This window comes from Sphingomonas sp. GW821-FHT03E12, from assembly GCF_059420685.1.
The window spans coordinates 729002-785215 of record NZ_JBWKUF010000001.1; the positions used below are offsets into that span (position 1 = coordinate 729002).

General features: G+C 67.3%; 50 protein-coding genes and 1 tRNA gene (2 of these 51 only partly in view). 28 read left to right on the plus strand and 23 right to left on the minus strand.

Translation table 11 applies throughout. The annotated features are described in order from the left end of the window. Both AC07TU_RS03555 and AC07TU_RS03560 read left to right on the plus strand, forming a co-directional pair. Window positions 1–533, plus strand: the 3' portion of a protein-coding gene (locus AC07TU_RS03555; RefSeq protein WP_495186528.1) for a TlpA family protein disulfide reductase. 64 nt of this gene lie to the left of the window's left edge; only the last 533 of its 597 coding nucleotides appear in the window; the start codon falls outside the window, past its left edge; the stop codon is at window positions 531–533. Between the two features lie 118 nt (window positions 534–651). After that, complete coding sequence (locus tag AC07TU_RS03560; protein ID WP_495186529.1) at window positions 652–1224, plus strand: hypothetical protein; 573 nt, start codon at window positions 652–654, stop codon at window positions 1222–1224. A gap of 187 nt (window positions 1225–1411) precedes the next feature. Here AC07TU_RS03560 and AC07TU_RS03565 read toward each other — a convergent pair whose 3' ends face one another. Next, window positions 1412–2077 (minus strand): TetR/AcrR family transcriptional regulator, encoded by a 666-nt coding sequence (locus tag AC07TU_RS03565; RefSeq protein WP_495186530.1) that lies wholly within the window; start codon window positions 2075–2077, stop codon window positions 1412–1414. A gap of 113 nt (window positions 2078–2190) precedes the next feature. Between AC07TU_RS03565 and AC07TU_RS03570 the strand changes: the two genes are divergently transcribed. Together AC07TU_RS03570 and AC07TU_RS03575 are read left to right on the plus strand one after the other, a co-directional pair. Then, window positions 2191–4419: a TonB-dependent receptor gene (locus tag AC07TU_RS03570; RefSeq protein WP_495186531.1), complete on the plus strand. Its 2229-nt coding sequence runs from the start codon at window positions 2191–2193 to the stop codon at window positions 4417–4419. Window positions 4420–4508: 89 nt separating this feature from the next. After that, window positions 4509–5786, plus strand: coding sequence for a spinster family MFS transporter (locus AC07TU_RS03575; protein ID WP_495186532.1), 1278 nt, complete (start codon window positions 4509–4511; stop codon window positions 5784–5786). 55 nt (window positions 5787–5841) lie between these two features. On the opposite strand, the gene AC07TU_RS03580 is transcribed toward AC07TU_RS03575, so the two are convergent. Then, complete coding sequence (locus AC07TU_RS03580) at window positions 5842–7416, minus strand: peptide chain release factor 3 (protein ID WP_495186533.1); 1575 nt, start codon at window positions 7414–7416, stop codon at window positions 5842–5844. A 155-nt stretch (window positions 7417–7571) separates the two neighbouring features. Here AC07TU_RS03580 and AC07TU_RS03585 point away from each other — a divergent pair, with 155 nt between their 5' ends. Next, the gene (locus AC07TU_RS03585; RefSeq protein WP_495186534.1) at window positions 7572–8402 is read left to right on the plus strand and encodes an alpha/beta fold hydrolase; all 831 of its coding nucleotides are present in this window, start codon (window positions 7572–7574) and stop codon (window positions 8400–8402) included. A 6-nt stretch (window positions 8403–8408) separates the two neighbouring features. Here the strand turns inward: AC07TU_RS03585 and AC07TU_RS03590 are convergent, their stop codons facing one another. The 9 genes from AC07TU_RS03590 to AC07TU_RS03630 all read right to left on the minus strand — a co-directional run bounded on the left by AC07TU_RS03590 (window position 8409) and on the right by AC07TU_RS03630 (window position 17050). Then, window positions 8409–9269, minus strand: a complete 861-nt coding sequence (locus AC07TU_RS03590) for an aldose 1-epimerase family protein (RefSeq protein WP_495186535.1) — start codon at window positions 9267–9269, stop codon at window positions 8409–8411. Continuing rightward, a complete protein-coding gene (locus AC07TU_RS03595; protein WP_495186536.1) occupies window positions 9266–10012 on the minus strand; it encodes an SDR family NAD(P)-dependent oxidoreductase in 747 nt (248 codons plus the stop codon). Before AC07TU_RS03595 ends, AC07TU_RS03590 begins: the two co-directional genes overlap by 4 nt. Window positions 10013–10141: 129 nt before the next feature. Then, complete coding sequence (pheT, locus tag AC07TU_RS03600) at window positions 10142–12553, minus strand: phenylalanine--tRNA ligase subunit beta (RefSeq protein ID WP_495186537.1); 2412 nt, start codon at window positions 12551–12553, stop codon at window positions 10142–10144. Further along, window positions 12550–13632: a phenylalanine--tRNA ligase subunit alpha gene (pheS, locus tag AC07TU_RS03605; RefSeq protein WP_495186538.1), complete on the minus strand. Its 1083-nt coding sequence runs from the start codon at window positions 13630–13632 to the stop codon at window positions 12550–12552. The genes pheT and pheS overlap by 4 nt, the downstream gene beginning before the upstream one ends. Before the next feature lie 71 nt (window positions 13633–13703). Next, complete coding sequence (locus tag AC07TU_RS03610; protein WP_495186539.1) at window positions 13704–14327, minus strand: LysE family translocator; 624 nt, start codon at window positions 14325–14327, stop codon at window positions 13704–13706. 203 nt (window positions 14328–14530) lie between these two features. Continuing rightward, on the minus strand, window positions 14531–14896 hold the full coding sequence (rplT, locus tag AC07TU_RS03615) for a 50S ribosomal protein L20 (RefSeq protein ID WP_010543146.1): 366 nt from the start codon (window positions 14894–14896) through the stop codon (window positions 14531–14533). Window positions 14897–14910: 14 nt separating this feature from the next. After that, entirely contained in the window at window positions 14911–15114 is a 204-nt protein-coding gene (rpmI, locus tag AC07TU_RS03620) for a 50S ribosomal protein L35 (RefSeq protein ID WP_066581118.1), read from the minus strand. Between the two features lie 233 nt (window positions 15115–15347). Then, complete coding sequence (gene hisN / locus AC07TU_RS03625) at window positions 15348–16130, minus strand: histidinol-phosphatase (protein ID WP_495186540.1); 783 nt, start codon at window positions 16128–16130, stop codon at window positions 15348–15350. 146 nt (window positions 16131–16276) lie between these two features. After that, entirely contained in the window at window positions 16277–17050 is a 774-nt protein-coding gene (locus AC07TU_RS03630; protein ID WP_495186541.1) for a DUF1134 domain-containing protein, read from the minus strand. 179 nt (window positions 17051–17229) lie between these two features. On the opposite strand from AC07TU_RS03630, the gene AC07TU_RS03635 reads away from it, so the two are divergent. The 14 genes from AC07TU_RS03635 (at window position 17230) to AC07TU_RS03700 (ending at window position 31310) form a co-directional block, all read left to right on the plus strand. Continuing rightward, window positions 17230–17319, plus strand: a tRNA-Ser gene (locus AC07TU_RS03635). Between the two features lie 556 nt (window positions 17320–17875). Beyond that, complete coding sequence (locus AC07TU_RS03640) at window positions 17876–18922, plus strand: ABC transporter substrate-binding protein (protein ID WP_495186542.1); 1047 nt, start codon at window positions 17876–17878, stop codon at window positions 18920–18922. 100 nt (window positions 18923–19022) lie between these two features. Then, entirely contained in the window at window positions 19023–21302 is a 2280-nt protein-coding gene (locus tag AC07TU_RS03645) for a TonB-dependent receptor (RefSeq protein WP_495186543.1), read from the plus strand. Between the two features lie 31 nt (window positions 21303–21333). Continuing rightward, a complete protein-coding gene (locus tag AC07TU_RS03650) occupies window positions 21334–22380 on the plus strand; it encodes an ABC transporter substrate-binding protein (protein WP_495186544.1) in 1047 nt (348 codons plus the stop codon). Further along, the gene (locus tag AC07TU_RS03655; RefSeq protein WP_495186545.1) at window positions 22377–23480 is read left to right on the plus strand and encodes an ABC transporter substrate-binding protein; all 1104 of its coding nucleotides are present in this window, start codon (window positions 22377–22379) and stop codon (window positions 23478–23480) included. The genes AC07TU_RS03650 and AC07TU_RS03655 overlap by 4 nt, the downstream gene beginning before the upstream one ends. Next, complete coding sequence (locus AC07TU_RS03660; RefSeq protein WP_495186546.1) at window positions 23477–24664, plus strand: MFS transporter; 1188 nt, start codon at window positions 23477–23479, stop codon at window positions 24662–24664. The genes AC07TU_RS03655 and AC07TU_RS03660 overlap by 4 nt, the downstream gene beginning before the upstream one ends. Beyond that, window positions 24661–25416, plus strand: coding sequence for an ABC transporter permease (locus AC07TU_RS03665; protein ID WP_495186547.1), 756 nt, complete (start codon window positions 24661–24663; stop codon window positions 25414–25416). Before AC07TU_RS03660 ends, AC07TU_RS03665 begins: the two co-directional genes overlap by 4 nt. A gap of 1 nt (window position 25417) precedes the next feature. Continuing rightward, window positions 25418–26194, plus strand: a complete 777-nt coding sequence (locus tag AC07TU_RS03670) for an ABC transporter permease (protein WP_495186548.1) — start codon at window positions 25418–25420, stop codon at window positions 26192–26194. Between the two features lie 12 nt (window positions 26195–26206). Beyond that, window positions 26207–27052, plus strand: a complete 846-nt coding sequence (locus AC07TU_RS03675) for an ABC transporter ATP-binding protein (protein ID WP_495186549.1) — start codon at window positions 26207–26209, stop codon at window positions 27050–27052. Further along, the gene (locus AC07TU_RS03680) at window positions 27049–27657 is read left to right on the plus strand and encodes a nitroreductase family protein (protein ID WP_495186550.1); all 609 of its coding nucleotides are present in this window, start codon (window positions 27049–27051) and stop codon (window positions 27655–27657) included. The genes AC07TU_RS03675 and AC07TU_RS03680 overlap by 4 nt, the downstream gene beginning before the upstream one ends. Further along, window positions 27654–28553, plus strand: coding sequence for an LLM class flavin-dependent oxidoreductase (locus AC07TU_RS03685; protein WP_495186551.1), 900 nt, complete (start codon window positions 27654–27656; stop codon window positions 28551–28553). Before AC07TU_RS03680 ends, AC07TU_RS03685 begins: the two co-directional genes overlap by 4 nt. Before the next feature lie 11 nt (window positions 28554–28564). Continuing rightward, window positions 28565–29728 (plus strand): LLM class flavin-dependent oxidoreductase, encoded by a 1164-nt coding sequence (locus AC07TU_RS03690; protein ID WP_495186552.1) that lies wholly within the window; start codon window positions 28565–28567, stop codon window positions 29726–29728. 11 nt (window positions 29729–29739) lie between these two features. Next, on the plus strand, window positions 29740–30444 hold the full coding sequence (locus tag AC07TU_RS03695) for a class II aldolase/adducin family protein (RefSeq protein ID WP_495186553.1): 705 nt from the start codon (window positions 29740–29742) through the stop codon (window positions 30442–30444). Between the two features lie 143 nt (window positions 30445–30587). Next, window positions 30588–31310 (plus strand): DUF4377 domain-containing protein, encoded by a 723-nt coding sequence (locus AC07TU_RS03700; protein ID WP_495186554.1) that lies wholly within the window; start codon window positions 30588–30590, stop codon window positions 31308–31310. A gap of 37 nt (window positions 31311–31347) precedes the next feature. Here the strand turns inward: AC07TU_RS03700 and AC07TU_RS03705 are convergent, their stop codons facing one another. Both AC07TU_RS03705 and AC07TU_RS03710 read right to left on the minus strand, forming a co-directional pair. Further along, on the minus strand, window positions 31348–31812 hold the full coding sequence (locus AC07TU_RS03705) for a nucleoside deaminase (RefSeq protein ID WP_495186555.1): 465 nt from the start codon (window positions 31810–31812) through the stop codon (window positions 31348–31350). 22 nt (window positions 31813–31834) lie between these two features. Then, entirely contained in the window at window positions 31835–32266 is a 432-nt protein-coding gene (locus AC07TU_RS03710) for a nuclear transport factor 2 family protein (RefSeq protein ID WP_495186556.1), read from the minus strand. Between the two features lie 117 nt (window positions 32267–32383). On the opposite strand from AC07TU_RS03710, the gene AC07TU_RS03715 reads away from it, so the two are divergent. The 5 genes from AC07TU_RS03715 (at window position 32384) to AC07TU_RS03735 (ending at window position 37803) form a co-directional block, all read left to right on the plus strand. Further along, complete coding sequence (locus tag AC07TU_RS03715; RefSeq protein ID WP_495186557.1) at window positions 32384–33490, plus strand: phospholipase A; 1107 nt, start codon at window positions 32384–32386, stop codon at window positions 33488–33490. A gap of 51 nt (window positions 33491–33541) precedes the next feature. Then, window positions 33542–34087 carry a peroxiredoxin gene (locus tag AC07TU_RS03720; RefSeq protein ID WP_495186558.1) on the plus strand — a complete coding sequence of 182 codons (546 nt, stop codon included), beginning with the start codon at window positions 33542–33544 and terminating at the stop codon, window positions 34085–34087. 123 nt (window positions 34088–34210) lie between these two features. Continuing rightward, the gene (locus tag AC07TU_RS03725) at window positions 34211–35236 is read left to right on the plus strand and encodes a GGDEF domain-containing protein (RefSeq protein ID WP_495186559.1); all 1026 of its coding nucleotides are present in this window, start codon (window positions 34211–34213) and stop codon (window positions 35234–35236) included. A gap of 651 nt (window positions 35237–35887) precedes the next feature. Then, window positions 35888–36889: a threonine aldolase family protein gene (locus tag AC07TU_RS03730; protein WP_495186560.1), complete on the plus strand. Its 1002-nt coding sequence runs from the start codon at window positions 35888–35890 to the stop codon at window positions 36887–36889. Next, complete coding sequence (locus AC07TU_RS03735) at window positions 36886–37803, plus strand: DMT family transporter (RefSeq protein ID WP_495186561.1); 918 nt, start codon at window positions 36886–36888, stop codon at window positions 37801–37803. Before AC07TU_RS03730 ends, AC07TU_RS03735 begins: the two co-directional genes overlap by 4 nt. On the opposite strand, the gene AC07TU_RS03740 is transcribed toward AC07TU_RS03735, so the two are convergent. Continuing rightward, window positions 37713–38537, minus strand: a complete 825-nt coding sequence (locus AC07TU_RS03740; RefSeq protein WP_495186562.1) for a Rossmann-fold NAD(P)-binding domain-containing protein — start codon at window positions 38535–38537, stop codon at window positions 37713–37715. The genes AC07TU_RS03735 and AC07TU_RS03740 overlap by 91 nt on opposite strands. A gap of 30 nt (window positions 38538–38567) precedes the next feature. Continuing rightward, window positions 38568–40262 (minus strand): M28 family metallopeptidase, encoded by a 1695-nt coding sequence (locus AC07TU_RS03745; protein WP_495186563.1) that lies wholly within the window; start codon window positions 40260–40262, stop codon window positions 38568–38570. Between the two features lie 112 nt (window positions 40263–40374). Between AC07TU_RS03745 and pepN the strand changes: the two genes are divergently transcribed. Then, window positions 40375–42969 carry an aminopeptidase N gene (gene pepN, locus AC07TU_RS03750; protein ID WP_495186564.1) on the plus strand — a complete coding sequence of 865 codons (2595 nt, stop codon included), beginning with the start codon at window positions 40375–40377 and terminating at the stop codon, window positions 42967–42969. 122 nt (window positions 42970–43091) lie between these two features. Here pepN and AC07TU_RS03755 read toward each other — a convergent pair whose 3' ends face one another. Next, window positions 43092–44708 carry an alkaline phosphatase D family protein gene (locus AC07TU_RS03755; protein WP_495186565.1) on the minus strand — a complete coding sequence of 539 codons (1617 nt, stop codon included), beginning with the start codon at window positions 44706–44708 and terminating at the stop codon, window positions 43092–43094. 108 nt (window positions 44709–44816) lie between these two features. Between AC07TU_RS03755 and AC07TU_RS03760 the strand changes: the two genes are divergently transcribed. Continuing rightward, window positions 44817–46472 (plus strand): DUF8614 domain-containing protein, encoded by a 1656-nt coding sequence (locus AC07TU_RS03760; protein ID WP_495186566.1) that lies wholly within the window; start codon window positions 44817–44819, stop codon window positions 46470–46472. Then, a complete protein-coding gene (locus AC07TU_RS03765) occupies window positions 46469–47920 on the plus strand; it encodes an ArnT family glycosyltransferase (RefSeq protein WP_495186567.1) in 1452 nt (483 codons plus the stop codon). Before AC07TU_RS03760 ends, AC07TU_RS03765 begins: the two co-directional genes overlap by 4 nt. Here the strand turns inward: AC07TU_RS03765 and AC07TU_RS03770 are convergent. From AC07TU_RS03770 to AC07TU_RS03780, 3 genes are read right to left on the minus strand one after another with little or no spacing between them, the layout of a single operon-like run. Then, window positions 47863–49056: a glycosyltransferase gene (locus AC07TU_RS03770; protein ID WP_495186568.1), complete on the minus strand. Its 1194-nt coding sequence runs from the start codon at window positions 49054–49056 to the stop codon at window positions 47863–47865. The genes AC07TU_RS03765 and AC07TU_RS03770 overlap by 58 nt on opposite strands. A gap of 15 nt (window positions 49057–49071) precedes the next feature. Beyond that, window positions 49072–49596, minus strand: coding sequence for a DUF2141 domain-containing protein (locus AC07TU_RS03775; RefSeq protein ID WP_495186569.1), 525 nt, complete (start codon window positions 49594–49596; stop codon window positions 49072–49074). Continuing rightward, window positions 49593–50531, minus strand: coding sequence for a hypothetical protein (locus AC07TU_RS03780; RefSeq protein ID WP_495186570.1), 939 nt, complete (start codon window positions 50529–50531; stop codon window positions 49593–49595). The genes AC07TU_RS03775 and AC07TU_RS03780 overlap by 4 nt, the downstream gene beginning before the upstream one ends. Before the next feature lie 222 nt (window positions 50532–50753). Here AC07TU_RS03780 and AC07TU_RS03785 point away from each other — a divergent pair, with 222 nt between their 5' ends. After that, window positions 50754–51851, plus strand: a complete 1098-nt coding sequence (locus AC07TU_RS03785; RefSeq protein WP_495186571.1) for a glycosyltransferase — start codon at window positions 50754–50756, stop codon at window positions 51849–51851. Between the two features lie 39 nt (window positions 51852–51890). On the opposite strand, the gene AC07TU_RS03790 is transcribed toward AC07TU_RS03785, so the two are convergent. The 4 genes in view from AC07TU_RS03790 to lepB are tightly spaced (at most 6 nt apart) and all read right to left on the minus strand, a layout consistent with a single transcriptional unit that may run on beyond the window. After that, window positions 51891–53924 carry a TonB-dependent receptor gene (locus tag AC07TU_RS03790; protein WP_495186572.1) on the minus strand — a complete coding sequence of 678 codons (2034 nt, stop codon included), beginning with the start codon at window positions 53922–53924 and terminating at the stop codon, window positions 51891–51893. Next, window positions 53921–54562, minus strand: coding sequence for a maleylacetoacetate isomerase (maiA, locus tag AC07TU_RS03795; protein ID WP_495186573.1), 642 nt, complete (start codon window positions 54560–54562; stop codon window positions 53921–53923). Before maiA ends, AC07TU_RS03790 begins: the two co-directional genes overlap by 4 nt. Further along, window positions 54559–55695 (minus strand): AI-2E family transporter, encoded by a 1137-nt coding sequence (locus AC07TU_RS03800; protein WP_495186574.1) that lies wholly within the window; start codon window positions 55693–55695, stop codon window positions 54559–54561. Before AC07TU_RS03800 ends, maiA begins: the two co-directional genes overlap by 4 nt. 6 nt (window positions 55696–55701) lie before the next feature. Then, window positions 55702–56214, minus strand: the 3' portion of a protein-coding gene (gene lepB / locus AC07TU_RS03805; protein ID WP_495186575.1) for a signal peptidase I. It continues 369 nt past the right edge of the window; 513 of the gene's 882 nt are visible here — the last part of the coding sequence; the start codon falls outside the window, past its right edge; it ends in the stop codon at window positions 55702–55704.

A 56214-nucleotide genomic window follows, 5' to 3' on the forward strand; every position in this document is an offset into this window, starting at 1 on the left:
ATACGGCCAAGCAGCCGGGCGAGCAAGCAAACGCCGCTGTTGGCAATGAAAGCCCCGCTGCGCCCGCCAACGCCGCCGATGCGGTCGAGCGGATCGGCACGATCGACCGCAGCCACAAGGGCGAGGGCATGCCGCCGGTCGCGTTCAGGGCGCCCGACGGGCATTTGACCAAGCTCGAGGCGTTCAAGGGCAAGCCGGTGCTGCTCAACCTGTGGGCGACCTGGTGCGCGCCATGCGTGCGCGAAATGCCCGCGCTCGACCGGCTCGCCCAGCGCGAGGGTGCGAAGCTTCAGGTGGTGACCGTCAGCCAGGATCTGGAGGGCGCCGCCAAGGTCACGCCCTATTTCAAGAAGGCCGGGTTCCAGGCGTTGAAGCCGTATCTCGATCCTGATGTCGGCCTGTCGACCCATTACGGCGTCAACCTGCCGACCACCGTGCTCTACGACGCGCAGGGCCGTGAGGTGTGGCGTGTCGCCGGCGACATGGACTGGGACGGCGAGACCGCGAAGGAATGGCTGGCCGAGGCGAAGTGAAGTTGACGAAGTTACGCGGAACGCGATTCATTCTGTCAACTTGGTCGGCTTTGTCGGGGCGGGGCTTTAGGCAGGGCTGATCGACGCGATCAAAGAGCGGCCGTCATGCAGCCCGGCTATGCAAGCAAAGCAATTCCAACATTGCAAGCGGGGTGTCGGCTATTGGGTAGAAAGCGGTCAGCGGCACCAGTATACTGGTAAAATGGGGAGCGCCGCGATTGCTCGATCTCTCATTGGCTTATCTCTGGCGCTAGCTGCCACGGCTTGCGGCAACGCGCCTGTGCAGAGGGCAATTACAGTCGACGAATTTATAGCCCAGATAGATCAACTGAATGGCCAAGCAGTCAGTGTTATCGGCTATCTCGGCGAGTGTCAGGGGAATAGCTGTCATCTCTATCGCCGAAAGGCGGAATCGGCCGATATGGACCGCGCAATGTCAGTCATGAGGGCTGCGCTGGCGGAAGGGGCCACCGACGTATCCGGGTTCCGTTACCCAAATCACCCAGCTGTCTCGATGGGCACTGGACCAGAGTTCTCCTTCTTCGATCTGCGCGCCTCTTTCTATTCGGGCAGCTATGTCGTGATTACCGGTCGGGCGAGTAATCAATGCCGATCAGAAGATGTGGCGTGCTTCGACCGGGCCGCTGACCTTGAACCCACCTCCATCCGTTCAGCCGCTGAGCAATCATGATGGAGGGTCAGGAGCTTCCGCAAATGGGTCGCTAGCGGCCATGCCCCTCTCCGTCATCCCGGCCTTGTGCCGGGATCCACGGCGCCTCGGGCGATGCAATAGAGCCGCTTGCTTCCGGCTCGCCTCCCGGTGGATCCCGGCACAAGGCCGGGATGACGGTCGTGGTCGGGATGAAGGCCGCCGCGGTCTAGCCGGCCGACTTCGTCCCCAGCCCGCGCGCGAGCATTTCCGCCACGGTATCCGCCACCTCGGCCGCGTCGCGATCATCGCCCCACACGCCGTAACGCAGGCCGAGGAACACGTTCATGCCCATGATCGCCCAGGCATGGACGTCGGACACGTCGGCGCGGACCTCGCCGCGCTCGGCGGCGGCGCGCAGGCGCTTCTCGATGCGCTCGGCGGTGGTGGCGTAGTGAAGCTTGAAGCTCTCGGGGTCGACGAACTCGGCCTCGTCGATGATCCGGTAGATCTCCTTGTGCCTGCGCACGAAGCCGATGAAGGTTTCGAGGCCCGCGCGCTCGGCAGCGATCTGTTCAGGCGCGGCGCGGATCGCGGGGGCGACATGCTCGCGCACCTGCTCGCTCATGTCGCGTACCAGCGCGCGGAACACCGCGTCCTTCGAATCGAAATAGGTGTAGAAGCTGCCCAGCGCGACGCCGGCGCGGCGGGTGATCCCGCTGATCGATCCTTCGTGGAATCCCTTCTCGCCGAATTCGGCTGCGGCGGCATCCAGGATCGTGCGCAGCGTACGGCGGCCGCGCGCGGTGCGTGGCTCCTTGCCCTCGCTCGCCGCGCTCTCGTTTCGCGCAATGCCCCCGGCAACTGTGGCTTCCGCGCCACGATCCTGCGTCATTCGCCCCTCTCCGCATCCGGAAGTTGAAACCCGGTTCAGGTTTCACTATAGCGTCCTCCAACGTCTTACAAGCCGCGGTGTTCACGCGGCTGTCATCTGGGGAGGAAGCTTCGATGCTACGCCTGATTCCGTCTGTCCGCACGATTCTCAATACCGGCGCGGCGCTCGCCGCGCTGACCGCCATGCCCGCCTTCGCGCAGGACGCACCCGCGGCGGCGGAAGAAGCCGCGCCTGCCGCCGAAGGCGAGATCGTCGTCACCGCCCGCCGCCGCGAGGAAAGCCTGATCGACGTGCCGATCTCGATGTCGGTGGTCTCGGGCGATTCGCTGGTGAAGAGCGGCGCGGCCGACATCACAGCGCTGCAGGACAAGACCCCGAACCTGACGCTGCAGATTGCGCGCGGCTCCAACTCGACGCTGATCGCGTTCAGCCGCGGCGTCGGCCAGCAGGATCCGCTCTGGGGCTTCGAGCCGGGCGTCGCGCTCTATATCGACGACGTCTATGTCGCGCGTCCGCAGGGCGCGGTGCTCGACATTTTCGACGTTGAGCGGGTCGAGGTGCTGCGCGGGCCGCAGGGTACGCTCTATGGCCGCAACACGATCGGCGGCGCGGTGAAGTATGTCACCCGCCGTCTGGGCCACGACTACAAGGCGTCGGCGCGCGTTTCCTATGGCTCGTACAACCAGGTCGATCTGGTCGGGCAGGTGGTGGTGCCGGTGGGCGATACGCTGTCGCTCGGCGCTGCGGTCGCGCAGTACTGGCGCGACGGGTTCGGAACCAACCTGACCACGGGCGCGGAACACTATAACAAGGACGTGTTCGCGGCGCGGCTCTCGGCCGAGTTCACGCCGTCGGACAATATCTTCATCCGCGTCGCGGGCGATCGCGTGCTCGACCGGTCGAATCCGCGCCACGGCACCCGCCTGCTGCCCAACGGCACCGATCCGATCTATGCGCCGACCGGCGACGTCTATGACACCCGCGCCGGGATCGGCGACCATAACCGCGTCGAGACGCGCGGGCTTTCGGTCACCGGCGAGATCAACCTCTCCGACGCGCTGACCTTCAAGACGATCACCTCGTGGCGCGACGGCAGCACCGACACGGTGATCGATTTCGACAACACCATCCTGCCGACGCTCGACGTACCGGCGGAATATTCGGACCGCCAGTTCACCCAGGAACTCCAGCTCCTCTATGAAGGCGAGCGGATCCAGGGCGTGTTCGGCGTCTATTATCTCAACGGCCGCGCCAGCGGTGCGTTCGACACGGTGCTGGGCCTGCTCAACACCACCACGCTCACCTCGGGCGAGGTGTTCACCAAGAGCTATGCCGCGTTCGGCGATTTCAGCTTCGACCTGACCGACCAGTTCAAGATCTCGGCGGGCCTGCGCTATACCCGCGACGAGAAGACCGGGACGGTCTTCCGCCGCAACTATACCGGCATCCGCAGCCCGCATTTCGGCAACGCGGCGGCGGTGCCCGGCCTGATCCGTTCGAACTACACCAACAGCCGCGATTTCGAGAAGCTGACCCCTCGGGTCAGCATCAGCTACGAACCGCGCCAGGACCTGAATTTCTACGCCAGCTACGGCAAGGGATTCAAATCGGGCGGCTTCGACATGCGCGGCGACGCGATCCTGACGCCGACCACGGTCAACGGCTATGAGCCCGAGACGATCGACAGCTATGAGCTGGGCATGAAGGGCGCGTTCCTCGACCGCACCCTGTTCGTGAACCTCGCCGGCTTCTTCTCGAACTACAAGGACCAGCAGGTCACGATCCAGGTGCCGTCGCTGGCCGGCGGCATCGCCAGCTTCGTCGACAATGCGGGCAAGGGCGAGATTTACGGGTTCGAGTTCGAGGCGCGCGTGGTGCCCTCGCGCAACCTCTCGGCCAGCCTCGTGCTCGGTTATACCAATGCCGACTACAAGGAGTTCTTCACCTTCATCGGCGGCGGTACCACCCCGGTCGACGTGTCGAACCAGCGCGCGTTCCAGAACACCCCGGAATGGACCGCCAACGTCTCCGCCACCTGGTCGGAAGATCTGGCGGGCGGCACGATCGCCTTCACCCCCTCGGTCTCGCTGCGCAGCGACACGCAGATGTTCGAGCTGGCGACGCCTGCGCTCGACCAGGACGGCTATGCGCTGGTCGATGCGTCGCTCAACTGGACGTCGGCGGGCGGCCGCTACCGGATCGGCGTCGCGGCGCGCAACCTGACCGACGCGCGCTATCGTGTCGGCGGCTACAACTTCCCGGGCGCGACCTTCGGTAACTCGATCATCGGCTATTACGGCCCGCCGCGTACCTTCACCGGGACGTTCGAGGTGAAGTTCTGATCGCCTTGCCGTCTTGAGTTTGGCACATTGATCCGGCCGGGCGCTTCAAGCGAGGCGTCCGGCCAATTTTTTCGAAGGGGAGGGACGGCATGAACGCCAGCGACGGAGCGACCGCGCGTCAGGCAACACCCGGTTACCGTGGCGTTGTGCTCGCGATGCTGTTGCTGGTCTACACCTTCAACTTCCTCGACCGGCAGATCCTCGGCATTCTCGCCGTGCCGATCAAGGCGGACCTCGGACTCACCGACGCCGAATTCGGCGCGATCGGCGGCCTTGCCTTCGCCTTGCTCTATTCGATCCTCGGCGTTCCCCTGGCCTATCTGGCCGACCGCACCAGCCGCAGTGCGGTGATCGCGGGCAGCCTGGCGGTGTGGAGCGCGTTCACGGCGCTGTGTGGCACCGCAACCGGCTACTGGCATCTCTTCCTCTACCGGCTGGGCGTCGGTGTCGGCGAAGCGGGCGGCGTGGCGCCGTCCTATGCGCTGATCGCCGACTATTTCCCGCCGGAGAAGCGCGCGCGGGCGCTCGCCATTTACTCGCTCGGCATCCCGGTGGGCCTTGCCGGGGGAACATTGCTCGGCGCCTATATCGCCGCGCTGGTCGACTGGCGTACGGCGTTCATCGTGATGGGCGTGGCCGGCATCGTGCTCGCCCCGATCTTCAAATATGTGGTGCGCGATCTGCCGCGCCCGGCCGCCGCGGCCAAGGCGACGCCGGTGTCGGGCGTCTTCCCCATCCTCGCGAAGAAGCCGGCCTTCTGGCTGATGGCGTTCGCGGCCTCGTTCAGCTCGCTGTGCGGCTATGGCCTTGCGCTGTGGACGCCGTCGATCCTGATGCGCAGCTTCGGCTTCGACCTGATTACCACCGGCCAGTTCATGGGATCGATCCTGCTCGTCGGCGGAGTCGCCGGTGTGTTCGCGGGCGGCTGGCTTGCCGACCGGCTCGGCGGCAAGGACCGCGGCTGGTACGCCAGATTGCCGGCGATTGCCTGGGCGATCACCGTTCCGGCCTTTGCCTTCGGCCTGCTCAGCCCGTCGGCGACGCTCGCCTGGGTGCTGCTGCTGATCCCCAATGCGCTCAACATCCTGTGGCTCGGCCCGGTGACGACCGCCGTCCAGCACCTCGTCCCGCGCGAGATGCGCGCGACGGCGTCGGCCAGCTTCCTGCTGATCAACAATCTGATCGGGCTGGGCGCCGGACCGCTGCTGATGGGTGCGCTCTCGGACGCGCTCAAGTCGAGCTACGGGATCGAGTCGCTGCGCTATGCGGCGGTCGGCTGTCTCGTCTTCTACGCGCTCGCGGCTGCGCTGATGCTGTTCGCAGTCAAACCGCTGCGCCGGGGCTGGGTGGACGACGTGGCTGCCTGATTCTGATGGAGCGGAGCTGCGTTGAGGCGGTGCTCGGCGCAGCCGAACCCAGCTCCTAGCGTTCCCGCGTCGCCATGAATTTCACCTTGGAATAGCGGTCGGCGACATAGCCGACCTCCCAGGCGGACTTGGCAAGGAACACCGGGTCGCCGTCGCGGTCCTTGGCCATGGCGCCGCGGTTGAGATCCATGAATTCCTTCACGTCCGCGGCCTCGCCGCCGATCCAGCGCGCCGTGTCGAACGGCGCGGGCTCGAGATTCGCGCCGACCTTGTACTCGGCATCAAGGCGCGAGAGCAGCACGTCGAGCTGGAGCTGGCCGACCACGCCGATGATCCAGTTCGACCCGATCTCGGGATAGAAGACCTGGATCACGCCCTCTTCGGACAGATCGTCGAGCGCCTTGCGCAGCTGCTTGGTCTTGGTCGGGTCCTTGAGCACTACGCGGCGCAGGATTTCGGGCGCGAAGTTCGGAAGCCCGGTGAAGCGGACGGCCGCCTTCTCGCTCAGCGTGTCGCCGACCCGCAGCGTGCCGTGATTGGGGATGCCGATGATGTCGCCGGGGAAGGCCTCATCCGCCAGCTCGCGCTGCTGGGCGAAGAACATGATCGGCGAATGGATCGCGATCGGTTTGCCGTGGCCCGTCGGGGTCAGCTTCATGCCGCGCTTGAAGGTGCCCGACACCAGCCGCATGAACGCGATGCGGTCGCGATGGTTGGGGTCCATGTTCGCCTGCACCTTGAACACGAAGCCTGTGACCTCGTTATAGTCCGGTGAGACCGGCGCCGGCTCGGCGGGCAGCGCGTGCGGTGGCGGGGCGTGGCGTGCGATCGCGTCGATCAGCGAATCGACGCCGAACTCCTTGAGCGCCGATCCGAAATAGACCGGGGTGAGGTCGCCATGACGATAGGCCTCGCCGTCGAAGCTCGCATAGCCCGCCATCGCGAGCTCGGCATCCTCGCGCAGCTTGGCGAGGTTCTGGGGCGAGAGGATCGCATCGAGCTGCGGATCGTCGAGGCCGGTCGTCTGGATGACCTTGCCCTGGAACTCGCGGCTGTCGCCCTCGGGCAGCAACAGGCGGTTGGAAACGAGGTCGTACACCCCCTCGAACGTGCCGCCCATGCCGACCGGCCAGGTCATCGGCGCGACGTCGAGCGCGAGCAGGTCGGCGATCTCGTCGAGCGTCTCGAACACCTCGCGGCCTTCGCGGTCGACCTTGTTGACGAAGGTGATGATCGGCACGTTGCGCAGGCGGCAGACCTCGAACAGCTTGCGCGTCTGGCTCTCGATGCCCTTGGCGACGTCGATCACCATCACCGCTGAGTCGACCGCGGTCAGCGTGCGGTAGGTGTCTTCCGAGAAGTCCTCGTGGCCCGGCGTGTCGAGCAGGTTGAAGGTCACGCCGTCGCGCTCGAAGGTCATCACCGACGAGGTGACCGAGATGCCGCGCTGCTGCTCGATCTTCATCCAGTCCGATCGCGCGCGCCGGGCCTGACCGCGCGCCTTGACCTCGCCGGCGAGATGGATCGCGCCGCCGAACAGCAGCAGCTTTTCGGTCAGCGTGGTCTTGCCGGCGTCGGGGTGGGAGATGATCGCGAAGGTGCGGCGACCTGGAATCACATTCTCGGGCATCGCGGCCCTCTAGCGGGAAGTGGCTCGCGAATCGAGTGTTTCGCCAATGGAAACGATCGCTTTCGAACGTTGCACTTTCTCGACTCATCCACCGGTGTCATCTTTCGCCTACGCCACGCTTGTCGCGGGGCGGTCCAAATCAGGGATGCGAGCCGATGAGCATGATCACCACCAGCGATGGCACCGAGATCTTCTACAAGGACTGGGGTCCGAAGGACGCCACCCCGATCGTCTTCCATCACGGCTGGCCGCTGAGTGCCGACGACTGGGACAACCAGATGCTGTTCTTCCTGCACAAGGGCTATCGCGTGATCGCCCACGACCGGCGCGGGCATGGCCGCTCCTCCCAGACCTGGGAGGGCAATGAGATGGATACCTATGCCGCCGACGTCGCGGCGCTGGTGAAGGCGCTCGACCTGAAAGGTGCGATCCATATCGGCCATTCGACCGGTGGCGGCGAGGTCGCGCATTATGTCGCGCGTGCCGAGCCGGGGCGCGTCGCCAAGGCGGTGCTGATCGGCGCGGTACCGCCGGTGATGGTGAAGAAGGACAGCAATCCCGAGGGCCTGCCGATCGAGGTGTTCGACGGCTTTCGCGAGGCGCTCGTCGCCAACCGCGCCCAATTCTACATCGATGTGCCCGCCGGGCCCTTTTACGGCTTCAACCGCGATGGCGCGACGGTCAGCCAGGGGCTGATCGACAATTGGTGGCGCCAGGGGATGATGGGCGGCGCCAAGGCGCATTACGACTGCATCAAGGCGTTCAGCGAGACCGACTTCACCGAAGACCTCAAGGCGATCGATATTCCGGTGCTGGTGATGCACGGTACCGACGACCAGATCGTGCCCTATCACGATTCGGCGCCCAAATCGGCGGCCTTGCTCAGGAACGGCACGCTCAAGACCTATGAGGGCCTGCCCCATGGCCTGTGCGCGACGCATCCCGAGGTGGTGAACCCCGACCTGCTCGCCTTTATCGAAAGCTGAGCGGGATCAGGCGAGCGTCACGGCCATGGTGAAGGCGCGGCGCTCGCCCGGTTCCAGCCGGAGCATCCCCGGCTTGTCCCAGATCTCGCCGGTGAAGCCGGCGGGATCGGCATGGCCTTGCCACGGCTCGATGCAGATGAAACGCGCGCCGGGCTTTGTCCACACCGCCAGCGTCGGCATGTCGGGGAAGGTGATATCGAGCTGCGGGCCATCCGGCGCGCCATAACGCAGTGAGCGGCTCTGCGGCGCGGTCCAGACCAGCGCATCCTGCTCGAACAGCCCATCACGCAGCCATAGCATATCGCCCTCGACCGGCGTCTCGCGGTCGACCGGCCCGATCAGCTTGCCCTCGAGCCGGGCGATGGGCTGCGGCTCCTCGTGCTCGAAGACGATGCGGTGATCCTTCTTCGCACCGCCATAGGGCAGGGGCCAGGCGAAGGCGGGATGGAAGCCGAAGCTTGCCGGCATCGCCCGATCCCCGCGATTGACCAGCGTGACGGTCGTGGTGAACGTCGAACCGGCGATGACGAACTCCGCATCGAGTGCAAAGGCGAAGGGATAGACCTCGCGCGTCGCGTCGTCGTCGTTCAGCCGGAACCAGGCGCGGTCGGCGGCGTGGTCGACCAACGCGAACTCCCGCCGCCGCGCGAAGCCGTGCGGGGGCAGCACATAGTCGCGGCCGTCGAGCCGGTAGCTGTCGCCATTGAGCGCGCCGACGACCGGGAAGAGCAAGGGCGCGCGGCCGGTCCAGAAGGCCGGATCGCCGTCGCCCATCAGCTCATTGCCCTGCGCGTCGCGCAAATGGGTGAGCTCGGCGCCGAGCGGATTGATCGCCGCGCTGAGCGCGCCGGAGCCGATCTCGATCATCCCGCGCGGTGCACCGCAAAGCCGGCGAAGCTCTGGTTCACCGGCATCATCTCCATCGTGTTGATGTTGAGATGCGCGGGAAGCTGGGCGACCCACAGGATCATGCCGGCGATATCCTCCGCCGTCATCGGATCGGCGCCGCCATAGAGCGCGTCCGACGCTTCCTGGCTGCCGGTGCGGACCAGCGTGAATTCGGTCTCGGCCATGCCCGGCTCGATCGAGGTGACGCGGACGCCGGTGCCCGCCAGGTCGCTGCGCAGGTTCAGGCTGAACTGGTGCACGAACGCCTTGGTGCCGCCATACACATTGCCGCCGAGATAGGGATAGGTCGCCGCGACCGAGGACAGGTTGATGATCGCGCCCTTGCGTTCGATCAGGTGCGGCAACAGCTTGTGCGTGATCGCAACCAAAGCGGTGACGTTGGTGTCGATCATCACTCGCCAATTTTCGAGCGAGGCGTCCTGCGCCTTCTCGGTGCCGAGCGCGAGGCCGGCATTGTTGACCAGCAGGTCGATGCCCCGGAACGCCTCGGGCAGACTGTCGAGCGCGGCGTCTCTCGCGCCTTCGTCGCGGACGTCGAACACGGCCGGGTGGAATCGGTCGTCGCCCAGCTCGGCCTTGAGCGCATCGAGCCGGTCCGCCCGCCGCCCGGTGCCGATCACCCGCCAGCCCGCCGCGACGAAGGCGCGAGAGGCGGCGGCGCCGAAGCCGGAGGTCGCGCCGGTGATCAGGGCGGTGCGCATTTCATCTACTCCATCGTCATCCCGGCCTTGCGCCGGGATCCACCGCGCGTTGGGCGATGCGTGTCAGGTTCGAGTTCATCGCTTGCGGCACCGTGGACCCCGGCACAAGGCCGGGGTGACGGCGTTGATTTAGCCGCGCAACGTTGCCCCCAGTTTCGCCGCCGCGGCGACGACCTTGTCGGCCACCGCCTTGATCTCGGCATCGGTGAAGCTCTTTTCGCCCGGCTGGAGCGTGATCTCGACCGCGAGGCTCTTCTTGCCTTCCTCGACGCCGGTGCCGGTGAACAGGTCGAACAGGCGAGCATCGGTGATCGCCGCCTTGTCCGCGCCTTTGACTGCGCGGACGAGGTCGCCCCCCGCCAGCTCCGCCGGAACGATGAAGGCGAAGTCGCGCGTCACCGCCTGCAGCGCGGGCGGCGTATAGGCGGGGCGCATGAAGCCGGTCGAACGCTTGCCCGGAATCGCGTCGAGGAAGATCTCGACCGCCGCGACCGGGCCATCGAGGTCGAACTGCTTGAGCAGTGCCGGATGCAGCATGCCGAACGCCGCCAGTACCGTCTTCGGCCCGAGCCGCAGCGTCGCAGACTGGCCGGGATGCCAAGCCTCGCCCGCTTCGCCCATCACCTGCAGGTTCGCCACAGGCGCGCCCGCGGCTTCGAGCAGCGCCAGCGCTTCGGCCTTGGCGTCATAGGCGGTGAAGGGCTGTGCCTTGCCGTTCGCCCAGCCGCGGGGCGTCTTGTCGCCCGCGAGGAGTGCGGTGAGCGTCAGCTTCTCGGCGTCGGCGAGGTAACGGCGGCCGATCTCGAACAGCCGTACGCTCGTCGCGCCGCGCTTGGTGTTGCGGCCCGCGGCCATCAGCAGCCCGGGCAGCAGCGACGGGCGCATGACCTTTAGATCCTCGCTGATCGGGTTGGCGAGCGTCCAGGCGCCGCCGCCGACTGCTTCGGCTTCCTTCTCGGCGATGAAGCTCCAGGTCACCGCTTCGTTGAGCCCGCGCGACGCCGCGGTGCGGCGCATGCGGCGTTCGAGCTTCTGCTCGGCCGTGGCGGTCGGCGTCGCGACGCCGGGCGTGCGAGGCAGCGGGGTCGAGGGGACGTTGTCGATCCCTTCGATGCGGATCACTTCCTCGACCAGATCGGCAGGGCCGTCGATATCGCGGCGCCAGCTGGGCGCGGTGACGCGAAAGGCGTCGAAGCCCGCATCGATGCCGACCGGATCGCCATTGGCGTCGAGCGGCTCGACGGTGAAGCCGAGCGATTCGAGGATCTGCTTCTGGCGCCCGGCGGGGACGGCGAGGCCGCCCAGCGTCTCGGCCAGCACCGGATCGTAACCGGTGGTGATGCCGACGCGCGGCAGCGTGCCCGCGCGGGTCACCTCGCTGGCGGTACCGCCGCACAGCTGCGTGACCAGCCGCGCGGCGATGGCGATGCCGTCCTCAAGGAAGGCGGGGTCCACCCCGCGCTCGAAGCGGGTACGCGCATCGCTGGTGAGCAGCAGTTTCTGCCCGGCGCGCGCGATATGCTCGGGATCGAAGAAGGCGCATTCGATGACGACATCGGTGGTCGTCTCCGACACGCCGGTATCCTCGCCGCCCATGATGCCGCCAATATCGTGGACGCCGGTATCGTCGGCGATCACGGTGATGGTCTCGTCGAGCGTGTAGGTCTTCTCGTTGAGCGCCAGCACCTGCTCGCCGGCCTTGGCCTTGCGCACCACCATCGCGCCCGACAGCTTCGCCTTGTCATAGACATGGAGCGGGCGGCCAAGGTCGATCATCACATAATTGGTGATGTCGACCAGAGCCGAGATCGGGCGCTGGCCCACGGCCTTCAACCGCGCCTGCATCCAGTCGGGCGAGGCGCCGTTGGTCACGCCGCGCACGGTCTGGCCGTAGTAAGCCGGGCAGCCCTCGGGCGCGTCGATGCGCACTTCCGGCCCGGCGCCTTCGCCCTTCACCGGGGTGGCGTCGAGCGGCTTCAGCGCACCCAGGCCCGCAGCGGCGAGATCGCGCGCGATGCCGCGTACGCCCATGCAATCCTGGCGGTTGGGCGTGATCGACACGTCGAACACCGGATCGTTGAGGCCGGCATAATCGGGGAAGCGGGTGCCGATCGGCGCATCGTCGGGCAGCTCGATGATGCCGTCATGATCGTCACCGAGTTCCAACTCACGCGTCGAGCACATCATGCCGTTCGATTCGACGCCGCGCACGGCGGCGACCTTGAGCACCATGCCATTGGCCGGAACCACCGCGCCGGGAAGGCCGAGCACGCCGACCAGACCGGCGCGCGCGTTGGGGGCGCCGCACACGACCTGAAGCGGCACGCCGTCGCCGGTGTCGATCGTCAGCACCTGAAGCTTGTCGGCCTGCGGGTGGCGCTCGGCGGTAAGGACGCGCGCGACGCGGAATGCCGCGAGCTTCTCGCCCGGATTCTCGATGCCCTCGACCTCGAGGCCGACACGGGTCAGCGCTTCGTCGATCTGGTCGAGCGTCGCGTCGGTATCCAGATGCTCCTTGAGCCAGCTCAGGGTGAACTTCATGCGCCCACTCCCCCGCTCAGCGTGGGCACGTCGAGCGCCGAGAAGCCATAGTGCTTGAGCCAGCGCAGATCGCCGTCGAAGAAGGCGCGCAAATCATCCATCCCGTATTTGAGCATCGCCAGGCGATCGATCCCGCAGCCGAAGGCGAAGCCCTGCCATTGGTCTGGGTCGTAGCCGCCGGCCTCGATCACCTTGCGGTGGACCATGCCGCTGCCGAGCACTTCCATCCAGCCTTCGGACCCGCCGATCACGCGCTTGCCGTTGACGATCGAGAAGCCGACATCGACCTCCGCCGACGGCTCGGTGAAGGGGAAGTAGCTCGGGCGCAGGCGCAGCACGATGTCGTCGCGCTCGAAGAACGCCTTGAGGAAGGTCTCCAGCGTCCATTTGAGGTGGCCGAGCGTGATGCCCTTGTCGATCACCAGCCCCTCGACCTGATGGAACATTGGGGTGTGGGTGGCGTCGCTATCCGAGCGATAGGTGCGGCCCGGCGCGATGATCCGCACCGGCTTCTGCCCGCCCGCCGCCTTCATCGCGCGGATCTGGACCGGCGAGGTGTGGGTGCGCAGCACCATCGGCGAGGCATGGTCGCCCGCGAGATAGAAGGTGTCGTGCATCGCGCGCGCGGGATGCGTCTCGGGAATGTTGAGCGCGGTGAAATTGTGCCAGTCGTCCTCGATCTCCGGACCGGTCGCGACCGCGAAGCCGAGGTCCGCGAAAATCTCGGCCAGCTCGTCCATCACCTGCGAAACCGGATGGACGCTGCCTGCGGGCACGCCATCGGCGGGCAGGGTCATGTCGAGCGTCTCGGCGGCGAGCTTGGCCGAAAGCGCCGCGCCCTCCAGCGCCGCCTTGCGCGCGGCGATCGCGTCGGTCACCGCCTCACGCAGTGCGTGGATGCGCGGGCCGGTTTCCTGCCGCTCCTCGGGCGACATGCCGCCGAGCGTCTTGAGCAGGCCGGTGACGGCGCCCTGCTTGCCGAGCGCATGGACGCGCACCGCATCGAGCGCATCGACGCCGGAGGAAGCGTCGATCGAGGCGAGGAGTTCGGCCCTGAGTTGGTCGAGATCGGTGGTCATCGAAATTCCGTTCATTGGTCGATGTGGCCCGAACCGCAGTCGGGCGCGAAGGTCAAGGCCTCGGGGGCAAACTAGACGCGGTGTCCGAACAGTGCCGCGCCGAATGCGACGAAGATTCCGCCGGTGATGCGGTTGAACAGGCGCTGGCGGTTGGCCGGGGCGAGCCAGGCGGCGAGCGAGCGGCCGCCCAGCGCATAGACGCTGTACCAGAAGGTCTCGATCACGATGAAGCTCGCCACCAGGATCGCGAGCTGCGGCGCGAACGGCTTGCCCGTGTCGATGAACTGCGGGAACAAAGCCGCGGCGAAGACGATCAGCTTGGGGTTGGCGAAGCCGGTGCCAAGGCCGGTCGCGTAGAGCGCGCGGAGCGAGGGCGGGGCGGGCTTCTCGGCATTCGGGTCGCTGTCGGCGACTGGCGCGCGCCACGCCTTGATCCCGAGCCAGACAAGATAGGCGACGCCGGCGTAGCGCAGCACGTCGAACAGCATCGGCGACGCCTTGAGCAGCGCACCGAGGCCCGCGGCGGAAGCGAACAGACAGGTGAGGACGGCGGTCATCAGACCCGCCATCGACGCGATCGAGCGGCGGGTGCCGTGATGGATGCTCTGGGCCATGACGTGGAGCATGTTCGGCCCCGGCGTCGCGGCGATCAGGAACACGGCGGTGACATAGAGCCACCATGTCTGGAGCGTCATCGGACTCGTTCCTCCTATCGTCACCCCGGACTTGTTCCGGGGTCCACCGTGCCGCGCTCGACACGCTGGAACCTCTTGCCTGCCGTCAGCCTCCCGGTGGATCCCGGAACAAGTCCGGGATGACGGGCGGGGCGAGCCTTGAAACCAAAAAGGGCGCCGGTGTCTCCACCGGCGCCCCATTTGTTCGGTCGCTACAGGTCGCCTCAGGCGGCCTGGGGCAGAGCCGCCTTCGCCTGCGCGATGATGGCGGTAAACGCCTCACCTTCGTGCATGGCGATGTCGGCCAGGACCTTCCGGTCCAGCTCGATCCCCGCCAGCTTCAGGCCATGCATGAACTGCGAATAGGTCAGGCCTTCCGCACGGACGCCGGCGTTGATGCGCTGGATCCAGAGGGCGCGGAAGCTGCGCTTCTTAACCTTGCGGTCGCGATAGGCGTACTGGCCGGCCTTTTCGACGGCCTGGCGCGCGATGCGGATGGTGTTCTTGCGACGGCCATAATAGCCCTTCGCCTGATCCAAAATCCGCTTATGCTTCGCCTTGGTGGTCGTACCACGCTTAACACGTGCCATGTCTCAAGCCCTCCTTACTTCAGGCCGTACGGCGCCCAGAGGCGCACGTGGCCGGCATCAGCTTCGGACAGGACCGACGTGCCGCGGTTGGTGCGAATATACTTCGCGTTGTGGCTGCTCAGGCGGTGACGCTTGCCGGCGACGCCGTGCTTCACCTTGCCCGTTGCGGTGAATTTGAAGCGCTTCTTCACACCGCTCTTGGTCTTCATCTTGGGCATTTTCGTCTCCTTTTACGCGCGACGATTACAAGACAGCCACGGCAGCCCTAGTTAGCCGGACGGTCCACCTGAATCGCGGAAAGGCGGGCCATTAGTTGGTTCGGGGCGTTTTTGCAACCGCCTGCGGCACCGGCCCGCTCCCCCACCCCGCCACCCACTTCCAGGTATCTTCGATGGGTGGCGGGGTGGGGGAGCGGGCTGGTGCGGCTCATCCGCGTGAGCGGATCAGCGAATCAATGCCCCTGGCAGGCGAGGGCTTCGACGAGTTCCTCGATTCGCGCCGGGTCGCCCGCGGCGATCACCTCGCCGTTGCTCCCCGCATGGAGCGGATCGCCCTGCCAGTCGCACATGCGCCCGCCCGCGCCTTCGACCACCGGCACCAAAGCGGCGAAGTCGTGGAGCTTGAGCCCGGCCTCGATGACGATGTCGAGATGGCCCGAGGCGACCAGCCCGTAATTATAGCAGTCACCCCCCAGCACGGTGCTCATCACCGCGGCGTCGACATGCTCGAAGGCATGGAGCTGGCCGTCGGTGAACAAAGCGGGCGAGGTGGTGGCGAGCAGCGCCTTGGACAGCTCGCGACAGGTGCGGGCGTGCGCGGGCTTGCCGTTGAACAACGTCTCGCGGCCGGTGACGCCCAGCCAGCGCTCCTTGATGACCGGCTGGTCGATGATGCCGAGCACGGGCCAGCCATCCTCGAGCAAGGCGATCAGCGTGCCGAAGATCGGACGCCCGGCGATGAAGTTGCGCGTGCCGTCGATCGGATCGAGCACCCAGGTGCGGCCGCTGGTGCCGGGACGGTCATCCTCTTCCTCGCCGACGATCGCGTCCATCGGGCGTTCGGCGATGATCAGGCGCCGCATCGCCGCCTCCGCCGCCTTGTCGGCGAGCGTCACCGGCGAGGCATCGTCCTTGGATTCGAGCCCGTGCTCGGTGCGGAAATAGGGACGGATTGCCGCGCCCGCCGCGTCGGCGAGGCGTCCGGCGAGATCGATATCGGCTTGGCTGACTGGCATGACCCTCGCCTAGCGGGGCGGCGGCGGGTGCGCCAGCCCCGCTTTCTGTTGTGAAACGGCACCGGCCCGCTCCCCCACCCGGCCACCCATCGATTGTACGTTGTGGGTGGCCGGGTGGGGGAGCGGGCCGGCGCCGCCCTAAAGGTTCAGAAGGGGAACCAGCGGCTCTTTTCGCTGAACTTCATGTATCCGACATTGGCACCCAGCCGCCAGCCGACGCCGAGCCTCACCGGGATCAGCACGACGTCGCCGCGGCGCAGATAGGTGGCGGAGAAGCCGCCGACGAAATAGACGCGGCCCTCGCCCGCCGGGAAGCGCTTGTAGAGCTCCTGGCTGTCATAGAGGTTGTAGACCAGCACGAAGACCTTGGTGGCGTCGCCGCCGATGTCGAAGCCCACCGACGGCCCGGTCCAGAATACCTTGCGCTCACCCTCGACCGCATGAACCATCTGGCCCGAGCCGTAGCGCAGCCCGACGACGATCGCGCCCGAACCTTCGCTGCCCGCGATATAGGCATTGGGTTCGCCCTGATCCCTCAGGATGTCCTCGATCAGCCCGGCGAGGCCGCTTGCGCCCTTGCCGAACACGCCCTCCGCCGCCGCGACGATGCGGACGCGGTCGAAGGTTGTCGGGGCTTCGGGCTTGGCGAGGTGCGTGCCGGCGGGCGCCGCGGTCGTGGCGGGCTGCTGCGCGGACGTGCCGTCGGCGGGCGGCGGGCCATAGTCGGCGCCGGGATCGACCGGCTCGTCCGCGGGCTGATCGGCCGGCGGCGGAGTCTGGGTTTGCGCGGGGCGCGGCTGATTGAGATCGGCGTCGATCGCGCTGTCCGGATCGACCGAACGGATCTGCGCCAGCGCGGGCGTCGCCGCAAGCGACGGCACCGCCAGTGCCAGGGTGATCCAGATCAACGCGCGCCGCATGGTAAATTCTCCCGCCATGATGCCATTAGAATCCGCCGCTGCTGTCCGGGCAATGAACGGGCGATGACCCGAGTCGATTTCGCGTCCACCCGAGTCGATCCGGCGATGAGGCGTTGAAAAAAGCCCCGTTGATCGCCCGCAATTGGCTCGCTATAGCCCCCGCTCCGCCGCTGGGCACCGGAGACGTGGGTGAGTGGCTGAAACCAACGCTTTGCTAAAGCGTCGTACGGGGAACCGTACCGAGGGTTCGAATCCCTCCGTCTCCGCCAGGGCCTGATCCCCCCGCATTTGCCAAGTTCCAGAGAGCCCGGGATCGCGCGGGGTTTCCAGCGATTCGCACGCCCTTCTCTCCTGTCGGCCGGAAGCAATTCGGCCATGGCGACGCCTCCCGCATAGCCGGTGTTGAGCGGCGACAAGGAAAGCTTGTGGCGCAATTCCTATTCAATCGATATGTATTGAGTCGTCGGCATTGGTCATGCCGTCCGGTGATTCTTCGCCGAGGTTCGACCCGCGGTTTTTGACGGAATGCAGATTGCGCCGCGTCACCAATTGCTAAAGCGCACGGTGTTGCCGATGGAGCCCGGCGGCCTCGTGTTTCCGAGTTGAAAGGAACGACGATGAGCCAGTGTATCTCCTCCGCAACCCCGCCGCCGCTAAGGCGGCCGTGTTCAGCCCGCCGCTGATCCCAACCGACATCTGCAACTGACCGCCGCGGGCTGACGCTCGCGGTCGATGCTCTGCGCGCCGTTGCGGCGCGACGGACGGTGGCGTTCTCCGCGCTTCCGGACGCGGCGGTCGCTTGCGCTTCTACGCCAGGAAACTCCCATGACCGACGCAATAAACGACCTTTGGTACACGCGCTGCCCCGTGCCGACCGGCCTTGGCATCGCCGTCCAGCTCGGCTGGCTGGCCGATGAATTCCGCAGCGACGGGATCGGCCTCAAGTCGATTCAGGAAACCGCGGACCTCAATGCGCGCGAAAGCCATTTCGACCATAATCTGCCGAGCTCCTTCCGCCAGGGCGGCAACATCCCCGCGATCTGGGCGCGCGCCAATGGCCGCGACACGCGGGTGATCGGCCTGTCCTGGACCGACGAGTTCCAGGCGATCCTCGCGCTGCCGTCGTCGGGGATCCGTACCGCGCGCGACCTGGCCGGACGGCGAATCGGGCTGCCGGTCAATCCGATCTCGATCGACTTCAACCGTGCCACCGCGCTCAAGGGCTTCGCCAGCGCGCTCGAACTGGCGGGCCTGACGCTCGCCGATGTCGAGCGGATCGATACGGTCAGCGCCGATCCCGCGGGCAGCGGTACCGAGGGTATCGCCACCGGCGAGCGCCAGCGCGCCCGCACCCGCCACGGCTATCGTGCCGAGGTACTGGCGCTGGTCCGGGGCGAGGTCGATGCGATCTACGTCAAGGGCGCGCTGGGGCTCGAGACCGCGCGGCTCGCGGGCGCGCATATCGTCGCCTCGCTCGGCGATCACCCCGATGCCTGGGTGCGCGCCAATAACGGCACACCGCGCACGCTCACCGTCGATGCCGCGCTGATCGAAGCGCGGCCCGATCTGGTCGAGCGCTTCCTCGCGCGGGTGATCGCCGCGGGCGACTGGGCGCGCGCGCATCCCGACGAGACCATCGCCTATATCGCGCGCGAGACCGGATCGACCCCCGACTGGGTGCGCCGAGCCTATGGCGCCAACGCGCCGGCGAGCCTTGGCACCTTCCTCAACGACGAAGCCGCCGGTGCACTTGGCCGGTACAAGGACTTCCTGTTCGAGCACGGTTTTCTCGCCGCCGACTTCGACCTCGCCGCGTGGATCGATCCCGCGCCCTTCGCCGCGGTCGCCGGACGCGCCCTTCAAGCGGCCTGAGCCTCAACCATCATCACCGGACGCGGACCTGTCAGGCCGCGCAGGGGGAACTAGCGTGAATTTGAATTTGAAGCATCGTACGCGGAAGAAATCGGCCTGGATGGTGGCAGCATCGCTTGCCGCGCTGGCGCCCGTGGCCGCGCACGCCAACGAAACGGATGGCAAGGCCGACGCTGCGACGCCTGCAGACGACGCCGCCGAGATCGTCGTCACCGCGGGCAAGCGCGAACAGTCGATCCAGGATGTGCCGACGGCGATCACCGCATTGGGCGCCGACGTGTTCACGCTCCAGGGCGTCGGCCGTTCGGCAAGCGAGGTGCTGAGCCTCGTCCCCAACGCATCGGCCGGGACGCAGCAGCATGGCCGTCCGCGCTGGTGGATCCGCGGCGTCGGCGCGGGGCAGCAGCAGATCGACCTCGCCAACCCGGTCGGCTTCTATCTGGACGAAGTCTATATCAGCAACGCCAGCGCCACCGGCCTGCCGCTGTTCGACCTTGAGCGGGTCGAGGTGCTGCGCGGCCCGCAGGGCACGCTCTGGGGCAAGAACACCACCGGCGGCGCCATCGCCGTCGTCACCAAGAAGCCCAGCTTCTCGCCCACCGGCACCGACAATTACGTCAAGCTCGACTATGGCAGCTATGACGACAGGATCGTCCAGGCCGGGGTCGGCTTCGTCATCGCGCCCGACGTGCTTGCCGCGCGCATCTCCGGCCATATCGAGAATCGCGACGGCCGCTTCACCAACGCCTTCAGCGGCGAAAAGGACAATGCGATCCAGGACAGCGTCATCCGCGGCCAGCTGCTGGCGCGCGCGGGCGGCAATTTCGAGGCGCTGCTCGGCGTCCATTACCGCAAATACAAGACCGACGGCGGTTACTGGACGATCGGCAGCTATCGCGCCGACGGCCTCTACCGCAATGGCTATGCCCCGCCGACCGATCGCGACGCGGTCAGCACCAATGCCGACGAGTTCAGCGATACCGAGCAATATGGCGGCTCGCTGAAGCTCGACTGGGACTTCGGCGGCGCCACACTCACCTCGATCACCGGCTATGAGCGCTATGAGGTCAGCTCGGGCGGCGACAGCGACTATACCCCGCTCGAGATCGCGCGGAACCATACCGAGGCGCGCAGCACGCAGTGGAGCCAGGAGCTGCGGCTCGCCTCCAGCGGTTCGAGCCGGTTCAAGTGGATCGCCGGGCTTTACTATTTCAAGGAGGACATCAAGTCCGACGCCGCCTCGGCGACCCTGCCCGACGGCAGCGTCCCCGCGCTCCCCGGCGACACCGCCCCCAACGCGTACAGCCGCACCCGCTACGACCACAGTGCGGAAAGCGGCGCCGCCTTCGTCAACCTCGGCTACGATATCACCGACAGCATCAATTTGACCGTCGGCGGGCGCTTCACGCGCGAGACCAAGACGCTCGACTTCCGCCGCGTCGCCTCACCCAACGCCGCCGCGACATCGTGGAGCAGCTACCCGCGCTGGTGGGAGAGCTACACAGGCACCTTTGGCGGGATCGGCACCTTCTCGGGTGTGCTCGAGCGGACCTGGGACAATTTCACCTATGACGTGACCCCGTCCTGGACCGTCGCCCCCGGTCACCTCCTCTATTTCAAGTTCGCGCATGGCGTGAAGTCGGGCGGCTTCAACACCGCCGCACAGCTTCCCGTCGCGCTCCAGCTGGTCGAGCCGGAGAAGCTCGACGCGTTCGAGATCGGCTACAAGTCGAGCTGGTTCGACGGCGCGCTCACCTTCAACGCCACCGCCTTCCACTATCAATACGACAATGTGCAGGTGAACGTCGTGGGTCCCAACCCCGGCGCGGTCGGCGGCGTGACGACCTCCTATCTCCAGAATGCCGAGGAGGCGCATGTCAACGGCGCCGAGTTCGAGCTGACCGCGCGTCCGCTGAAAGGCCTCCAGCTCAACGCCGCGCTCGGCCTGCTCGACACGAAGTACGACACGCTCAAGGTGGTCAACGGCGGCGCCAACCTGTCCGGCGCCGAATTCGTCCGCGCGCCGCACGTCACGCTCAATCTCGGCGCGTCGTACAAGGCCGATCTGGGCGGCGCGGGCAGCATCCTGTTCGGCGCCGACGCGCGCTACCAGTCGCACCAATTCTACTACATCACGCCGCAGGATCGCACGAACCGCTTCCTGCTCAACCAGCCGGGCTACACGCTGGCCAGCGCGCGCGTCGCCTACACCACGCCCGACGATCGCTTCACCTTCACCGTCTACGTCAACAATCTGTTCGACGAGGCGTACCGCAACCACGCGCTGCCGCAGTTCAACGCCGCGGCCGGGATCACCGGCGACACCATCCAATGGGGCGATCCGCGCACCTGGGGCGCCTCGCTCGTGGCGCGCTTCTGATGCCGTATTCCCTCAACATCCGGAGGCTCTCATGACCGCCTTTCCCAAGGAAATCTGGTACACTCGTTGCCCGGTGCCGACCCCGCTCGGCATCGCGATCAATCAGGGCGTGATCGACCGCGATCTCGCCGAACTCGGCATCACCGTCCGCTCGATCCAGGACACGACCGACCCCGACGTCCGCGAGAGCCATTACGACCATCATCTCGCGCATAGCTTCCGCCAGGGCGGCAGCGTGCCGGCGATCTGGGCGCGCGCTGCCGGCGCCGACACGCGCGTCATCGGCCTGAGCTGGATCGATGAGAGCCAGCTGGTCCTGACGCTGCCCGGATCGGGCATCCGCACCGTGGAGGATCTGAAGGGCCGCCGCATCGCGCTGCCGCGCCGTGCGGGGCAGAAGATCGACATTTTCCGCGCCACCGCGCTGCGCGCGCTGCTCGCCGCGCTTTCGCTCGGCCGGGTAGCGGAAGACGAGGTGGAGTGGGTCGATGTTGATGCCACCGACCCCGCGCCCGATGGACTCGATCTGGTCAGCCAGCGCAATTGGGGCGGGCGCCCGCTCTACACCGCCGAATTCCACGCGCTGGTGCGCGGTGAGGTCGACGCGATCCATGTGAAGGGTTCGCTGGGGCATGAGTTCGCGCTGCTCGCGGGCGCGCATGTGGTGATCGATACCGGCTTTCACCCCGATCCGAAGATCCGCATCAACAATGGCGCACCACGGCCGCTGACGGTCGATGCCGCAACGCTGGAGCGCTATCCCGCGGTCGCACGCCGCCTGCTGACTCATGTCGCCGCGGCGGGCGAATGGGCGGAGGAACACCCCGAGGAGACCTTCGCCTATATCGCACGCGAGACCGGTTCGCCCGAGCAGTTCGTCCGTGCCGCCTATGGCGGGGAGACGCTCCATCGCCGGCTCAAGACCGATCTCGACGATGCCTCGGTCACCGCGCTTCAGGATTTCAGCGACTTCCTGTTCGACCGCGGCTTCCTGCCCGCGCGCGTCGATGTCGCCGCCTGGATCGATCGCCGCCCGTTCGACGCGCTCGACTTCACGCAAGCGCTGGACGCCGCATGAGCCGCAAGACGATTCTCATCGCCATTGTCGCGATCGGCGTGCTGGCAGCACTGGTGGTCCACCAGCTCAGGGGCGGGGCGACGGGCAAACCGGCACCCGGCGAGCTTCCCGCAACGCTGACCATCGCCGCGATCGCCTATCCGTTCGAGGGGCAGCAACGCTATCAGGGCACGAACGCGATCGTGCAGCAACAAGGCTGGCTTGAAAGCGAACTGGCGAAGCGCGGGGTCAAGCTCAACTGGTTCCCGGTTGCCACCGCGGTCGGCGGCCCGGTGGTCAATGAGGGCTTCGCCGCCAGGCGCATCGATTTTGCGAGCTATGGCGATTTCCCGGCGATCATCGCCATTGCCGGCGGAGTCGATCTGCGGCTGGTGGTGCCGGTCGGGCGCGGCCAGAACGCTTATCTGGTCGTGCGCAACGGCGTCGCCGCCAACAGCATCAAGGATCTGAAGGGCAAGCGCATTGCGCTCCATCGCGGGCGCCCCTGGGAGCTACCCTTCGCCAAGCTGGCCGAGGCCAACGGCCTCAAGCTCACCGATTTCCGCATCCTCAACATCAACCCGCCCGCCAGCCATGCCGCGCTTGCCTCGGGCGATGTCGACGCAGTGTTCCTGCTCTCCGACGCGCATCTGCTGGTCGAGAAGAAGGTCGGCCGGATCATCTGGTCGACCAAGCAGGCGCCGCAATCATGGAAGATGCGCGCCGAGCTGTTCGGACGCGGCGATTTCGTCGATCAGCATCCCGAACTGACCCAGCTCGTCGCCGACGCCTATGTCCGCGCGCAGGCCTGGTCGGCCGACCCGGCCAACCGCGAGAAGGTGATCGAAATCACCTCGCGCGCGGAGTCTCCGCGCAGCGTGATCGAGGCCGAGCTGGACGAGCCGCGTATCGCCTGGGGCGACCGTTATTCGCCGCTCTATGACGACTTCATGGTCGCGCATTATCGCGACGCAGCGGCCTATACCTTCGGTCAGGGCCTCGTCCGCAAGCAGATCGACGTCGACAAGTTGCTCGACCGGCGCTTCGCCACCGCGGCGCTCGATCGCCTCAAGCTCAAGGATCAGTGGAAGCCCGATACGGCGGAGGCGGCGGCGCGATGAGCGACGCAATGACCGATCGGCGCTTCATGGCCAATTTCCTGCTGCTCGCGCTGGTCAGCGGCCTGACCGTGGGCCTCGGCAAGGTGGTGACGACGATCTATGCGATCGATCTCGGCGCCACCGCCTTTCAGGTCGGGGTGATCGGCGCGATGGAATCGATCGGCATGGTGCTCGTCACGGTGCCGGCCGGGTTCATCATCGCCCGCTACGGCGCCCGCGGCATCTATTTCGCCTCCAGCCTCGGGCCGCTGTTGGTCAACCTCGCCATGCCGTTCGCAGCGGGCTGGGCGGCACTGGCGGGCGGGCGCTGGCTGATTGGTCTCTGCATCCCGTTCCGCATGGTCGCGATGAACAGCGCGTTCCTTGAGCGACTGCGCGGGCGTGGGGAGACGCGCGGCGGCTGGTATCGCGGCGCGCTGACCGCAGGGATGGCGATCCTCGGCCCAGCATCGGCGGGCATCCTTATCCACAAGGCGGGGGTGACCGCCGCCTTCTTCATCGTCGCGGCCTTGTTCGGGGTGATGGCGGTGTTCAGCCTGTCCTTCCTCCCCGCACGCCAGCCCGCGGCGGAGGAAAGCGCAAGCTTCCTTGCCGAGATCGGCGCGCTGCTCGGCAACCGTGCCGTGGCCGAAAGCAGCTTCGTCGAATTCCTGAGCTCGGCTACCGGCTCGCTTTTCTCGACCTTCGTCCTGCTGCTCGCCGCCGCACTCCCGCCGCTGACCAAGGAGGACGGGATCACCGTGCTGCTGGTTCAGGGCGTCAGCACGGTGGCGCTGCTGTTCCTCAGCGGAACCCTCGTGGCGCGGCTTGCGCGCGGGACCGCCTATGCGCTGGCACTCGCGCTCGCGGCGGCGGCATTGGCGCTGCTCGGTTTCGCGCATGGCTTCCCGGCATTGGCGGCGGGCGCGGTGTTGCTCAGTGCCGCTTCGGCGGTGGTCCATCTCATCAATGTCCGGATGCTCGCCGCCATTCCCGGCGCCAAGAGCAAGGCGGCGGGGCTCTACAATCTCGCCTCGATGACAGGTTCCTCGGCCGGGGCGCTCGGCGGCGGGCTGCTGACCAAGCTGGTACCGCTCCAGTCGGTATTCCTGTTGTGGCTGCCCTTGCTGTTCGCCGCCGCCGCCATCGCCTTCGCGCGCCATCGTTTCGCGCGCCCGCTCATCGCGCGGGAGGTTCTGCCATGAAGCGTCTTACACCCATCGCCGCCGGGCTCGCGCCGTTGCTCGGCCTGCTCCTTCTCTGGCAATTCGCCTCGGCCAGCGGCGTCTTCCCGCCGCAGGTGCTGGTCCCGCCCAGCGAAGTCGCGGCGACCCTCGCCCAGCTGTGGCGCAATGGCGAGCTGACCGATCATCTCGGCACCAGCCTGTTCCGCCTGGTGTTCGGCTTCCTCGCAGGCGCGGCGATCGGTCTCGCCTTCGGTACCGCGATTGCGCTCTCGAAGCTGCTCGAGGCCTTGTTCGCGCCTTTGTTCCAGGCGGTGCGCCAGGTGCCGGTGCTCGCCTTCATCCCGATGCTGGTGCTGCTGCTCGGGATCGAGGAGCGGTTCAAGATCGTCGTCGTCGCGGTCGCGGTGTTCTTCCCCGTCGCGCTCGCCGCCTTCGATGGCGTGCGGGGTATCCCGAAATCCTATTTCGAGGTCGCCCGGCTCTACCGCACCCCGGTTCTGCCCTTCGTCACGCGCATCCTGCTCCCCGCCGCGATCCCGCCGGTGCTGACCGGGCTGCGGCTTGGGCTGACGCGCGGCTGGCTGGTGCTGGTGGCGTGCGAGCTGCTCGCCGCCGACAGCGGCATCGGACAGATGATGGAGATGGGGCGCCAGATGTTCCGCATCGACGTGGTCCTTGCCGGCGTGTTCGTCAGCGGGCTGGTCGGCTTCTTCCTCGATCGCTCGGTCAAGCTCGTCGAGCGCCGCTTCGTCCGCTGGAAGGAGGCCTGACATGGCGCGCCTCAACACCCCCGCCGCGCGCATCCTGCTCGGTCTGGTCGTGCCCGTGCTGATCCTGTTCTGGTGGCAGGCGCAGTCGGCGCAGGGCGGGGCGCGTGCGCTTGCCTTCGTGCCGCTGCAGGAGATCGGCGCGACACTCGCGGCGCAGATCGCCAGCGGCTTTCTGCTGAACGATGCGCTGGCGACGTTGTCGCGTGCCGTGACCGGGCTGCTGCTCGGCGGGCTTGCCGGCACCGCACTCGGCGTTGCGATGGCGATGTCGCGGCCGCTCGATCGTGTGGTCGGCCCGCTCTACCACGCGGTGCGGCAGGTGCCGCTGCTCGGCTGGCTGCCGCTGATCGGGCTGTGGGTCGGCAATGGCGACGCGGCCAAGCTGCTGATCGTCAGCCTCGCGGCCTTCTACCCCACGGTGCTCAACAGCTATGAGGGCGTCCGCACAGTCGAGCGGCGCTATGTCGAGGTTGCCGACATCTTCGGCTTCTCCGCTGCGCAGCGCTTCGTCCATGTCCTGCTGCCCGCCGCGCTGCCGCTGGTGCTGACCGGGGTGACGCAGGCGCTCGCCTTTGCCTGGATCGCCACCATCGGCACCGAGATATTGTTCGGCGCCGATGCCGGGCTCGGCGCGACGATGGGCGTCGCCCAGGCGCAGCAGCGGATGGACATCATCCTCGTCGCGATCCTCGCCGCCGCAACGCTCGGCTTCGCGCTCAACCACCTCTTCGCCCGCCTGCGCCGCCATCTGCTGCGCTGGCAGCCTGTCATTCACTGAAGGAGCTGGCCCATGACGTTGCACACCCGGATCGAGCCGCCGCCCGCCGCCGCCGAGGCGCCCGCGACCGGCGCGCTGACCATTTCCGGCCTGTCCAAGGACTTCCGGATCGACGGCGCCGCGCTGTCGGTGCTCGACCGGATCGATCTCGATATCCGCGCGGGCGAGTTCGTCAGCATCGTCGGCGCATCGGGCTGCGGCAAGTCGACCTTGCTGCGGCTGATCGCCGGGCTCGACACCGACTATGCGGGCGAGATCCGGCTGGACGGCAAGCGCATCGCGGGCACCAGCCTCGACCGCGGGCTGATCTTCCAGGACCATCGCCTGTTCCCCTGGCTGACGCTGGAGGAGAATGTCGGGCTGGCGCTGCTCAACACCGACATCCCCAAGGCGCAGCGCGCGCGCATCGTCGCCGAGCATATCGCGCTGGTGAACCTTTCGGGCTTCGAAAAGGCGTATCCGCACCAGCTGTCGGGCGGGATGGCGCAGCGCGCCGCGATCGCCCGCGCGCTGGTGACCGAACCCAAATTGCTGCTGCTCGACGAGCCGCTGGGTGCGCTCGATGCGCTCACCCGCGTGCACGTCCAGCACGAGCTGCAGCGCATCTGGCGGACGCACCGTTCGACGATGATCATGGTCACGCATGATGTCGAGGAGGCGGTGTTCCTGGGCGACCGCGTGGTGGTGATGGACGCGCGGCCGGGGCGGATTCGCCGCATCGTCGATATCGACCTGCCGCATCCGCGCGACCGTTCTTCGCCCGTACTGCACCGGCTGCGCGACGAGATCCTGGCCGAGCTGACCGGGCCGCCTCCGGAGAATCTGCTGCATCTGCCCGTGCGCGAGGTGCGGGCATGAGCCGGACCCCCGATCATCCCGTCGCGCCGGTCTTCGTCGACCGCTGGTCGCCGCGCAGCTTTTCGGGCGAGCCGATCCCCGACCGGGTGCTGGCGACCGCGTTCGAGGCGGCGCGCTGGGCACCGTCGGCCAATAACGGCCAGCCCTGGCGCTTCATCGTGTCGCGCAACGGCGATGCGTCGTGGCCGGTCTTCCTCGGCCTGCTTGCCACGCGCAACCGCGAATGGGCGCAGCGCGCCTCGGCGCTGGTCGCGATCGTCTCGAACACGCGGATCGAGCGGCGCGGCGAGGTCGTCCATAACGGCAGCCACAGCTTCGATACCGGCGCGGCCTGGGCCAGTTTCGCACATCAGGCGCTGCTGCTCGGCTGGCATACCCACGGCATTGGCGGCTTCGATCGCGAAAGTGCGCGCGTGACGCTGGCGATCCCCGACGACCACTCGGTCGAGACGATCGTCGCGATCGGACGGCAGGGCGCGCTCGATACGCTCCATGCCGATTTCCACCCGCAGGAGGCGCCCAACGGCCGCCGGCCGCTCGCCGATTTCGTGTTCGAGGGCCGCTTCGGCGTGCCCGCCATTCTTCAGCAAAGGAACGCCGCATGACCATCAAGCTTTACTGGCGGCTCGATCCCGCCGCCGAGCCGCAGCGGGGCGAGCCCAGCGCACGGCCGACCGCCGGCTTCCTGCCGCGCGACGTGCGTACCGCAGGCCTGACCCGCTACGACTATTATGCGCAGGTCGCCCGCGCCGCCGCGATCACCGGCTTTGACGGGCTGTTCGTCGCCTATCGCCCCGAGAGCGATGACAGCCAGATCGTCGCCGCGGCCGTCGCACGGACCGCGCCGCGGCTGCTGCTCGTGCCCGAGTTTCCGAGCACGGTCGGGTCGGCGGTCTATGCCGCCAAGGAAGCGGTGAGCTTCCAGCGCGCGACGCACAACCGGCTCGGTTGGGCGATTGCGCCCGGTGCCGATCCCGACGACGGTGCCCGCACCGCCGAGTTCCTGCACGTCGCGCGCGGCGTGCATGGCCAGAAGCCGTACGATCATCAGGGGCGGTTCTTCGAGGTGAAGGGCGGGGGCTTCTCCGAGCCGCTGTCTCGCGCGGCGTTCCCGCCGGTGTTCCTGCAAGGCGCCGATGAAGAGGCGTTGCAGCTCTCCGCTAACGCGGCCGACATCCATCTGTTCGACGACGCGCCGATCGACGCGTTGCGCGGGCAGGTCGAGACGCTGGAGCGGCTGGCGCTCGCCGCCGGGCGCGACGTCGCGGCCGGCCTGACCGTCGCGATCACCGCACGCGAGACCGAAGACGAAGCTGCGGGCGCTGGAGGCATCGCCGGAAGCTACGACCGCGTCACGGAGCAGATCGCTACGCTCCACGCCGCAGGGATTTCGCACTTCGTCCTGAGCGCCTCGCCCTCGCTCGAGGAAGCCTATCGCATCGGCCAGTTCGTCCTGCCGCGGGTTCGCGCCGCGCTCGGCCAGCTGCGCACCGCCGCCTGAGGAGACCCATCATGTCGATCGATTTCTACTGGCGCCTGCCCACGCACGGCTGCCACGCCACCATCCGCCGCGGCTCGTACGATCGCGGCGACTGGTCCCCGCTTCAGGCCGGCAACCAGACACCCGGCCTCACCGCGAGCGGCGAGGATGACGGCTATCGCTATATCGACCATCTCGCCGAGATCGCGAAGGCGGCGGAGCTGTCGGGGTTCATTGGCGGGCTGATCCCGTCCTTCCCCAATACCGATGACCCCTGGACGATCTCGCCGCTGCTGGCGCGCGAGACCAAGACGTTCCGCTTCATGATCGCGTTCCAGCCCGGGTTCCTCGACCCGGTCCATGCCGCGCGGCTCTCCGCCAGCCTTCAGCGCGCGACCGGCGGACGGACGGTGTTCAACATCATCACCGGCGGTGGCGGCCCGTCGCAGCTCTGGTGGGGCGACAGCTTCGCGCATGACGACCGCTATGGCCGCACCACCGAGTTCCTCGATATCTTCCGCGGCGTGTGGGGCGGGGAGCCGTTCGACTATGACGGCCGCTTCTATCAGGTGAAGGGCGACCAGCTCTCGCCGCTGCTGGCGCGGGAGGAGGTGCCTGAGATCTGGTTCTCGGGATCGTCGGACGCGGCGCTGCAATCGGCAGCGAAGCATGCCGATTACTATCTCTCCTGGCTCGAACCCTATGAGCAGATCACCGACAAGTTCGCGCGGGTGAAGGAACGCACGGCGCAGCTTGGCGGCGAGCAGAAATGCGCGATCCGCGTCGATCTCGTCGCGCGCCCGACTGAAGAGGAGGCGTGGCATGACATCCGCACCGGGTTCGAGAATGTCAGCGACGCGACCCGCGCGCAGTGGCGCGGCCAGCCGACGGACTCGGTCGGCGCCTCGCGTCAGGCGGCGCTGCGTCCGACTGAGGCCAAACGCTGGGACGAGCTGGTCGTCGGCAAGAATCTGTGGGGCGGGTTCAATCTGCTGCGCGGCGGCCCCGCACTCGGCATCGTCGGCAGCTACGAACAATGCGCCGAACAGCTCGACGAGCTGATCCGTCGCGGCGCCGACGCCTTCATCCTCGCCGGCACCCCGCACCTCGAGGAAGCCTATCGCATCGGCGAGGAGGTGTTGCCCCTGCTCGGCCGCACCGCCGCCGCTCAACCTCTGCTCGAAGCCGCCGAATAAGGAGAATCTCCATGACTACGCTCAATTCGACCATCACCGATTTCGCCGCCACCGCGATCCGCGATGCCGGCATCGCCTTCCGGGGCCTCGCCGCCACAGGCACGATCGCGCCGAGCGGCACCGTCAACTTCGTCGAGCGCGTGCCCGGTGAGGAGGCGGTGGTGTCGATCGGCTATCCGGGGCCATTCGCGCCGGATGCCGAGCTCAAGCCGACCATCTACGCGCTCGATGGCGAAGTGCTGCAGGGGCCGCCCAACGCCAATCTCGGTGGCGGGCGCTACCTCTCGATCTTCCAGGCGCATGCCGACATCACCACGGTGAGCCATGTCCACACCGTCTATCTCGGCGCCTGGTCGCAGAGCCACCGTGCGCTGCCGATCCGCTACGTCCCGGTCCAGCGCTGGACCCGGGCGCGCGAGCTGCCGATCTATATCGACCGGCGCCAGGGCGAGGCGAACTTCATCCTCGAGGTGCTGAACCGTGATCCCGGGGTGCCCGCAATCCTCGAGGCCAATGGCGGATCGACCGCCTGGGGCCGCAAGGGACTGCTCGCGCTGGCCAACTATATCGTGCTGCTCGAGGAGGGCGCGCGCTTCCAGGCGATCGCCGAGACGCTGGGCGGCTCGAAGGACTATGGCCCCGGCGTGCTCGAACAGCAGTGGAAGATGTCGGGCCTGCTCAAGCCCGACGAGACGCTGGCGGTCGCGGCGGAATAGGCAGTTGCCGGCGCCCCGATCGGGGGATCGGGGCGCCGGATTGGTGCCGCTGCGCAGAACCTGTCGCTCCGGCAACAAGCGGGACAGGCCTAATTCAGCGACGGGTCTTCAAAGGCGCGGTCGATCTGAAACAGGAGCCAAGAATGACCTTCCCCCGCCATGCCGGCATCATCTCGATCGCCATGGCCGCTATCCTCACCACGACCGGCGCCAATGCCGCGTCGGCCCAGCCCGCCAAGGGAGCACCCGCGCTGGCGGCGCAGCATTGGGACCTGGTCGAATGGAGCGGGCGCGCGCTGCCCGAGGGCAAGAAGCTGCGTCTCGACTTCGATGCCAAGACCGGCCGTTTTTCGAGCAGCACCGGCTGCAACCGCACCGGCGGCGCCTTCAAGGCCAAGGGCAGTACGATCCGCTTCGGCGGCAAGAAGGGCGGTTTCGCGAGCACGCTGATGGCTTGCCCCGAGCCCGCGATGGCGACCGAGCGTGCCTATGTCGACCGGCTGGGTGCCGTGACGCGCTACACGATCAAGGGCGACCAGCTGGTCCTGCGCACCGCCAGGGGTGAGACGCTGACCTATCAGGCCGCGCACAAGCCCGCCGCCGACGCGCCGCGCAAGTTCATCTATGTCTCGGCCGAGACCCGGCCGTGCACCGGCGTCGCCCCGATGACCTGCCTGCAGGTACGCGAGAAGGAAAGCGACCCGTGGCAGCTCCACTATTTCGGCATCGCCGACTTCGAACCGCAGCCGGGGATCGAATACCGCCTGCGCATCATCGAGGAAAAGGTGAAGAACCCGCCCGCGGACGCCTCGTCGATCCGCTGGACGCTCGATCAGGTGATCGAGCAGCGGGTCGTGAACCGCTAAGTCCCTGCGGGCCGGTGCGTTGGCGCGCGCCGGCCCGTCATTCTTCAGCGCTGCGCCGTGCCCATTCGCGATAGGGATCGGTGCCGGCGACGACAGGCAGATGCCGGATATGCATCGACTGCTCCGCGAAGGGCTTTGCCAGATCGGTATAGACCGCGGCGGTCGACAGCCCATAGGGCTCGCCGTCCTCGTTGGAAAAGGCGAACGCGACCTCGCCGATCCCGGCGAGGCGCATGGCGGCCATGCACATCGGACAGGGATGCCCGCTGGCATAGACCGCGCAGCCGGACAGATCGGCCGTGCCGAGCGCCGCGCTCGCCGCGCGGATCGCATTGAGCTCGGCATGGCCGGTGGGATCGTTGGTCGCGAGGATCGTGTTCACCCCGGTCGCCACCACCTTTCCGTCCTTGACCAGGACCGCGCCGAACGGGCGGCCGCCGGCCTCGACATTGGCCAGCGCCAGCGCGATCGCGTGCTTCAGATGGGTTTCGCCGTTCTCCATCTCTGCGTCTCCTGCGGTCCGCCTAGAGGCTGGCGACCACGCCCTCGCGCTCATTGTCCCAGATCATGCTGATCACCTTCCAGCCGTCCGGCTCTTTGTAGAGCTGGATCGAGTTGATCCCGCGCCGGTCGAGATCGGCGGCATCGGGCGAGCGCCGTGCCTCGTAGATGCTCCAGACATGCGCCATGTTGCCGAAGACGTTGATCCGCCGCGCGGTCTCGATCTCGTAAAAGGCGTTCTCCATGAAATAGGGCGTGGTGTCCGCGGCATAGGCGTCGCGGCCCATGATGCGGATCGCGGAGCTGCCGTCCGGCTCGATCCAGGTGCGCATCTGGCGGCTCTCGTCGTGGAAGATCGCGCGCTGCCGCGACCAGTCGCGCGGCCCCGCGGGCCCCGAAATGATGTCGTAGAGCTCGTCCAGCACCTTGCCGATCTCGGCCTCGTCAGCGGTCATCCGGTCTCTCCTGCGATTGTGGTCCGCCGACCTTAGGCCTCGTCCCGGCGGTTGCCGATAGGCGATGCGCGCCAATCGACTCGCAATCGTCATCGCTTGCTGGCATCCGGGGCGCCGATGCGCTCGCTGCTTCTCGTCCCGTTTGCCCTGACCGCTGCGCCTGCGCTGGCGCAGGTCCGCGCCGTGCCCACCCAGCCCGCGACCGAGCGCGAGGCGTTGCGCGGGGTCGAGGTGATCCTGCTCAACGAAGGCGCGGCGCCCGTCCCGGCCGAAGGGCCGCGCCAGATCGAGGTGACCGCGGCCGACGGCACGCGCATGACGCTCGAGCGGCTGCCTGCGCCCGCGGCGACGATCCAGCCCGGCGGTTTCGCCAAGGCGCGCTATGTTCCGGTCGCCTATGCCGCGCGTCCGGCGCCCTCTACCGCAGGCGAGCTCCCACCGGGGGTGGGCAGCGCTTACCCCGCCGATGCGCGCGCCGCGGCCTCAGCGGCGGCGGCCAATGCCGAGGGCGAGACCGAGGTGCGGCGCTCGGCGGGCACGTCTTCGGGTTTTCTGACCCGCTTCTCGCCGCATGAGCCGATCTATGGCGTATTCGGCCCGGGCGATTCGGGGACCAAGCTGCAGTTCAGCTTCGCCTTCCAGCCGTTCAGCAACGAGAGTGCGCTGAGCGGTTTCAGATTCGCCTATACCCAGACGATGTTCTGGCGGCTCGACCTGCCCTCGGGCCCGTTCGAGCACACGACCTATTCGCCCGAAATCTTCTACGAGAAGGCCGTCGACGAGACGGCGACCTTCGGGATCGGCTGGCGGCACGATTCGAATGGCGAGGGGCCGGCGACCTCGATCGATTCGAACCGTATCTTCGCGCGTTTCACCAAGGCGTTCGACCTCGGCGACAGCTGGCGTGCCGAGGTGACGCCTCAGGCCTGGTTCTATGTCGGCAAGCAGGGCGTGGCGCCCGACCTCAACCGCTATTGGGGCAATGCCTCGCTGGGCCTGACCGTGCTCAAGCCCGACAGCCTCAAGCTCAGCCTCAACGTGCGCGGCGATTTCGAGACCGGGCGCGGCGCCGCCGAACTGTTCGCCTCCTATCCGCTCGCCGATCTTGGCGGCGGGTTCGGCATCTATCTGTTCGGACAGGGCTTCACCGGCCATGGCGAGGCGCTCGACGATTACCGCCGCCGCGACACGCATGGGCGGATCGGGATTTCGCTGACGCGTTGATCTTGGCGGGCACCAATAGCGGGCGCATAAGCGTCCCAAATGAGGAGTGATATGATGCGCACGACGATCCTTGCCGCACTTGCCCTGACCGCCTCGCTTCCCGCCGCCGCCCAGATCGCGCCCGGTGCGGTTGCGCCCGATTTCACCACGCAGGGCGCGCTTGGGGGCAAGGAGTTCACACTCAACCTCAAGAAGCAGCTCAAGAAGGGGCCGGTCGTCCTCTATTTCTACCCGATGTCATTCACCCCGGGATGCAGCGCCGAGGCACAGGCCTTTGCCGCCGCCACGCCCGAGTTCAAGGCCGCGGGTGCGACCGTGATCGGCATGGCTGCCGACCCGATCGACAAGCTCAAGGACTTCTCGACCAAGGATTGCGCGAGCAAGTTCGCGGTGGCGCAGGCGACCCCCGCGATCATCGACGGCTATGACGTCGCACTCAAGCGCAACGGCGCCAAGACCGCGATGACCAGCCGCACCAGCTTCGTCATCACGCCCGACGGCAAGGTGATCTACGCGCACAGCGAGATGAGCCCTGCGCCGCACATCCGCAACACGCTGGCGGCGGTGAAGGAATGGCGCGCCAAACGCCCCAAATAATATGCTTATTGGTGGCGTAACGATTTCACCGGATTTTAGCAGTTAGCGCATAGGTCACTCGCATCAGGGTGCGTTTGCGGGCGCGTGTATGAAGCGCCCCAATGAGCGTGGGGACAGGATTATATGACGGTGGCGAGGGCCGCTCGAGCTGCAGGGGCCGATGATCCGGCCTGGCAGCTTTACGAGCGCATCGGCACATTTCTGTTCGATCAGCGGCTGGAGCCGGATCCGGCGAACTTCGCGTTCGCCTGGCATCTGCTCCACGATTCCGACAGCCCGCTCGCGCGGGCGGTCGCGGCGCTGACCGATGGCGGGGTGCGGCTGACCAAGCGCGATATCGAATCGCTGGGCGTGGACTCGCCCGCGAGCGCGCGGAGCGTCCGCGACAAGGCCGACGGGCTGGTCGCGCAGACCCAGATGCAGGTCGAAGGCTTTCAGGACATGGTGCAGGCGATGCGCGACGAGACCGCGGGCTTCGGCCGCGATCTCGCCGCCAGTGCGAGTGCGATCCGCCGCTATGGCACCGGAACCGAAGGCGCGCTGTTCGACGAACTGTCGCGCGTCACTGCGACGATGCTCGAGCGTGTGCACAGCGCCGAATCGCGGCTCGAGAACGCAACGCGCGAGGCGGTCGAACTGCGCGACAAGCTGGAGGAGGCGCGCGACAATGCCCGCCGCGATCCGCTGACCGAACTGCCCAACCGCCGCGCATTCGAAGAGGCCTATGCCGAGCTGGCCGCCACCGGCGCCGCTATGTGCGTCGCTGTGTGCGACGTCGATCACTTCAAGGCGGTCAACGACCGGTTCGGCCATGCCGTGGGCGACCGCGTGCTCAAGACGATCGCGGAGACGCTCAAGGCGAGCTGCGCGGGGCATCTGGTCGCACGCTATGGCGGCGAGGAATTTGCGATCCTGTTCGCGGCCACGGCTCTGGAAAGCGCGCGGGTGACGCTGGACAATGCCCGCGCGACCGTCGCGGCCAAGCGTTATCGCCTGCGCGAGACCGACACACCGCTGGGCGAGATCACCTTCTCGGCGGGTCTGACCTTTGTCGCCGAAGGCGAGCCGCTCTGCACCAGTGTCGGCCGCGCCGACCGGCTGCTTTACGCCGCCAAGAAGGACGGCCGGAACCGCGTCCACAGCAGCTGACGCGGCTCCTGAAAATTTTCCCAAGATTGTTGGCGTAATTTGCCAAATATATTGGCGCAAAATACGAGAAATCTCGGTAATAAAATTTCTACTCCATATAATTCAATGACTTATGAGAGTTGGCACGGACCCTGCAATCTCTTGTGCATCCCGCCGGACGGTCTGGCGGAACACAACAAGGGAACAAGATCATGGCACTCCGTTTCGACTCGCTCAGCCGCTACGCTTTCTCGCTGCTCGGCGCCGCCGCCTTCACCGCGGTTCTGATCGCCAACACCCTCAGCATGGGTCCGGTCGCCTGACCGGACCAGCCAGGAGGAGCAAGATCATGGCACGCAGCATTCTCATCACCCTCATCTCCTTCGGTCTCACGACCGTGACGATCCTCACCACCACCACCGCCGTGCCGGGCTCGGGCATCATCGCCTGAGCCCCGCAGGCCCGGCTCCAGGCGAGCCGGGATGACCGGACGGGCGATTGCCGCCTCCCCGTACCGGCAGGAACCGATCCTCCCCCCAGGGGTCGAGGATCGCCAGACGGCAAGATTTCAACGCAGCATCGCCGCCCCGTTCCGCAAGCGGAAACGGGTAACGATCCCGGTGCGGCAGGCGTCCGATTGACGGCGCACAATGCAGGGCGCATGGGGCCGCCATGCGCTTCTTCTCCGACAATGCCGCACCCGCCTGTCCCGAGGTGCTCGCGGCACTGACGGCCGCGAATGTGCAGGATACCGCCTATGACGGCGACGCGCTCAGCCAATCGCTCGATGCGCGCTTTTCCGAGCTCTTCGAAACCGATGTCGCGGTGCTGTGGCTGCCCACCGGCACCGCCGCCAATTGCCTGGCGCTCGCGTCGCTCTGCCCGCCCTATGGCGGCGTGGTCTGCCATCGCGAGGCGCATATCCAGGCCGATGAGGCAGGGGCGCCCGAATTCTTCACCCATGGCGCCAAGCTGCTGCTCGCCGAGGGGCCGGGCGCGAAGCTCACCCCCGACGCGATCCGCGCGGTGATCGACCGGATCAAGCCTGGCGTCCACTGGACCCAGCCGCACGCGATCTCGATCACCAACGCCACCGAATATGGCCTGGCCTATACGCCCGAAGAGACCGCGGCGATCGGCGCGCTCGCGAAGGAGCGCGGCCTCGGCTTCCATGTCGACGGCGCGCGTTTTGCCAATGCGCTGGTGCATCTCGGCTGCACGCCCGCCGAGCTGACGTGGCGCGCCGGGGTTGATGCGCTGAGCTTCGGCTTCATCAAGAATGGCGGCATGGGCGCCGAGGCCTTGGTGTTCTTTCGCCCCGATCTCGCCGATGCCGCGCGCGTGCGCCGCAAGCGTGCCGGCCACCTCCAGTCCAAGGGCAGGTTCCTCGCCGCGCAGTTGCACGCGATGCTCGACAATGCGCTGTGGCTGCGAAACGCACGTGCCGCCAATGAAGGGGCGGCGCTGCTCGCTCAGGTGGCGGGACCGCGCCTCGCCCATCCGGTCGAATCGAATGCATTGTTCCTCAAGGTGACGGCGGAGGAAGCCGCGTCGCTCCGCGCGCAGGGCTTCGGCTTCTACGACTGGGCGCCGGGCGAGATCCGGGTCGTCGTCTCCTGGGATCAGGATGCGGCGGCGGTCCGCCCGCTGGCCGACGCGATCGCGCGCTTGTGAGCACGGCGCCCGCGCCCAATTCCACGCGGCTTTCCGTGTTGCTGCCGTTCGCGGCGGTGACGCTGATCTGGGGATCGACCTGGATCGTCATCACCGGCCAGCTCGGCGTGGTGCCGCCGACCTGGTCGGTCACCTATCGTTTCCTGATCGCCGGGGTGGCGATGCTCGGCTGGGCCGCATTTACGCGCCAGCCGCTCCGGCTCGACGCGCGCGGCATCCTGTTCGCGGCGCTGATGGGTGCCTTCCAGTTCGCGCTCAATTTCAACTTCGTCTACCGCGCGGAGGGGCATGTCACCTCGGGGCTGGTCGCGGTGGTGTTCGCGCTGCTGCTGGTTCCCAACGCGATCTTTGCGCGCATCTTCCTCGGCCAGAAGATGGGGCGGCAGCTCATCATCGGGTCGCTGATCGCGATGGCGGGCGTTGGGCTGTTGTTCCTGCACGAGCTGCGCCGCGATCCGATGGCGAGCGGCGAGATCTGGCTGGGGATCGGCCTGACCTGCCTGGGCGTGCTGTCGGCGTCGACCGCCAACATCATGCAGGCGACCGAGACCGCGAAACGCTATCCGATGGCGACGATGCTGGGCTGGGCGATGCTGCTCGGCGCGTCGATGGACGCGACCTTCGCCTGGATCACGACCGGCCCGCCGGTGTTCGACACGCGGTTCAACTATGTCGCGGGGGTGCTCTATCTCGGCATTCTCGGCTCGGCGGTGTCCTTCCCGCTCTACTTCAGTGTGCTGCGCAAGATCGGCCCCGCCAAGGCGGCCTATTCCAGCGTGATCATCCCGGTGCTGGCGATGCTGCTTTCGACCCTGTTCGAGGGCTATCGCTGGTCGTGGCTCGCCGCGGCAGGCGCCTTGCTCGCGGGCGCGGGGCTGGTGCTGGCGCTGAGGGCGCGCAGGCCCAACCGGTAATCGGGATAAGCGGGTCGCCAGCCCAGCACGCGCTTGGCCTTGCCGTTGGCGACGCGCCGGTTCTCCGAATAGAAGGCGCGCGCGGCAGGCGAGAGGTTCGCTTCCTTCAGCGGAACCAGCGGCGGCACCGGCAGCCCCAGCAGCCGGCAGCCGAAGGCGATGACGTCGCTCTGCGGCGCGGGTTCGTCGTCGGCGAGGTTATAGGCGCCCGGCGGCGCGTCGAGCCCGGCGATCACACCGCTGGCGATGTCGTCGACATGCACGCGGCTGAACACCTGTCCCGGCACATCGATCCGCCGCGCCTCGCCGGCACGGATGCGATCGAGCGGTGAGCGGCCGGGACCGTAGATGCCCGGCAGCCGGAACGCGCGCGCGCCCAGCGCCAGCCACGCGGCGTCCGCTGTCGCGCGCGCGCTGCGCCGTCCGCTGCCGGTCGGCGCGCCTTCATCGACCCACGCCCCGCCGGTGTCGCCATAGACCCCGGTCGAGGAGAGGTAGCCGAGCCACGCATCGGCAGCCGCCAGCGCGTCGCCATAGGCGGCAAGCACCGGATCGCCCTCGCCCGGCGGCACCGAGCAGAGGATATGCGTCGCCTGTGCGACCTCGAACCGCACGCGATCGGTGTCGTCGAAGGCGACGTTGCCGGCGCTTCCGGTTGCTGCGACCCGCGCATCCGGCAGCCGCGCGGCGATCGCCGACGCGGTGTAGCCGAGGCCGAAGACGAACAGGCGCATCAATCCTCCGCCGTCACGGGGAGGATCACGTCACTTCGCGCCATATCCGTTGTAGAGCACGCCGAAGAAATCGCCCTTGTTCCAGGCCGGGCGCGCATCGGCGTCGGCGATCTCGCGGGCGATGGCGTAATTCGCCTCGATGAAGCGCACGCCCTGATCCCATTTGATCTCGGGATTGCTGATCTCGTCCGACGGGCGGTGATAGCGGGTGGCGAGGAAGCGGTTGAACGCTTCGCCCCCCGGTCCGGCCATACCCGGCCACAGGAAGACCGAAGGGATGCCCTGCTGGACGAAGCGGTAATGGTCTGAACGGACGAAGAAGCCCTGCTCGGGCATCGGATCCTTGCCGACGCCCACGCCGACACCCGCAGTCGCGCGCGCCACGATCGGGCCGAGCGTCGAGCGCGCCGCGCCGAACGCGATCATGTCCTCGAACTTGTAGGTGATCACCGGCATGTCGAGATTGACGTTCGCCACCAGGCTGGCCTTGGGCACGGTCGGGTTGTGCGCGAAATAGTCGGCGCCGATCAGCCCCTTCTCCTCCGCGGTGACCGCAAGGAACATGATCGAGCGGCGCGGTGGCTTGCCCGATGCCTGGAAGCGCTTGGCCTCCTCGATCAGCGAGGCGATGCCCATCGCATTGTCCATCGCGCCATTGTGGATCGTGTCGCCCTTCGCATCGGCCTTGCCGATCCCGACATGGTCGAGATGCGCGGAGAGGACGACGACTTCGTCCTTGAGCTTGGGGTCGCTGCCCGGGATGATCCCGGCCACGTTGCTGCTGGTCACCGTCTTGCGCTCGGTCTTGAGCGCGGCGGCGAGCGTCCCGCTGCTCGCGAAGGGCGCGATCGTCGTCTTGCCGGCTTCGGCCGCCTTCACCGCCGCGGCCCAGCCCTTGTCATTGCCGAACAGCTTGCCCGCGCCCTTGAGGCTGACCGACGCGATCGTCGGCGTGCCCTTGGCGGGCAGATGGCCGTTGCCCTGCGCATCGGCCCAGGTCATCCGCCATTCGTCCCACACTTCGGTGAGGCGCGAGAAGGGACGGACCTTCGCCGAGCTCGGGCTTTCGAGCACGATCACGCCGATTGCGCCTTTGCCCGCCGCGATCGCCGCCTTGTTGGCGTTGCTGCCGAAATGCGCGCGTTCCTCGCCGTCGAAACCACCCGGCGCGCCCGAGAAGATCGCGACGACCTTCCCCTTCACGTCCACGCCCTTGTAGTCGTCGCGCTTGTACTGCGGCGCGACGATACCATAGCCCGCAAACACCACGCCGGCGTCGATCAGCGTGCTTTCCCGTTCGGGGTTGCCGCCGGGAATATAGTCCTCGCCGAAGACGAGGCTGACCGGCGCCGCGCCGCTGCGGGTGACGGTCAGCGTGCCCTTGTCGGCGGCGCGGAAGCTGAGCAGCGGGACGGGCTGGAGATAGGAGCCGTCGATGCCCGCGGGCTTGAGACCGGCCGCATAGAATTGCGCGGCGACATATTGCGCGGCGATCTCATATTCGTTGGTGCCCGACTCGCGGCCCTTCATGGCATCGCTGGCGAGGAACATGACATGCGCCTTCATTGCGGCCTGGTCGGCAGGGAGCGCGGCGTTGACGAAGGCGTTGGTCTCGGCCGGGGTCGGCGTCTTGGCGGCTTCGGGTGCAGCCTGCGGGGCGGCTTCCTGGGCGGCGAGCGGGAGGGCAAGGCTGACAAGAGCAAGCGTGAGCGTCGGACGCAGCATCTAGATGGTCTTCCGATTGAACAAAGGATGGGCTGAGGCGTAGCACTACAGCTATACACCGCAACGAAATTTCGTGGTGCCGCCCGGGCGGCACCGCCTATAGGCTTGTCCCATGATCGACGCTCTCGCCGCCACGCCGCACATTACCCGCCGCGAAGACTATCGCGTTCCGGACTGGCTGGTGCCTGAGATCGCGCTCGACTTCGATCTCGATCCGGCGGCGACGCGCGTGACGGCGGTGTTGACCGTCGAACGGAACGGCGGGCACGATCGGGTTCTGCGGCTCGATGGCGACGGGCTGACACCGCTTGTCGTCAAGGTCGATGGCGCGGATGCCGCCTATGAGATGGACGGGCCGGCGCTGGTGATCGCACTGCCCGGCGACGCGCATGTCGTCGAGACTCAGGTCGAGATCGCGCCCGAGCGCAACACCCAGCTGATGGGCCTCTATGCCTCGGGCGGGAATCTCTGCACCCAGTGCGAGGCCGAGGGGTTTCGCCGCATCACCTTCTTCCCCGACCGGCCCGACGTGCTGAGCCGATACCGGGTGAAGATGACCGCCGACTCGGCGCGCTTTCCGGTGCTGCTCGCCAATGGCGATCCGGTCGCGCAGGGCGAAGCGCCCGACGGCAAGCACTGGGCCGAATGGCGCGATCCCTTCCCCAAGCCCTGCTACCTCTTCGCGATGGTCGCGGGCGACCTGGCCGCCAATCGGGGGACCTTCACCACCCTGTCGGGGCGCGAGGTGCAGCTCGGCATCTGGGTGCGCGAGAAGGATCTGCCCAAGACGGATCATGCGCTCCATGCCCTCAAGCTCAGCATGGCGTGGGACGAGAAGGTCTATGGCCGCGAATATGACCTCGACGTGTTCAACATCGTCGCGGTCGATGATTTCAACTTCGGCGCGATGGAGAATAAGGGGCTGAACATCTTCAACAGCCGCTACATCCTCGCCGATCCCGATACCGCCACCGATTACGACTATGACGCGGTCGCCGCGGTGGTCGCGCACGAATATTTCCACAACTGGTCGGGCAACCGGGTCACCTGCCGCGACTGGTTCCAGCTCTCGCTCAAGGAAGGCTTCACCGTCTTCCGCGACCAGAGCTTTTCGGCCGACCAGGGCTCGGCTGCGGTCAAGCGGATCGAGGATGTCCGCGGCCTGCGCGCGGCACAGTTCCCCGAGGATTCGGGGCCGCTCGCGCACCCGGTGCGCCCCGACGAATATCTCGAGATCAGCAACTTCTACACCGCGACCATCTACAACAAGGGCGCCGAGGTCATTCGCATGATGGCCACGATCCTGGGCCCGCAGAAGTTCCGTGCGGGAACCGACCTCTATTTCCAGCGCTTCGACGGCACCGCCGCGACCTGCGAGGATTTCGTCGGGTGCATGGAGGAAGCGAGCGGGATCGACCTTGCCCAGTTCCGCCTCTGGTACTCGCAGGCCGGCACGCCGCGTGTCAGCGCGACGCTGGAGCACGAAGATGGCCGCGCGCGCGTGACGATCCGGCAGGCCGTGCCGCCGACCCCCGGCCAGCCCGACAAGGCGCCGATGGTGCTTCCGCTCAAGCTGCGGCTGTTCGGCGGCGAGACCGCCAAGCCCGTGGCGCCCGAGCAGCTTGTCCTCCTGTCGGACGGGGAAGCCGAAATCGCGTTCGACGGAGTGACCGAGCGCCCGGTGCTGTCGATCAACCGCGGCTTTTCGGCGCCGGTGATCGTCGATACCAACCGCAGCGCCGCCGATCTCGCCTTCCTCTCGGCGCATGACGACGATCCCTTTGCGCGGTACGAGGCGATGCAGCAGCTGATGCTCGACACGCTGGTCGCGGCGGTGACCCAGGGCCGTGCCGATCATGCGCCGGTGATCGAGGCGGTCGGCAACACCCTCGCCGATCCTGCGCTCGACCGGGCGTTCATCGCCGAAGCGGTGCTGCTCCCCTCGGACAGTTTCATCGGCGACCAGCTGGCCGTCGTCGATCCGGAACTCATCTTCCAGAAGCGCGAGGCGCTGCGCCGCGATCTCGGCAAGGCGCTCGAACAGCAATGGCGCGATGCGCATGATGCGGTGAAGGCCAATCGCTTCGAGTACAGCCCCGCGGGCAAGGGTGCGCGGCGGCTGCGCACGGTGTCGCTCGGCTATATCAACGCGAGCGGCGCGGCCGACGGCGCGGACCTCGCCTTCGGCCAGTTCGAGGGCGCGGACAACATGACCGACCGGCAGGGCGCGCTGATGACGCTGGTCAACAGCGAGGCGCACGCCAATGCCGGCAAGCGCGAAGCGGCGCTCGACATCTTCTACCATCGCTATTCGGACAATGCGCTGGTGCTCGACAAATGGTTCCAGACCCAGGCGCTGGCGACGCGCGCCGACACGGCGGAGGCGGTCGAGGAGCTGGCGAAGCATCGCGACTTCACGCTGGCCAACCCCAACCGCGCCCGCGCGCTGGTCGGCGCGTTCGCGATCAACCAGCGTGCCTTCCATTCCGGCGAAGGGCGCGGCTATCGCTTCGTCGCCGATCAGCTGATCGCGCTCGACAAGCTCAACCCGCAGACCGCGGCGAAGCTGGTCCCGCCGCTCGGCCGCTGGAAGCGATTCGACGAGGTGCGCGCGGCGAAGATGCGGGCCGAGCTGGAACGCATCCTTGCCACGCCGGGCCTGTCGAAGGACATGACCGAGCAAGTGAGCAAGAGCCTCGAGGGCTGAGGCGCTCTCGCTTGCAATGTTGGATCCGGCTTGCGAGCCTCGGCTCGCTCTTTCTTATCGTCGATCCGTCCTCGCGCGCGTAGCAGTGTGACTCTTGGGACTTTCGGGTATCCCGATACCCGTCAGGCTATCACGTTGCGACCGCGGCGCACCGTGGCGCTGTGGCCGATGCTCGCCGCCGGCGTGCGCTCCTTGATCGTGTCGGCGAACAGCCAGTCGTTGCGCAGCTGATCGGGGGTCAGCGTCAGCGCCATATAGCCGCGGCGCGACGTGTCGCACCATTTGAGCTCGGGGTTCGCCTCGACCAGCGCACGGGCGATCACCTTGGGGTCGGTCGCGGTCGAGCTTTCATAGCCCGGTGACGTCACCGCCTGTCCCGCAAACTCGACGCCTGCGGGTCTGCCGTCCTGCGCAAGGTCATAGGCCCAGGCATTGTGGCTGTCCCCGGCGATCACGACGAGGTTGGCGTTCGCTGCCTGTGCGGCCTTGAGGAACCGCGCACGCGCCGCCGGATAGCCGCCCCAATTGTCGAGGTTGGACGGCAGCCCCACCGACGCCAGTGCCAGGCCGCCCTTCACATAGCGTTTCGCGGCCTCCGATGCGTCGGGCTTGAGCCATTCCATCGCCTGTTTCGGCGCGACCTGCCTGCCCATGATCGTGCCGAAGCCCGCCACCTGCCAGCGCGTTCCCGCCTTGACCGATCGGGCGAGCTCGGCGGCGATCCACGCCTCCTGCTCCCAGCCCATCATCGTCATCGCCGGGTCCTGCCAGGCGCCGTCGCGGAACGCCTTCAGCGCTGCGACCGGATCGGCCGCCTCGAAGAACTGCGCGGCGCTATAGGGTCTGGTGCGTCCGAGCAGCCGGGTCTCGGTCCGGAACAACGTGGCGAGCGTGCCGATCTCATAGGTCTTCCACGGCTCGTCGGAGACCGGCATCCACTCGCGCCAGGCCTGCATCGCGGCGGCGCGGCGCAGATTCCAGTCGCCTTCCTTGTCGGGCGAGTGATTCTGCGCGCCGCCCTCCCAGCTGTCGTTCGCCGATTCGTGGTCGTCCATCTGGACCAGCATCGGCTTGGCGGCATGGAGCGCCTGGAGATCGGGGTCGCTGCGATAGCTGGCATAGCGCAGGCGATAATCGGCGAGGTGAATGATCTCGGCCGCGGGGAGCTGCAGCCGGTTCGCCACCACCTGATCGAGCGCCGGATAATTCCCCTGCGGATATTCGTAGATATAGTCGCCGAGATGCACGGCGAGGTCGATATCCTCGCGCACCGCGGCATGTGCATAGGCGTTGAAGAAACCGAAGCCGAGGTTCGAGCAGGAGAAGATGGCGATGCCGAAGCGCGCCGTGTCGCCCTGCGGCAGCGTCCGCGTCCGCCCCGCCGGGGAGAAGCTGCCATCGGGCGCGACGAAGCGATAATGATAGCGGGTCGCCGGCTTGAGGCCGGTGACGACGATCTTGGTCGTCCAGTCGCGCCACGGCCCGGTGATCGCTTCGCCGCCCGCCACGATCCGGGCGAAGTCCGCGCTGTCGGAGACCTCGACCTTGAGTTTCGCCGAGTCGCCCTTGCCGACATAACGGGTCCAGAGCAGCATCGAGGTCGGCCCCGGCTCGCCGCTCGCGACATTGTGGGTGAAGCCATCCGCCATGGGCACCTGCGCGAAGCCGGGGATGGCATAGGCGCCAAGGCCAAGCGTGCCGGTGAGGACAAAGGCGCGGCGGTCGATACGGATGGTCATGGCAGGTCTCCCTCGCGGCGTCCTTGGCCCGTGCATGTGGCTGGTTCGTGACAGTCGATCCTGACAGGTCTAGAGCTTGCCGCAACCGACTGGTTTCCGGAGTTACCGATGCGCAAATCCGCCCTCGCCGCGCTGCTTCTCGCCACCGCCGCCTGCAATCAGGCGCCCGCGGGGAATGAGACGGCCGCCGCCGCCGACAGCTATGACCTCGCCGCACAGAAGGCGAAGCTCGCGGTGATCGACATGAAGGCCGACACGAGCTTCCTGACCGATGAGGAGCGGCAGGTGGTCAATCTGCTGATCCAGGCGTCGGACATCATGTCGACCATCTATCGCACCCAGCGCGATTCGAACTGGCAGGCAACGCGCGCCGGGATCGAGAAGCAGGGCGATGCGCTCAAGCTCGAGATGTACGACCGCAATTTCGGACCGTGGGACGAGGTTGCGGACCTTCACCCGTTCGGCGGCGGCGCGAAGATGCCCGAGGGCGCGGGCTTCTATCCCGCCGACCTCACGCGCGAGGAGTTCGACGCCTATCTCGCCAAGAACCCGGGCGAGAAGACGGCGCTCACCAGCCCCTATACCGTCGTCGTCCGCGACGGGGTGAAGCTGAAGGCGGTCCCCTATTCGGTCGCCTACAAGACCGAACTGACCCAGGCGGCGAAGCTGCTGGAGCAGGCCGCGGCGATCACCACCAACGCCAGCCTCAAGAAGTTCCTGACGCTGCGTGCCAAGGCCTTCCTGACCGACGATTATTTCCAGTCGGAGCTGGCGTGGATGGACCTGGAGGGCACGCCGATCGAGGTCGCGATCGGGCCGTATGAGGTCTATACCGACCGGCTCCACGGCCAGAAGACCGCGTTCGAAAGCTTCGTGACGCTCAAGGATCCGGCCGAGTCCGCTGCACTTGCCAAGTACAAACGCTATCTGCGCGACATGGAGGCGAACCTGCCGGTCGCCGCCAAGTACAAGAATTTCCAGCGCGGCTTCGAAAGCCCGATCGCCGTGGCGGAGCAGATCCGCGGCGGCGGCGACAACGTCCCGGGCGTGCAGACGATCGCCTTCAACCTGCCCAATGACGAGCGCGTGCGCGAGGCCAAGGGCGCGAAGAAGGTGATCCTCTCCAACGTGCTCGGCGCGAAATATGAGCGGATCCTGAGCCCGATGGCACCTTTGGTGCTGGTGCCCGATCAGGCGAGCCTGGTCGCCAAGAAGTATATGCAGCTCGAGACGCTGTTCCACGAGCTGTCGCACAGCCTTGGGCCGGGCACGATCGTGGTGGACGGCAAGCGCACGACGGTGAGCGAGGCGCTCAAGGATCAGGCATCGGGGCTGGAGGAAGCCAAGGCCGATGTGATGGGCGCGTGGAACATCCTGTTCATGATGCAGAAGGGCGAGCTGCCCGCGGCGGAGAAGTCTCAGCTCTTCGCCACCTATCTTGCCGGCACCTTCCGCGCGATGCGCTTCGGGATCGAGGAAGCGCACGGCAAGGGCGCAGCGATGCAATATGGCTATCTGAAGGCCAAGGGCGCGTTCGTCTGGGACGCCAAGGCTGGCCGCTACCGCATCGACGACGCCCGGTTCGAACTGGGGCTGCGCGATCTGCTGCGCGACATGATCGTGCTGCAGGGCAATGGCGACTATGACGGGGTCAAGGCATTCATGGCCAAATGGGCGGTGCTCGACGACAATGCCCGTTCCGTGATCGCGTCGATGAAGGCGATCCCGGTCGATATCGTGCCCGTCTACCCGAACAAGGTGTGAGCATTTCCAACGGGCCGCGCTGGCTGATCCTGCTCGCCGTCGCTCTGGCGGCGCGCGCGGTCACGTTCGGCAATCCGATCCTGCATGTCGACGAGGAATTCTACTTCGTCGCTGCCCGGGCGATGCTCGACGGCGCGGTACCGTTCGTCGATGTGTGGGACCGCAAGCCGATCGGGCTGTTCCTGATCTACGCGCCCGCGGCGGCGCTTGGCTATCCGGCGGGGATCTTGGCCTATCAGGCACTGGCGCTGGCGTGCCTCGTCGCGACGGCGGTGCTCGCGGCGCGGCTGGCGGACCGGGCGGGATGGCACCGGGGAGCACTCGCGGCGGGGATTGCGGTTATTCTCTGGCCCAACCTGATCGACGGGCAGGGCGGGCAGGCGCCGGTCTTCTACAATCTGCTGATGATCGCGGCCGCCACGCTGATCGTGCGCGGCGAGCGGGAAGCATCGGCGGGGAAGCGTTTCGCGGGCGGGTTCGCGGCGATGGCGCTCGTTGGCCTCGCACTGCAGGTCAAATACGCTGCGGTGTTCGAGGGGCTGTTCTTCGGACTGTGGCTGCTGTGGCGCGAATGGCGGGCGGGTCGCGGGCTGGTGCGTCTGGCGCTTTCCGCAGTCCCGCTGGCGGGCGTCGCGCTGCTGCCGACGCTGGCTGCCTGGGCCGTCTATGCCTCGATGGGCCAAAGTGAGGCTTGGCTCTATGCCAACTTCCTCTCGATCCTCGACCGCAATCCCGACCCGGCGCTTGAGCAGATCGGTAACCTTGCCGCGATCACGCTGATCCTCTCGCCGTTGCTGGCGGCCGCAGCGCTGGGCTGGCGGCAGCGCGGCGGGTCGGACGCCGCCGCGTTCCTGTTCGCCTGGGCGCTTGCTGCCGTTGGTGGCCTGCTCGTCTTCGGCTCCTATTTCGAACATTACGCGCTGCCGCTGATCCCGCCGCTCGCAATCTGTGCCGCGGCCTTCCTTGGCGTGCATCGCCGCTTCGCCTTCTGGGTATTGTTGCTGGCTTTTGCCGGGGGGCAGATATTGCTGCTCGCCAAGCGCTCGACGCGCGGCACCCCGGGCGAGATTGCGGCGATCGCCCGGACCATCGGCACCGGGCCGGGGTGCCTGCATGTCTATTCGGGTTCGACGATGCTCTATCCGATGACCGGGCGGTGCGCGGTCACCCGCTGGATCTTTCCCAGCCATTTGAGCCGCACGCGCGAGCGCGGGGCGATCGGGGTCGATCAGGATGCCGAGATCGACCGCATCCTCGGGCAGCATCCCGAATGGGTGGTAATGCGCAAACCCTATCGCGGCGAGCGGCCGGAGATTCGCGAACGCATGCTGTCAGGCGTGAAGCGCGACGGCTATCGTGAGATCAGCGTGATGCCGCTGGGTAATGAGCGCTATACTCTCTGGCGCCGTGCCATGCCCCCGGCGCGCTCGGCGATCAGTTCCGAATAGAGATCGACCAGCGCGATCGCATGGTCGCGATCCGACAGCACCTGCCCCGCGGCATGCCGCGCCGCGGCGCGCAGGATCGGCTGATCGCGCGCGAACAGCCGCCGGATCGCTGCCGCGGCTGATTTGGAATCGCCGCCCTGATAGGTCTCGGCGAACAGCGGGTCGGCCACTTCGGCGCAGCCGCCGTCATTGGGCACGATCAGCGGCAGGCCCGATGCCAGCGCCTCCGATGCGACCAGCCCGAACGGTTCCTGGTCCGATCCATGGATCAGCGCGTCTGCGCTGGCGAGGATGCGGCTGAAGCGTTCGCGGTCATAGACCGGGCGGAACAGGCGGATATGCGTGTTGCCCGCAATCTGTCGCTCGAGCTGCGCGCGCTGCATCCCGTCGCCCAGCAGCATGAGGCCGACGGGCATGTTGGCGCCTGCGCGTTCGACCGCATCGATCACCACCGGCCAGCGCTTCTCGCGATGATGGCGGCCGAGTCCGATCAGCAGATGCCCCTCGGGCGGAAGATCGAGCTGCGCGAGCATCGATGCGCGCAGTTCCTCATCGCGCAGCGCGGGCGAGAAGTGATTGCGGTCGATCCCCAGCGGCATTGCCGCATCGACATGGATGCCGCGGCGGCGGTACCGCTTGGCCAGCGCCGGGCCGTTGGTCACGAAGGCGTCATAGCCCTCGAGAAACTTGTTCATGTAGCGCGTGTACCAGCCGAACATCTGCTCGATGCGGTCGGGGCCGGCGAAGGGCGCGAGCCAGCGTTGCGGATAGGCGCCGATATTGTCGTTGTGCGCGAAGAAGACCTTGAGCGCATCGCCCTGCCAGCTGCCGACGCCCCAGGCCGGACGCCAGGGCGAGCTGTTCTCGACCACATCGGGCTTCAGCTGGTCGAGCAGGTGGACGACCGGCGCCATGTCCTTGAACAGCCAGTAGTTGCGGTCGACGATCAGCGGCGGCGCCTTGACCCAATAGATGCGCCCGCCATCCGGGCGATCCTCGATCCGGTCCTCGTCATAGGGCGCGATGACGATCAGCTCATGGCCGAGCTCGGCCAGGATGCGCATCTTGCGGTCGAGATAGGTGCGCACGCCGCCGCCGGTCGGCGAGTAATATTCATTGACGTCGACGATCCGCATCGCGTGCCTCAGGCTCTAGTCGTTCGGATCATAGGGCGCGAAGCCCGACAGCCCGCGCAGATACTGGGCATGGATTGCGATGGTTGTCACGCCCGACCCGACGCTGATGGCCGCCTCGCTGAGCTGCGGCCGGCTGCGGCCGAGCTTGCGGTTGCTGGCGAATCCCGCGCCGTCCTTCCAGAAGTTGAACTTGTTCTTGCCGTCGCGGTCATGCGTGAACAGCAGCGCGTAGCGGCCCGGGCGCGGTGCGCGGATGCACAGGCTGACTGCGCCCGTCTGGGGCGTCGGCGTCCACAGCCGGGCAAAGAACTTGCCCTCATTCTTGAGCTTGGTGTCGTCCTTGAGGAAATCGTCCTCGTTCGCAGGATAGAGTTCCAGCTTGAGCCGTCCGCTGCGATCCTTGAGCCCGGTGACGTTCACGCGGACCGACGGCGTCGAGCCGTTGCACATGGCCGCCGTGCCCTCCAGAAGCTGAGCGGCAGCCGGAGAGCTGAGGGTGGCGGCGGCGAAGAGAAGGGGAACGGCGAAACGAATGGTCATATATCCTTCCTGATCAGCCCGAGCAGTCCGAAGCCGGCGAACAGCACGACATGGACCAGCAGGGTGAGCGCCGCCGTGAAGGCAAGCAGCTCCGACAGGGCCTGGCCCTGACCGATCAGTATGATCGCGAAATTGGCGAAAAGAAGATCCTTATTGGGCACGAACGGCAGGCGCGACACCAGCATGCGCGCCGCGGCAAGGATCAGCCACATGCCGAGCGACACGTCGGGCATCGCGAAATGCCAGGCGCAGGCGATCAGGATCGAGCCCACCAGCAGACGCAGCGAATGGATGCCGAAGATCCACCACAGCGTGTTCCCCCGCAGCGAGAAGACGCGTTTGGAGAAGATCAGGAAGGGCACCGACATGCCGACCATGATCGCGATCGAGGCAAGGGCGGTGTTGAACTGTGCCGGAGACAGCAATTCGGTGGCGAGCGGCAGCGCGAGCGCGAGCATCACCAGCGTGATCGCATTGCCCGCGATCGCCGAGAGGATCGAAACGTCCTTCACCGCGCCGAACGGTGCCGCCACCATCTGCGTGCGCTGGCGCGCCCAGGCGTAGAAATAGGCTTCGCCCGAATAGCCGAGCACGACTTCGTTCGCGATGCGTTTGCGGTGCAGCGCGACCATGCCCGACGCGGGAATCTTCCACAGCTTGCGGAAGATGACATAGTCGAAGGTCGGCGGGCCGAGGTAGAAGAGCGCGAAGAACAGGTAGAAGACCCAGCTGCTCGGCGCCATCTGAGAGAGACCGGTCAACCCCTTGTCGAACAGCTCGTGCGCGAGCCCGGCGATCATCAGCAGCGACAGCGCTGCGCCCAGCAATGCGGGCCAGCGGCGCCTGATCTTCTGGATCGGCTCCAATCCCGCAAGATCGGGCGCCGTGAGAGGCGCCGCGGCGATCGGGGCGGGATTTGCGACAGACGTGTTCATTGAAGCTTGCGCTCCCGGTGGTTCAACATAGGCCAAACTGGTGCCCTTCTCCGGAAGCGTAACGTTCTTGGCGCGTCTTTAGCTGCATCCAGGCTGAACCTCAGATTACAACGCTTCCCCGTCAGGGGCCGCGCGCAGCCTGCCCCTGCCAGCAAAATACGGTTTCTTCCGGGAATGATTTGGGCTTTAGCTGGGCAGCCTTCAACCCCACTCCGGATCGCCGTGCCCGATCAGACCCCCACCGCAGCGCATATTCTGAGCTTTGCCCAGACGCTCAAGGGCGGCGGAGTCGAGCGCGCGCTGCTGCGGATGGCCGATGGCTGGGCGCGCGCCGGGCGGCGGGTGACGCTGGTGATCGGGGATACCGGCGGTGCGCTGGCGCACGAGATTCCGCCAGGGGTCGAGGTGCGCGAACTGGGCAGCACCGCCTATCGCGCGCTGTTCGGGCTCCACGCCATCGTTCGTGAGCTCCGGCCCGACATCGTCTTCTGCCCCGGCAATCATTACACCGGCGCTGCCTTCTGGCTGCATGCACGGCTGGGCAAGGCCTGTCCGCCGATCGCGGGCAAGGTGTCCAACGCGCTGGTGCGCCCCGACCTGCCGCGCGGTGCGGGGGCGGGATATCGCACCTGGCTGCGCATGCACCCGCGCTTCCTCGACGCAGTGGTGGCGATGACCCCGGCGATGGCCGGTGAGGCGGTGGGTGCGATGGGGCTGTCCCCTTCGCATGTCCATGTCATCCCCAACCCGCCCGCCCGGCCCATTCCCGGCGCGCGGCCGCCAGCGTTACCGGAGGGGCGATTCCTGCTCGGCGTCGGCCGGCTGGCGCCGCAGAAACGCTGGGAACGGCTGATTGCGGCGATGCCGCGCCTTCACGATCCGGACGTCAAGCTGGTGATCCTGGGTGAAGGCGAGGAGCGCGCTACGCTCGAGCGGCTGGTCGAACGGTCCGGGCTGGAGGATCGCGTGCTGATGCCCGGCCATGCGCCCGATCCGCTGCCCGCGATCGAACGCGCCGCGGCGGTGGTACTGACCAGCGAGTTCGAAGGCGTGCCCGGCGTGATCCGTGAGGCGATTGCCGCCGGCACGCCCGCCATTGCGACCGATTCGAGCGTCGCGATCCACGAACTGATCGATTCGCCTGCGCGAGGTACCATCGTCCCGCCGGGGGATCGCGCCCGGCTGGTCGGCGCACTCAACCATTGGCTGATGCCCGGGCGTCAGCGTCCGGAACCGCGGCCCGAGACGGGGCCGGACCCGGTGCAGATGTATCTCGACCTGTTCGATGATCTGGTTGGCGCCAGGATTCAGCTTCGCTGAATTGCGGTACCGGCCCAGTTCAGTCGTGACTGAACCGCGCTAGCTGGGCCGGTAGCTGAACCCGATCCAGAGCGTACGCGGTGTCGCGCGTTCGATGATGCCGCCGCCGGTGATCGCGGTTTCGACCCGGGCGTCGGTGAGATTCTCGCCGCGTGCCTCGATGGCGAGGCCCGCAGTCAGCGGCATCGCGATCCGCGCGTCGATGGTAAAGGCGCCGGCCAGCTCCCGCGCGTTCTGATCGTCCTCGAACTGCTTGTCCGTATAGCGGCCGGTGACCGACACCAGTGTGCGCCCGCGCGCCCAGCCGAAATTGGCCGATCCCTGATGCAGTGCGACCTGGGCGGGCCGCATGCCGTCGAGCGCCGCCGCCGGACCTGAGGCCTCGACGCGCGCGTCGGTGAAGGCCCAGGATGCGCCGGCGCGCCACGGCCCCGAGCGCCAGCGCAGGTCGGCCTCGATGCCCTTGGCAGTGATCGCGTCGAGATTGAGCCGTTGGCGATATGCGCCGCCCGCCGCGACGAAGCCGACGCCGGGGAAATTGCCCGGCCCGGTGCCCAGCGTGACGTTGCCGATCGCGTTGCGGATCCGGTTCCAGTAGCCGGTCGCGCTCAGCGTCAGCGTCGGCATGGGGTTCAGGTCGATACCCGCTTCGGCTCCTGCCAGCCGTTCGGGATCGAGCAGCGGGTTGGCGGCGGTGGCATCGGTGCCCGCGCGGAAGGGACGGTACAGCTCGTTGAGCGTCGGCAGCCGCCAGCCGGTATAGGCGGCGCTGCGGATGGAGACCGCGGGCGCGAGCTTCACGGCAGCACCCGCACGGCCGCTCGCCTCCCAGCCGCTGCGATCGGCGAAGCGCGTGTCGGTGAGCGCCGCGCCGCCCGCCAGCGGTGCCTCGAACAGCGATCCGTTCGAAATCGTCCAGCGATCGACGCGCCCGCCCGCGCTTAGTGTCAGCGCCCCGCGCTCAAGGCTCAGGTCCGCGAACAGTCCGCCGGTCAGCGTTTCGCCGCCCGCGCTGCGCCGCCGCGTCGGCTTGCCCGCGACATAGGTATAGAGTTCCTGCGTCCGCCCCGATGTGTGGCGCAGATCTCCGCCGAGGCGCAGCGTGGCGCCGCCGCCGACCGGCGGTTCGATCTCCAGCCGTGCCCCCGCACCGGTGGCGGGAACATGCTGGTCGAGCGTCGGAGAGGCGCTCGCGCGCCCGCCGCCGATGCTGGCGAAGCCGCTGGAGAAATCGCGATGCTGGAGATAGACGAGCGTCGACCAGCGCCAGCTTCCGCGCCCGACCAGCCGTACGCTGGCGTCCCCGCCCTGACTGGTCATCGGCGTGAAATCGGTGCCGCGGTCGCGCTCATCGCTGAGGCCCGACAGGTTCGCCTGCAGCTCGACGGTCTCGCCGACCGGGAAGACCGAACGCAGCGCGAGGCTGGCCTGGCGATAGGGCGCGGCGCGGTCGGCGGGACCGCGATCCTCTGCGGCAATGGGCACGAACCCGTCGCCGCGCGCGAACTGCCCGGCCATCGTGAGCGATCCGGCGCCGAGATTTGCGCCACCGGTCGCGACCAGATCGACCGATTCGCGACTGCCGTAGAAGCCGGTGAGCGCCAGTGGCCCGAGCGTTGCCGCTTCGGCACTGGTCAGCTCGATCGTTCCGGCAAGCGCACCTGCGCCATGATAGCCGCTGCCGCCGCCGCGGGTGATGCGGACCGATGCCAGCCGGTCGGGCAGATAGGCAGGGAAGGGTACCCAGCCGCCGAACGGATCGGCCTGGGGCACACCGTCGAGCAGCAGCAACGCACGGCTTGATGCGTTGCCGCCCAGGCCGCGCAGGGTGATGCCTTGCGCCGTCGGATGCGCCGATCGCGAATCGGCGCGGCGGAACTGCGCGGCGCCCGCGGCATCGCGCAACACATCCTCGAGCCGTCCGCTTGCCGATTCGCTCAGCCGTTCGCGGTCGATCTCGGCCACCGCATAGGCTGCCTCGCCCGGCGGCGCGTCGAGCCCGCGCCCGGTCACCACGATCTCCTGGGCAACGGCGGGGACAGGAAGGATCAGGAGGACCCAGACGGCCCTCATTCGGGTTTGGCCCGGTCCGGATGCGCCGCGGCAAAGGGTTCGAGCGCGGACGCCGCGGAATCCGCGGCAACCAGCTTCGGATAGGCGTCGATCGGGAGATCGAACCGCCGCGCATTGTACAGTTGCGGGACCAGCAGCACATCGCTCACGTCCGGTGCCGCGCCGCCAAGGAAGGGGCCATCGCCGGCCATGGCTTCCAGCGCGGCGAAGCCTTCGGCGATCCAGTGGCGGTACCATTCCGCCCTGGCCGCTTCGTCCGCGCCGAACTGGGTTTCGAGGCGCTTGAGAATGCGCAGATTGTTCACCGGGTGGATGTCCGCTGCGATCACCAGCGCGCGTGCCATCGCATCGGCGCGGGCGAGCGGGTCGGCGGGGATCAGACGCGGTTCGGGATAGGTCGCGTCGAGCCATTCGATGATCGCCAGGCTCTGGGTCAGGATCCGGCCCCCAACACCTTCTTTGGCGCCGATATCGAGTGCGGGGACGAAGCCCTGCGGGTTGCGCGCGACATGCTCAGGCGAACGCTGCTCGCCCTTGACCAGATGCACCTCGCGATGCTCGACCGAGACGCCCTTGAGGTTGAGGGCGATGCGCACGCGATAGGCGGCGGACGAACGGAAATAGTCGTAGAGGATCATGCGGATTTCCGCGGAACGGCGCGGCGCGCGCGCGGCCGCGGGGGTGGCGGGGCGGGGTCCGGCTCGGGCTCGGCGCCGATCCCGGCGGCGACCGCCTGCTCCGACTTGCGCTCGAGCGCGACCTTGATCATCGCGACGATCGGATCGGCGAGCGCGAGGCCGAGGAAGCCGAACAAGGTGCTCGCCAGAATCTGCGACGAGACGGTGAGCGCCGGCGGCATGTCCACCGTATGCTTGGCGATGAGTGGCAGCAGCACATAGCCGTCGAAATTCTGGACGACGAAATAGATCACGATCGCCCAGACGCCCTGCTCGGGTCCGGCGCTGAAGCCGACCGCGACCATCAGCACGCCCGAAATGAACGCGCCGATATTGGGGATGAAGGCGAGCATGCCGGTGATGATGCCGAGCAGCAGGGCCATCGGAACCCCGGCGATCGACAGCAGGATCCAGGTCAGGATGCCTTCGAACACCATGCCGGCGAGGCGTCCGGCGAGCAGTACGCGCATCGTCCGCGCCATCCGCGCAAGGGTGATCGCGAACTGGTCGCGCGACGCCATCGGCACCATCCATTGCAGCCCGCGCTCATAGATGCGCGGCTCCATTGCCACGAACAGCCCGATGATGAGGACGAGGAAGAAGCTGGCGATCGCGCCCACCGCACCGCCGATGAAGGAGGTGACACGCCCGACGCTGCCCAGCGCCTGTTGCGCGAAGTCCTTGAGGTCGGCGGCACCGGGCATGATGCCGAGCTCGGTCAGCCAGCCGCTGATCCGGACGGCCTGCGCTTCAAGGGTCTGGCGCAGCTGTTCGGCCTGCGCTGCGATCTCGACCCCGATGAGGTAGACGACCCCGCCGACGAAAGAGATCACCAGCAGCACGACGATCAGCAATGCGAAGCCGCGCGGGATCGGCAGCACCTTCCGGATCAGCCGCGCGCCGCCGTCGAGCATCGACGCGACGACGAGGCCGGCGAAGATCAGCAGCAGCGGCTGGATCAGCAGCACCACCAGCGCGGTCGCGATGGCAAGGCCGAACCACACCGATGCCTTGCGCAGCTCGGCGCGCATCACTGGATCGCGCATCTCGTTGGGGCCGGGCTCGCGGATGATCGAGACGCTGTCCTTGCTCATGGCCGGTTACTCCGCGGGGCGTTCGGGATGGAGCGAGCTGCCTGCGCGGCCCGAGCGGAACGAACCCGCCCAGCTCAGCGGGTTCCAGCTCGCGCTGCCATCGAGGCTGAAGGTGATGAACTCGGCGCGCCCGCCGATATTCTCGATTGGCACCGCGCCGCCAAGACCATTCTGAGCGAGCGTCATGCGGCTGTCGGCGCTGTTGTCGCGATTGTCGCCCATCAGGAAGACATGGCCGGCGGGAATCCGGATCGGGCCGAAATTGTCGCTGCCGGTCATCGCAAGGTCGATCGTGTCGTAGCTCGCGCCTTCGGGCAAGGTCTCGCGCAGGATCGGCACCTTGCAGAATTGCTTGCCCGAAGCATCGGTCACCACGCGGCCTTCATACAGATTGCGCTCGTCGGGCTGGGTGTCGAGGCCACAGCGGGTGTTGGCGTCGATCGGGATCAGCCGGTCGCCCATCGGGGTACGCGTCACCTGGCGCCCGTTGATATAGACGATGCCGCCATGCATCTCGAT

What these genes read in the sequence shown, in the direction of transcription:
- AC07TU_RS03560 (WP_495186529.1), top strand. Translation starts at nt 652, where the DNA reads ATGCAAGCAAAGCAATTCCAACATTGCAAGCGGGGTGTCGGCTATTGG.
- AC07TU_RS03565 (WP_495186530.1), bottom strand. Translation starts at nt 2,077, where the DNA reads ATGACGCAGGATCGTGGCGCGGAAGCCACAGTTGCCGGGGGCATTGCG.
- AC07TU_RS03570 (WP_495186531.1), top strand. Translation starts at nt 2,191, where the DNA reads ATGCTACGCCTGATTCCGTCTGTCCGCACGATTCTCAATACCGGCGCG.
- AC07TU_RS03575 (WP_495186532.1), top strand. Translation starts at nt 4,509, where the DNA reads ATGAACGCCAGCGACGGAGCGACCGCGCGTCAGGCAACACCCGGTTAC.
- AC07TU_RS03580 (WP_495186533.1), bottom strand. Translation starts at nt 7,416, where the DNA reads ATGCCCGAGAATGTGATTCCAGGTCGCCGCACCTTCGCGATCATCTCC.
- AC07TU_RS03585 (WP_495186534.1), top strand. Translation starts at nt 7,572, where the DNA reads ATGAGCATGATCACCACCAGCGATGGCACCGAGATCTTCTACAAGGAC.
- AC07TU_RS03590 (WP_495186535.1), bottom strand. Translation starts at nt 9,269, where the DNA reads ATGATCGAGATCGGCTCCGGCGCGCTCAGCGCGGCGATCAATCCGCTC.
- AC07TU_RS03595 (WP_495186536.1), bottom strand. Translation starts at nt 10,012, where the DNA reads ATGCGCACCGCCCTGATCACCGGCGCGACCTCCGGCTTCGGCGCCGCC.
- pheT (WP_495186537.1), bottom strand. Translation starts at nt 12,553, where the DNA reads ATGAAGTTCACCCTGAGCTGGCTCAAGGAGCATCTGGATACCGACGCG.
- pheS (WP_495186538.1), bottom strand. Translation starts at nt 13,632, where the DNA reads ATGACCACCGATCTCGACCAACTCAGGGCCGAACTCCTCGCCTCGATC.
- AC07TU_RS03610 (WP_495186539.1), bottom strand. Translation starts at nt 14,327, where the DNA reads ATGACGCTCCAGACATGGTGGCTCTATGTCACCGCCGTGTTCCTGATC.
- rplT (WP_010543146.1), bottom strand. Translation starts at nt 14,896, where the DNA reads ATGGCACGTGTTAAGCGTGGTACGACCACCAAGGCGAAGCATAAGCGG.
- rpmI (WP_066581118.1), bottom strand. Translation starts at nt 15,114, where the DNA reads ATGCCCAAGATGAAGACCAAGAGCGGTGTGAAGAAGCGCTTCAAATTC.
- hisN (WP_495186540.1), bottom strand. Translation starts at nt 16,130, where the DNA reads ATGCCAGTCAGCCAAGCCGATATCGATCTCGCCGGACGCCTCGCCGAC.
- AC07TU_RS03630 (WP_495186541.1), bottom strand. Translation starts at nt 17,050, where the DNA reads ATGCGGCGCGCGTTGATCTGGATCACCCTGGCACTGGCGGTGCCGTCG.
- AC07TU_RS03640 (WP_495186542.1), top strand. Translation starts at nt 17,876, where the DNA reads ATGACCGACGCAATAAACGACCTTTGGTACACGCGCTGCCCCGTGCCG.
- AC07TU_RS03645 (WP_495186543.1), top strand. Translation starts at nt 19,023, where the DNA reads ATGGTGGCAGCATCGCTTGCCGCGCTGGCGCCCGTGGCCGCGCACGCC.
- AC07TU_RS03650 (WP_495186544.1), top strand. Translation starts at nt 21,334, where the DNA reads ATGACCGCCTTTCCCAAGGAAATCTGGTACACTCGTTGCCCGGTGCCG.
- AC07TU_RS03655 (WP_495186545.1), top strand. Translation starts at nt 22,377, where the DNA reads ATGAGCCGCAAGACGATTCTCATCGCCATTGTCGCGATCGGCGTGCTG.
- AC07TU_RS03660 (WP_495186546.1), top strand. Translation starts at nt 23,477, where the DNA reads ATGAGCGACGCAATGACCGATCGGCGCTTCATGGCCAATTTCCTGCTG.
- AC07TU_RS03665 (WP_495186547.1), top strand. Translation starts at nt 24,661, where the DNA reads ATGAAGCGTCTTACACCCATCGCCGCCGGGCTCGCGCCGTTGCTCGGC.
- AC07TU_RS03670 (WP_495186548.1), top strand. Translation starts at nt 25,418, where the DNA reads ATGGCGCGCCTCAACACCCCCGCCGCGCGCATCCTGCTCGGTCTGGTC.
- AC07TU_RS03675 (WP_495186549.1), top strand. Translation starts at nt 26,207, where the DNA reads ATGACGTTGCACACCCGGATCGAGCCGCCGCCCGCCGCCGCCGAGGCG.
- AC07TU_RS03680 (WP_495186550.1), top strand. Translation starts at nt 27,049, where the DNA reads ATGAGCCGGACCCCCGATCATCCCGTCGCGCCGGTCTTCGTCGACCGC.
- AC07TU_RS03685 (WP_495186551.1), top strand. Translation starts at nt 27,654, where the DNA reads ATGACCATCAAGCTTTACTGGCGGCTCGATCCCGCCGCCGAGCCGCAG.
- AC07TU_RS03690 (WP_495186552.1), top strand. Translation starts at nt 28,565, where the DNA reads ATGTCGATCGATTTCTACTGGCGCCTGCCCACGCACGGCTGCCACGCC.
- AC07TU_RS03695 (WP_495186553.1), top strand. Translation starts at nt 29,740, where the DNA reads ATGACTACGCTCAATTCGACCATCACCGATTTCGCCGCCACCGCGATC.
- AC07TU_RS03700 (WP_495186554.1), top strand. Translation starts at nt 30,588, where the DNA reads ATGACCTTCCCCCGCCATGCCGGCATCATCTCGATCGCCATGGCCGCT.
- AC07TU_RS03705 (WP_495186555.1), bottom strand. Translation starts at nt 31,812, where the DNA reads ATGGAGAACGGCGAAACCCATCTGAAGCACGCGATCGCGCTGGCGCTG.
- AC07TU_RS03710 (WP_495186556.1), bottom strand. Translation starts at nt 32,266, where the DNA reads ATGACCGCTGACGAGGCCGAGATCGGCAAGGTGCTGGACGAGCTCTAC.
- AC07TU_RS03715 (WP_495186557.1), top strand. Translation starts at nt 32,384, where the DNA reads ATGCGCTCGCTGCTTCTCGTCCCGTTTGCCCTGACCGCTGCGCCTGCG.
- AC07TU_RS03720 (WP_495186558.1), top strand. Translation starts at nt 33,542, where the DNA reads ATGATGCGCACGACGATCCTTGCCGCACTTGCCCTGACCGCCTCGCTT.
- AC07TU_RS03725 (WP_495186559.1), top strand. Translation starts at nt 34,211, where the DNA reads ATGACGGTGGCGAGGGCCGCTCGAGCTGCAGGGGCCGATGATCCGGCC.
- AC07TU_RS03730 (WP_495186560.1), top strand. Translation starts at nt 35,888, where the DNA reads ATGCGCTTCTTCTCCGACAATGCCGCACCCGCCTGTCCCGAGGTGCTC.
- AC07TU_RS03740 (WP_495186562.1), bottom strand. Translation starts at nt 38,537, where the DNA reads ATGCGCCTGTTCGTCTTCGGCCTCGGCTACACCGCGTCGGCGATCGCC.
- AC07TU_RS03745 (WP_495186563.1), bottom strand. Translation starts at nt 40,262, where the DNA reads ATGCTGCGTCCGACGCTCACGCTTGCTCTTGTCAGCCTTGCCCTCCCG.
- pepN (WP_495186564.1), top strand. Translation starts at nt 40,375, where the DNA reads ATGATCGACGCTCTCGCCGCCACGCCGCACATTACCCGCCGCGAAGAC.
- AC07TU_RS03755 (WP_495186565.1), bottom strand. Translation starts at nt 44,708, where the DNA reads ATGACCATCCGTATCGACCGCCGCGCCTTTGTCCTCACCGGCACGCTT.
- AC07TU_RS03760 (WP_495186566.1), top strand. Translation starts at nt 44,817, where the DNA reads ATGCGCAAATCCGCCCTCGCCGCGCTGCTTCTCGCCACCGCCGCCTGC.
- AC07TU_RS03770 (WP_495186568.1), bottom strand. Translation starts at nt 49,056, where the DNA reads ATGCGGATCGTCGACGTCAATGAATATTACTCGCCGACCGGCGGCGGC.
- AC07TU_RS03775 (WP_495186569.1), bottom strand. Translation starts at nt 49,596, where the DNA reads ATGACCATTCGTTTCGCCGTTCCCCTTCTCTTCGCCGCCGCCACCCTC.
- AC07TU_RS03780 (WP_495186570.1), bottom strand. Translation starts at nt 50,531, where the DNA reads ATGAACACGTCTGTCGCAAATCCCGCCCCGATCGCCGCGGCGCCTCTC.
- AC07TU_RS03790 (WP_495186572.1), bottom strand. Translation starts at nt 53,924, where the DNA reads ATGAGGGCCGTCTGGGTCCTCCTGATCCTTCCTGTCCCCGCCGTTGCC.
- maiA (WP_495186573.1), bottom strand. Translation starts at nt 54,562, where the DNA reads ATGATCCTCTACGACTATTTCCGTTCGTCCGCCGCCTATCGCGTGCGC.
- AC07TU_RS03800 (WP_495186574.1), bottom strand. Translation starts at nt 55,695, where the DNA reads ATGAGCAAGGACAGCGTCTCGATCATCCGCGAGCCCGGCCCCAACGAG.